This is a genomic window from Clostridium boliviensis (genome assembly GCF_033342255.1).
GTDB lineage: Bacteria > Bacillota > Clostridia > Lachnospirales > Lachnospiraceae > Lacrimispora > Lacrimispora boliviensis.
The window spans coordinates 230,685-288,355 of record NZ_JAWONS010000324.1 but is presented as its reverse complement, the minus strand read 5'-3'; the positions used below and the strand labels follow the sequence as shown (position 1 = coordinate 288,355).

The 57,671-nt window shown below is 41.1% G+C and carries 42 protein-coding genes, 1 tRNA gene and 2 pseudogenes (2 of these 45 cut by a window edge); 24 read left to right on the top strand and 21 right to left on the bottom strand.

Annotated features, from left to right (window positions below; translation table 11 throughout):
• Both RZO55_RS23335 and RZO55_RS23330 read left to right on the top strand, forming a co-directional pair.
• Positions 1-814 carry the 3' portion of a ParB/RepB/Spo0J family partition protein gene (locus RZO55_RS23335; RefSeq protein ID WP_318066639.1) on the top strand. It extends 131 nt beyond the left edge of the window, so 814 of the gene's 945 nt are visible here — the last part of the coding sequence; the start codon falls outside the window, past its left edge; the stop codon is at positions 812-814.
• A 24-nt stretch (positions 815-838) separates the two neighbouring features.
• Complete coding sequence (locus RZO55_RS23330; protein WP_318066638.1) at positions 839-1,345, top strand: DUF4446 family protein; 507 nt, start codon at positions 839-841, stop codon at positions 1,343-1,345.
• 198 nt (positions 1,346-1,543) lie between these two features.
• On the opposite strand, the gene coaW is transcribed toward RZO55_RS23330, so the two are convergent.
• Complete coding sequence (gene coaW, locus RZO55_RS23325; protein WP_318066637.1) at positions 1,544-2,386, bottom strand: type II pantothenate kinase; 843 nt, start codon at positions 2,384-2,386, stop codon at positions 1,544-1,546.
• Positions 2,387-2,819: 433 nt separating this feature from the next.
• Here coaW and adhE point away from each other — a divergent pair, with 433 nt between their 5' ends.
• Entirely contained in the window at positions 2,820-5,450 is a 2,631-nt protein-coding gene (gene adhE, locus RZO55_RS23320; protein WP_318066636.1) for a bifunctional acetaldehyde-CoA/alcohol dehydrogenase, read from the top strand.
• A 109-nt stretch (positions 5,451-5,559) separates the two neighbouring features.
• Here adhE and RZO55_RS23315 read toward each other — a convergent pair.
• The 5 genes and pseudogenes from RZO55_RS23315 to RZO55_RS23300 form a co-directional block, all read right to left on the bottom strand.
• Positions 5,560-5,772: pseudogene (locus tag RZO55_RS23315) on the bottom strand (arsenate reductase/protein-tyrosine-phosphatase family protein); the annotation flags it as partial.
• 19 nt (positions 5,773-5,791) lie between these two features.
• Positions 5,792-5,902, bottom strand: a pseudogene (locus RZO55_RS26060) (arsenical-resistance protein); the annotation flags it as partial.
• A 14-nt stretch (positions 5,903-5,916) separates the two neighbouring features.
• The gene (locus RZO55_RS23310) at positions 5,917-6,207 is read right to left on the bottom strand and encodes a thioredoxin family protein (RefSeq protein ID WP_318066634.1); all 291 of its coding nucleotides are present in this window, start codon (positions 6,205-6,207) and stop codon (positions 5,917-5,919) included.
• 17 nt (positions 6,208-6,224) lie between these two features.
• Entirely contained in the window at positions 6,225-7,187 is a 963-nt protein-coding gene (locus tag RZO55_RS23305; protein ID WP_318066663.1) for a permease, read from the bottom strand.
• Between the two features lie 139 nt (positions 7,188-7,326).
• Positions 7,327-7,632 (bottom strand): ArsR/SmtB family transcription factor, encoded by a 306-nt coding sequence (locus tag RZO55_RS23300; RefSeq protein ID WP_318066633.1) that lies wholly within the window; start codon positions 7,630-7,632, stop codon positions 7,327-7,329.
• Positions 7,633-7,804: 172 nt separating this feature from the next.
• Between RZO55_RS23300 and RZO55_RS23295 the strand changes: the two genes are divergently transcribed.
• Both RZO55_RS23295 and RZO55_RS23290 read left to right on the top strand, forming a co-directional pair.
• Positions 7,805-8,368 carry a PadR family transcriptional regulator gene (locus tag RZO55_RS23295; protein ID WP_318066632.1) on the top strand — a complete coding sequence of 188 codons (564 nt, stop codon included), beginning with the start codon at positions 7,805-7,807 and terminating at the stop codon, positions 8,366-8,368.
• A complete protein-coding gene (locus RZO55_RS23290) occupies positions 8,365-8,838 on the top strand; it encodes a flavodoxin family protein (RefSeq protein WP_318066631.1) in 474 nt (157 codons plus the stop codon). Before RZO55_RS23295 ends, RZO55_RS23290 begins: the two co-directional genes overlap by 4 nt.
• An 8-nt stretch (positions 8,839-8,846) precedes the next feature.
• On the opposite strand, the gene RZO55_RS23285 is transcribed toward RZO55_RS23290, so the two are convergent.
• Positions 8,847-9,656 carry an MBL fold metallo-hydrolase gene (locus RZO55_RS23285; protein WP_318066630.1) on the bottom strand — a complete coding sequence of 270 codons (810 nt, stop codon included), beginning with the start codon at positions 9,654-9,656 and terminating at the stop codon, positions 8,847-8,849.
• An 89-nt stretch (positions 9,657-9,745) separates the two neighbouring features.
• Between RZO55_RS23285 and RZO55_RS23280 the strand changes: the two genes are divergently transcribed.
• Positions 9,746-10,378 (top strand): DUF3267 domain-containing protein, encoded by a 633-nt coding sequence (locus tag RZO55_RS23280; protein WP_318066629.1) that lies wholly within the window; start codon positions 9,746-9,748, stop codon positions 10,376-10,378.
• Here the strand turns inward: RZO55_RS23280 and nudC are convergent, their stop codons facing one another.
• Positions 10,379-11,245, bottom strand: coding sequence for an NAD(+) diphosphatase (gene nudC, locus RZO55_RS23275; RefSeq protein WP_318066628.1), 867 nt, complete (start codon positions 11,243-11,245; stop codon positions 10,379-10,381).
• A gap of 508 nt (positions 11,246-11,753) precedes the next feature.
• On the opposite strand from nudC, the gene RZO55_RS23270 reads away from it, so the two are divergent.
• The 4 genes from RZO55_RS23270 to RZO55_RS23255 all read left to right on the top strand — a co-directional run bounded on the left by RZO55_RS23270 (position 11,754) and on the right by RZO55_RS23255 (position 29,905).
• Entirely contained in the window at positions 11,754-27,116 is a 15,363-nt protein-coding gene (locus RZO55_RS23270) for a doubled motif LPXTG anchor domain-containing protein (RefSeq protein ID WP_318066627.1), read from the top strand.
• A gap of 153 nt (positions 27,117-27,269) precedes the next feature.
• On the top strand, positions 27,270-28,604 hold the full coding sequence (gene gdhA / locus RZO55_RS23265; protein WP_318066626.1) for an NADP-specific glutamate dehydrogenase: 1,335 nt from the start codon (positions 27,270-27,272) through the stop codon (positions 28,602-28,604).
• A gap of 155 nt (positions 28,605-28,759) precedes the next feature.
• Positions 28,760-29,647 carry a DUF3881 family protein gene (locus tag RZO55_RS23260; RefSeq protein WP_318066624.1) on the top strand — a complete coding sequence of 296 codons (888 nt, stop codon included), beginning with the start codon at positions 28,760-28,762 and terminating at the stop codon, positions 29,645-29,647.
• Between the two features lie 181 nt (positions 29,648-29,828).
• A tRNA-Arg gene (locus tag RZO55_RS23255) sits at positions 29,829-29,905 on the top strand.
• A 324-nt stretch (positions 29,906-30,229) separates the two neighbouring features.
• Here RZO55_RS23255 and RZO55_RS23250 read toward each other — a convergent pair.
• From RZO55_RS23250 to RZO55_RS23225, 6 genes are all read right to left on the bottom strand, one after another.
• Positions 30,230-30,727: a hypothetical protein gene (locus RZO55_RS23250; RefSeq protein WP_318066623.1), complete on the bottom strand. Its 498-nt coding sequence runs from the start codon at positions 30,725-30,727 to the stop codon at positions 30,230-30,232.
• A gap of 295 nt (positions 30,728-31,022) precedes the next feature.
• Complete coding sequence (locus tag RZO55_RS23245; RefSeq protein WP_318066622.1) at positions 31,023-31,718, bottom strand: 4'-phosphopantetheinyl transferase family protein; 696 nt, start codon at positions 31,716-31,718, stop codon at positions 31,023-31,025.
• 133 nt (positions 31,719-31,851) lie between these two features.
• Positions 31,852-33,144 (bottom strand): TRAP transporter large permease, encoded by a 1,293-nt coding sequence (locus RZO55_RS23240; RefSeq protein ID WP_318066621.1) that lies wholly within the window; start codon positions 33,142-33,144, stop codon positions 31,852-31,854.
• A 9-nt stretch (positions 33,145-33,153) separates the two neighbouring features.
• Positions 33,154-33,672, bottom strand: coding sequence for a TRAP transporter small permease (locus tag RZO55_RS23235; RefSeq protein ID WP_318066620.1), 519 nt, complete (start codon positions 33,670-33,672; stop codon positions 33,154-33,156).
• Positions 33,673-33,699: 27 nt separating this feature from the next.
• Positions 33,700-34,716 (bottom strand): TRAP transporter substrate-binding protein, encoded by a 1,017-nt coding sequence (locus tag RZO55_RS23230; protein ID WP_318066619.1) that lies wholly within the window; start codon positions 34,714-34,716, stop codon positions 33,700-33,702.
• Between the two features lie 35 nt (positions 34,717-34,751).
• Positions 34,752-35,774 (bottom strand): alcohol dehydrogenase catalytic domain-containing protein, encoded by a 1,023-nt coding sequence (locus RZO55_RS23225; protein WP_318066618.1) that lies wholly within the window; start codon positions 35,772-35,774, stop codon positions 34,752-34,754.
• A 252-nt stretch (positions 35,775-36,026) separates the two neighbouring features.
• Between RZO55_RS23225 and RZO55_RS23220 the strand changes: the two genes are divergently transcribed.
• The 6 genes from RZO55_RS23220 to RZO55_RS23195 all read left to right on the top strand — a co-directional run bounded on the left by RZO55_RS23220 (position 36,027) and on the right by RZO55_RS23195 (position 41,243).
• Entirely contained in the window at positions 36,027-36,794 is a 768-nt protein-coding gene (locus tag RZO55_RS23220; RefSeq protein ID WP_318066617.1) for a GntR family transcriptional regulator, read from the top strand.
• A gap of 93 nt (positions 36,795-36,887) precedes the next feature.
• Positions 36,888-37,697, top strand: a complete 810-nt coding sequence (locus RZO55_RS23215) for an alpha/beta fold hydrolase (RefSeq protein ID WP_318066616.1) — start codon at positions 36,888-36,890, stop codon at positions 37,695-37,697.
• Between the two features lie 130 nt (positions 37,698-37,827).
• Positions 37,828-38,775: a cell wall-binding protein gene (locus RZO55_RS23210; RefSeq protein ID WP_318066615.1), complete on the top strand. Its 948-nt coding sequence runs from the start codon at positions 37,828-37,830 to the stop codon at positions 38,773-38,775.
• A gap of 108 nt (positions 38,776-38,883) precedes the next feature.
• On the top strand, positions 38,884-39,996 hold the full coding sequence (locus RZO55_RS23205; RefSeq protein WP_318066614.1) for a ComEC/Rec2 family competence protein: 1,113 nt from the start codon (positions 38,884-38,886) through the stop codon (positions 39,994-39,996).
• Between the two features lie 28 nt (positions 39,997-40,024).
• Positions 40,025-40,237, top strand: a complete 213-nt coding sequence (locus RZO55_RS23200) for a DUF3006 domain-containing protein (RefSeq protein WP_318066613.1) — start codon at positions 40,025-40,027, stop codon at positions 40,235-40,237.
• A gap of 13 nt (positions 40,238-40,250) precedes the next feature.
• The gene (locus RZO55_RS23195; protein WP_318066612.1) at positions 40,251-41,243 is read left to right on the top strand and encodes a 3'-5' exonuclease; all 993 of its coding nucleotides are present in this window, start codon (positions 40,251-40,253) and stop codon (positions 41,241-41,243) included.
• Here the strand turns inward: RZO55_RS23195 and RZO55_RS23190 are convergent.
• The 5 genes from RZO55_RS23190 to RZO55_RS23170 form a co-directional block, all read right to left on the bottom strand.
• Positions 41,240-41,950 (bottom strand): response regulator, encoded by a 711-nt coding sequence (locus tag RZO55_RS23190; protein WP_318066610.1) that lies wholly within the window; start codon positions 41,948-41,950, stop codon positions 41,240-41,242. The two genes, RZO55_RS23195 and RZO55_RS23190, sit on opposite strands and share 4 nt — an antisense overlap.
• The gene (locus RZO55_RS23185; RefSeq protein ID WP_318066609.1) at positions 41,943-43,028 is read right to left on the bottom strand and encodes a sensor histidine kinase; all 1,086 of its coding nucleotides are present in this window, start codon (positions 43,026-43,028) and stop codon (positions 41,943-41,945) included. Before RZO55_RS23185 ends, RZO55_RS23190 begins: the two co-directional genes overlap by 8 nt.
• Before the next feature lie 12 nt (positions 43,029-43,040).
• Positions 43,041-44,558 carry a serine hydrolase gene (locus RZO55_RS23180; protein ID WP_318066608.1) on the bottom strand — a complete coding sequence of 506 codons (1,518 nt, stop codon included), beginning with the start codon at positions 44,556-44,558 and terminating at the stop codon, positions 43,041-43,043.
• A gap of 85 nt (positions 44,559-44,643) precedes the next feature.
• Positions 44,644-45,339 carry a TIGR01906 family membrane protein gene (locus RZO55_RS23175; protein ID WP_336624355.1) on the bottom strand — a complete coding sequence of 232 codons (696 nt, stop codon included), beginning with the start codon at positions 45,337-45,339 and terminating at the stop codon, positions 44,644-44,646.
• Positions 45,340-45,358: 19 nt separating this feature from the next.
• Complete coding sequence (locus tag RZO55_RS23170; RefSeq protein WP_318066607.1) at positions 45,359-46,009, bottom strand: trimeric intracellular cation channel family protein; 651 nt, start codon at positions 46,007-46,009, stop codon at positions 45,359-45,361.
• Between the two features lie 251 nt (positions 46,010-46,260).
• Here RZO55_RS23170 and RZO55_RS23165 point away from each other — a divergent pair, with 251 nt between their 5' ends.
• From RZO55_RS23165 to RZO55_RS23155, 3 genes are all read left to right on the top strand, one after another.
• A complete protein-coding gene (locus tag RZO55_RS23165; RefSeq protein WP_318066606.1) occupies positions 46,261-47,619 on the top strand; it encodes a citrate/2-methylcitrate synthase in 1,359 nt (452 codons plus the stop codon).
• Positions 47,620-47,830: 211 nt separating this feature from the next.
• Positions 47,831-49,339: a purple acid phosphatase family protein gene (locus RZO55_RS23160; protein WP_318066605.1), complete on the top strand. Its 1,509-nt coding sequence runs from the start codon at positions 47,831-47,833 to the stop codon at positions 49,337-49,339.
• Positions 49,340-49,378: 39 nt separating this feature from the next.
• Positions 49,379-50,593, top strand: a complete 1,215-nt coding sequence (locus RZO55_RS23155) for a YibE/F family protein (protein WP_318066604.1) — start codon at positions 49,379-49,381, stop codon at positions 50,591-50,593.
• A gap of 1 nt (position 50,594) precedes the next feature.
• Here RZO55_RS23155 and RZO55_RS23150 read toward each other — a convergent pair whose 3' ends face one another.
• Together RZO55_RS23150 and RZO55_RS23145 are read right to left on the bottom strand one after the other, a co-directional pair.
• A complete protein-coding gene (locus tag RZO55_RS23150) occupies positions 50,595-51,578 on the bottom strand; it encodes a phosphotransferase family protein (RefSeq protein ID WP_318066603.1) in 984 nt (327 codons plus the stop codon).
• Between the two features lie 14 nt (positions 51,579-51,592).
• On the bottom strand, positions 51,593-52,237 hold the full coding sequence (locus RZO55_RS23145) for a GntR family transcriptional regulator (RefSeq protein WP_318066602.1): 645 nt from the start codon (positions 52,235-52,237) through the stop codon (positions 51,593-51,595).
• A gap of 298 nt (positions 52,238-52,535) precedes the next feature.
• Between RZO55_RS23145 and RZO55_RS23140 the strand changes: the two genes are divergently transcribed.
• The 5 genes from RZO55_RS23140 to RZO55_RS23120 all read left to right on the top strand — a co-directional run.
• Complete coding sequence (locus tag RZO55_RS23140) at positions 52,536-53,837, top strand: hypothetical protein (protein WP_318066601.1); 1,302 nt, start codon at positions 52,536-52,538, stop codon at positions 53,835-53,837.
• Positions 53,838-53,860: 23 nt separating this feature from the next.
• Positions 53,861-54,367, top strand: a complete 507-nt coding sequence (locus RZO55_RS23135) for an L-2-amino-thiazoline-4-carboxylic acid hydrolase (RefSeq protein ID WP_318066600.1) — start codon at positions 53,861-53,863, stop codon at positions 54,365-54,367.
• Between the two features lie 28 nt (positions 54,368-54,395).
• The gene (locus RZO55_RS23130; RefSeq protein ID WP_318066599.1) at positions 54,396-55,661 is read left to right on the top strand and encodes an L-cysteine desulfidase family protein; all 1,266 of its coding nucleotides are present in this window, start codon (positions 54,396-54,398) and stop codon (positions 55,659-55,661) included.
• Between the two features lie 147 nt (positions 55,662-55,808).
• The gene (locus tag RZO55_RS23125; protein WP_318066598.1) at positions 55,809-56,396 is read left to right on the top strand and encodes a TetR/AcrR family transcriptional regulator; all 588 of its coding nucleotides are present in this window, start codon (positions 55,809-55,811) and stop codon (positions 56,394-56,396) included.
• A gap of 219 nt (positions 56,397-56,615) precedes the next feature.
• On the top strand, positions 56,616-57,671 hold the 5' portion of the coding sequence (locus RZO55_RS23120) for a sodium/proline symporter (protein ID WP_318066597.1). The gene runs 483 nt beyond the window's last position; 1,056 of the gene's 1,539 nt are visible here — the first part of the coding sequence; the start codon lies at positions 56,616-56,618; its stop codon lies beyond the right edge, outside the window.

Below are 57,671 nucleotides of genomic sequence, written 5' to 3'. Positions count from 1 at the left end.
AGGAAAATCGGATTTAGATACAGGGAAAGAGATATTTATAAAAATATCAATGATTGAGCCTAATCATAATCAGCCGCGAAAGGAATTTCGTGAAGACGCATTACTGGAACTGGCTGAATCCATGAAGGAATATGGTGTCTTACAGCCTCTTCTGGTTCAAAAAAATGGTGAGTTTTATGAGATTATTGCTGGAGAACGGAGATGGCGCGCTGCAAAAATGGCTGGTTTAAAAGAAGTTCCGGTAGTGATCAGGGAATATACGAAGCAGCAGTCTATGGAAATTGCTCTAATAGAAAATGTGCAGCGAGAAGATTTGAATCCTATAGAAGAAGCCAGGGCATATTCTATCTTAATGCAGGAGTTTGGATTAAAGCAGGAAGAAATAGCAGCACGTGTTGCTAAAAATCGGGTTACCATAACGAATAGTATGCGGTTATTAAAGCTGGATGAGCGGATTCAGGAAATGCTGATTCAGGATCAGATTAGCAGCGGACACGCCAGAGCTTTGTTAGCAGTAGATGATCGGGATTTACAATATCAGCTTGCCGGTAAAATTGTGGCTGAAAATCTCAGTGTCCGAGAAGTGGAAAAACTTGTAAAATCTTTGTCAAAAAAGAAAGAACCAAAGGAAGCCAGGGAAGAGGATGAAAGCATTTCCTTAATTTTCCGGGAACTGGAAGATCGAATGAAAACTGCCATGGGCACAAAAGTCAGCATTAACCGCAAGGATAAAAATAAAGGAAGAGTCGAAATCGAGTACTATTCTGAGGCAGAATTGGAAAGAATAGTAGAGTTATTAGAATCCATAAGATAACATCATGGAAGTGAGGACGAAAGAATGGATAACAGTATATTAAATCAGCTGCCGGTTGATCCTGCCTTTTTGATCATTGGATTATCTGTGCTTACATTAATACTGCTGATCGTCGTGATTATATGTATTATTCAAATTAGAAAGCTGTACCGAAGATATGATTTTTTCATGAGAGGCAAAGACGCAGAAACGCTTGAAGGCATTATCATAGAACAAATGGAAGATATTACTCAGTTAAAAGCGGAAGATCGAGCCAATAAAGATTCTCTGAGAAATACAAATAAAAATTACAGAAGTGCATTTCAAAAATTTGGTCTTGTAAAGTATAACGCTTTTAAAGGTATGGGAGGTAATTTAAGCTTTGCTATGGCGCTACTGGATTATACAAACAGCGGATTTGTACTGAACTCGGTTCATAGCAGAGAAGGCTGTTATATCTACATTAAAGAAGTAGAAAGAGGAGAGACAGAAGTACTGTTAGGCAGTGAGGAGAAAGATGCTCTGGAGCGGGCATTAGGATATCATTCTTAAAAACACGGTTATTACCGTGTTTTTTATTATAATTTATTCACCGGCACTTTTTATCTGGCTACCTATAATTGGAATATGGAACAGCTTTAAGCAGATTGTATTCAGTTGACAATAATTTAATGGAAGTCTTCTATTTACAAAATGCCAAAGCTGTAATCCAGTCACATACCAGTGAAAAAAGAGAAATTATATTCTTAATTAACGGATCTCAGTCTTCTCCATATGGTGTTCTTCGGTGAGAGCCGCACCGATAGCAGTACCATACTCTGCCTGTTCCGGTATAATAAAGTGAACATCAAACATGGTTTCCAGGGATTGAAAAATCTCCCGGCATTGAGGAAATCTGGAAAGATTTCCCGTCATGACAAAATCGTTAATGTTGCTGTTTAATGATGATAAGATGGCGGACTTTCCAATTACCTGAAGTACCATATGAATAATACCAATAGCAATATCTTCATCTGATACAAAACCTCTTACTTTTCCGAAGTTTGATGCAGTAGCGTTTAATGGCAGTCCTGGAAGAGGGGATCTTGATATATCCTGAATCTGTAAATCAATATTACTTAGATTTCCTCTGCTGGCCAGATCCATAATATGCGAGATATCCTGAGTTTTTAACAGCAGACTGGAAAGACCGACAATGGTTCCTCCTCCGATTCCGATCCCACCGGTGTGAACGATGGACTCTCCATTCACCTGAACAAGGGAAGTACCTGTTCCCATACTAACTACGATTAAATCTTTTAATCCGGTAAAATACTGTCCGCCCAGGCCATTGCAGGTAAATTCATTCACTTTATAGGTTGGGATTCCGTAAAGAGGCTGCTCCACATAAGCACTTCCTACGCCTGTAATCATGATTTTTTCTATTTCATTTAACTGAATATTGTTATCATAGATAAACTTCCCCAGAGCTCCAAATAAGGAAGCAATTGGGTTATCTGCTTTTACAAAAGTTGGTATTTTTAATTTATGATCCTGAAATCCAACAATCTTTGTTGTACTGCCTCCAAGATCAATTCCAATGGTTATTTTCATAAATATCCCCTTAAATCGTGTTATCTGATTTAGCCTGCATAAACCTTTTTTTAGCAGGTAGTAAGGCTAACTATACCATAATTATAGTTACATCACAAGTTTTTAAATAGGTTCAAAGATGCGTGATAAAAACGAAGTATTTCCTTATATATACTGGGTGAAATTTGATGGTAATTTAATGTATAAGGGTTTGTTAATTATTTTATATTAATAATAACCCTTAAAACCCTTTGTTTTATCGGAGTTATTTGATTTTACCTGATTTTTATATAAGTAAAAAAGTATTTATTAAAAATACATAAAAATTTTATCGAACGATGTATATTTTTGTGAGTTATAACATTGACAAAAAAATAACGATAGAATATAATAAAATCATAAAGATCGTTAAAAAAATATCGATTAAGAAACTAATGGGATTGCTGCTTTAAAAATGGAGGAAATTCAAATGGCAAAAAAAGAAGAACTGGTTAAGGTTCCCCAGATAATTGATAGTGTAGATACCTTGGTTGCTAAAATGGAAGCAATGAGAGAGGCTCAGAGAGTCTTTGCAACATTTACACAGGAGCAGGTTGATAAAATTTTCTATGAGGCAGCAAGCGCTGCGAATAAATTGAGAATCCCTCTTGCTAAGATGGCTGTTGAGGAAACAGGCATGGGTGTTGCAGAGGATAAAGTAATTAAAAACAATTATGCCGCTGAATATATCTATAATTCTTACAAAGATACAAAAACCTGCGGTGTGATTGAAGAAGATAAAGCTTTTGGTATTAAGAAAATTGCAGAGCCAATCGGTCTGATTGCAGCTGTTATTCCTACTACAAACCCTACATCAACTGCAATATTCAAAACACTGATCAGTTTAAAAACAAGAAATGCAATTATCATTTCCCCGCATCCCAGAGCAAAGAACTGTACGATTGCTGCTGCTAAGGTAGTTCTTGAAGCGGCTGTCAAGGCAGGTGCACCAGAAGGAATTATTGGCTGGATTGATGTACCTTCTCTGGAATTAACAAACGAGGTTATGAGAAGTGCAGATATCATTCTGGCAACGGGTGGTCCTGGAATGGTTAAGGCAGCTTATTCTTCAGGAAAACCGGCTCTGGGCGTAGGTGCAGGTAATACACCGGTTATCATTGATGATACGGCTGATGTTAAGATGGCAGTAAATTCCATCATTCATTCCAAGACTTTTGATAATGGTATGATTTGTGCTTCTGAACAGTCTGTTACAGTTCTTGATAAAGTTTATGACGCAGTTAAGAAAGAGTTTGCAGCAAGAGGCTGCTACTTCTTAAAGGGCGATGAAATTGAAAAAGTACGTAAAACCATTATTATTAATGGAGCACTTAATGCCAAGATTGTTGGACAGAAGGCACATACCATTGCGAAGCTTGCAGGTGTTGAAGTTCCGGAATCAACCAAGATCTTAATTGGTGAGGTGGAAAACGTTCATATTGAGGAAGAATTTGCACATGAAAAGCTGTCACCGGTTCTGGCAATGTATAGAGCAAAAACCTTTGACGAGGCAATTGAAAAGGCAGAACAACTGGTTGCAGACGGTGGCTATGGTCATACAGCTTCCCTCTATGTGAATGTAAATGAAACTGAAAAAATGGCAAAACATGCAGCTGCAATGAAGACCTGCCGTATTCTTGTTAATACTCCATCTTCTCATGGCGGTATCGGCGATATCTATAACTTTAAGTTACAGCCATCTCTGACTCTGGGATGCGGTTCCTGGGGCGGAAACTCTGTTTCTGAAAATGTTGGCGTAAAACATTTGCTGAATATTAAAACCGTTGCTGAGAGGAGAGAGAACATGCTGTGGTTCAGAAATCCGGAAAAAGTTTATTTCAAAAAGGGATGTATGCCGGTTGCCCTTAGTGAGTTAAAGGATGTATATAACAAAAAGAGAGCATTTGTAGTAACAGACTCTTTCCTTTATATGAATGGCTATACCAAGGCAATTACTGATAAACTGAATGAAATGGGAATTGTTTACACAGTATTCTCAGATGTTCAGCCTGATCCGACCCTTGCGAATGCTGAGGCCGGTGCAGCAGCTATGAAGGCATTCCAGCCGGATACAATCATCGCACTGGGCGGCGGTTCTGCAATGGACGCTGCAAAAATCATGTGGGTAATGTATGAGCATCCGGAAGTGGACTTCCAGGATATGGCGATGCGTTTCATGGATATCCGTAAGAGAGTATACACATTCCCGAAGATGGGTGAGAAAGCTTATTTTGTAGCAATTCCAACCTCTTCCGGTACTGGTTCTGAGGTGACTTCTTTCGCAGTTATTACAGACCAGAATACAGGAGTTAAATATCCGCTTGCAGATTATCAGTTAATGCCGAATATGTCCATTGTTGATGCAGATAATATGATGAGCCAGCCAAAGGGTCTGACCAGCGCTTCTGGTATTGATGTACTGACTCATGCGCTGGAAGCATACGCATCTGTTATGGCTTCTGATTACACAGATGGTCTTGCGCTGAAGGCTATGAAGAATGTATTTGAATACCTGCCAACTGCTTATAACGATGGAACCAATGTTGAGGCCAGATGTAAGATGGCAGATGCTTCCTGTATGGCTGGTATGGCATTTAACAACGCATTCTTAGGAGTATGCCATTCTATGGCACATAAATTAGGCGCTTACCATCACATTCCTCATGGTGTGGCAAATGCACTCTTAATTACTATGGTTATGGAATTCAACGCTTCAGAAGTACCTGCTAAGATGGGAACCTTCCCACAGTATCAGTATCCCCATACACTTGCCAGATATGCAGAATGCGCACGTTTCTGCGGAATTGATGGTAAAGACGATGCGGATGTATTAAAGAAATTCATTGCTAAGATTGAAGAATTAAAGAAGGCCGTTGGAATTAAGGCAACAATTAAAGATTACGGTGTAGATGAGAAGTATTTCTTAGACACGCTGGATGAGATGGTTGAGAATGCATTTGATGATCAGTGTACCGGTGCAAACCCAAGATATCCGCTGTTCAGTGAGCTTAAGGAAATGTATTTAAAGGGTTACTACGGTAAATAAATAGAAACATGGAAAAAGAACGGATTTGAATTGATTTTCAAATCCGTTCTTTTTTTGTGAATAACTAGATTTTTTTCTGTTTAATGCGCTCTTTTAAGTCGGTTATTTTATCCGTGATCACTGAAAGGGTTTTTGAAAATTCCATATCAATTCCATAGAGCTGCTTCATTAACCGCACTGCGTCCTGATTGATCTGCGGCTTTGTATCTGTACCCGCAGAATAGCTTTCAAACACATCTCCTGCAAGATGTTTGCCTAATGCTTCTGCAATCTGGCTTCTGCAGGAATTATGAACGCATATAAATGCTACTTTTGGTAACATGGTAAGTCCCTCCCATTAATTATGACGAAAACCATCCTCGTGTTTTATTTGCAGCCTGCACCAATAGGAGCATCACAGGGACCTCAACAAGAACTCCAACAATGGTGACCAGTGCTACAGAGCTACCCAGACAGTTAAATACCGTTAACCCCTGATTTTTTTAATTAAATCAATAACTTCCTCTTTTTTTAATACTTTACCATAGGAAGCGACCTTGCCATCAATAATAAGTGCTGGAGTTGACATAACACCATAGGTCGCAATTTCAGCAAAATCGGTAACATGATCAATGGAAGGGTCTAAGCCCAGCTCAGACAGAGCTTCTTTTGCTGCATTCTCCAGCTGATTGCATTTAGCACAGCCAGAACCCAGTACCTTAATGGGGGAATCGTTTCTTTTTCCTGTTTCTTCTTTTTTCTTTCCAAATAAACTCATAAATATACCTCCTGAAATTAGATAAATAAGAATTGAAATAAATTAAATAAATAACCGACTATAGTGATACCTGCAACACAGATTGCAATGAATACACCCAGCAGTTTTGGTTTAACTGCCTTACGCAGCATGATCATTGACGGAAAGCTGAGGGTGGTTACCGCCATCATAAAGCTGAGGATCGTACCAAGCTGTGCTCCTTTATAAAGCAATGCTTCAGCAATGGGAATGGTGCCGAAAATATCCGCGTACATGGGGACACCGATTAGTGTTGCCAGAATTACACCAAATGGATTGTTTGATCCCAGAACTGCATTAATCCAGGATTCCGGTATCCAGTTGTGTATGACCGCACCGATACCAACGCCCACCAGAATGTAGGGAAATACTTTTTTAAAGGTAGATAAAGCCTGGTCTTTCGCATAGATGACTCTGTCTTTTTTGGAGAGTGTGGGAGATTCAATATCCACTTTACTGGCATTGCGGATAAATTCTTCGACGTAGTTCTCCATGTGAAGTGCCTCGATGATTGTTCCTCCTATAACAGCAATCACTAAACCAATCAGTACATATGCAGCTGCCACTTTTACGCCAAAAATGCTCATTAGAAGAACTAAACTTCCAAGGTCCACCATTGGAGATGAAATGAGGAATGAGAATGTCACACCCAGGGGAAGACCTGCACTGGTAAAGCCGATAAAGAGTGGTATGGAAGAACAGGAGCAAAAAGGGGTGACGGTTCCAAGGAGTGCTGCAATTACATTCGCCCAGATTCCATGAAAACGACCCATGATCTTTTTACTGCGCTCAGGAGGAAAATAACTCTGGATATAGGAAATAAGGAAAATAAGGAAACAAAGAAGCACGGTTATTTTTATCACATCGTAAAGAAAAAACTGTATGCTTCCGCCTAGACGGCTGTTGATATCAGTACCAAGAGAAGACAGCATATTTCCAATCAGTTGATTCAGCCACTTCATACCCAGTATCTGTTCCTGAAAAATATTCCAGGCTACTTGTAAGGTGTTCAAAATAATTCCTCCAATCAATTATTCATATCAAAAAAACTTGATGTATTTAGTGAAAGAAAAACCATCCAATCGATGGCCTCTCTGACATTTAATATTCATCAGGTACCTGCCGGGTATTCGGTGTCGTCAGCTGTACCAGTAATTCTGCGGCATATTTACTGCCGGATTCGCTCAGACGGTAGTGAGTCCATTTGCCCTCCTGCCGGCTGTCCACCACGCCTGATTCACATAAAATCTTCATGTGATAGGACAAAGAGGACTGACCGATTTCCATTTGGTCAATGAGTACGCAGGCGCACTTTTCACCACTGCGAAGAAGCTCAAGAATTGCAAGACGCTTCTCATCGCAGAACGCCTTGAAAATCCTGGCATTTTTTTCATGAGTATTATCCAAGCATATCACCTCAAATCAAAATATTTTGATATGAAAAGTATATGCGCAATATTGAAAAATGTCAATATAAAAGTATTACTTTTTTGGAATACTGATAAATACTATATTTTACTTGCATAATGTATCAATATGATATATTATAATACTATATTAAAGATAAGGGGAAGTACAAATGAAAGAAAACACAGGAAAGTCAAAATATGTAATGCTTGGGATGCTTGCCCGTATGCCGCTGACGGGTTATACAATAAAAAAGTGGTTGGAAAACGAATACAGCCATTTCTGGCAGGAAAGCTATGGTCAAATATATCCTACATTAAAAGCACTGGTTGCACAGGGGCTTGCAGTCAGCTCCAGCGATGGGGAACATGGAAACGGACGGGGGCAAATTGTATACAGCATTACGGAAGAGGGAAGAAAAGAACTTTCAGACTGGCTGTATGAGAAGCCCGAGATAGAGAAGCTCCGTTATGAGATACTTCTTAAGATTTCTTTTGGTGAGAATACCCAGCCTGACGTTTTAATCGGTCATCTGGATGATTTTATCATAAGAAATGAGGAATTAATAAGAAATATGAGTGAGTATATGGAACAGATGGACCAGTTTAAAGATCAGGGGATCAATTGTACTTATAGTCATTTGACGGCACTTTGCGGTGTTTATGTTTATTCTGCTATGAAGGATTGGGCTGAGAAAGCTAAAAAAATTATTTCTGAGAAAGGGGAACCATCATGAGTGTTTTAGTAGTATATTTTTCATTTGAGGGTAATACGAAATCAGTTGCAGAGACGATCGGACAAACATTACATGCGGACATAGTTGAATTAAAAACTAGCAAGAACTATCCGACAGTGGGGATTGGTAAGTACTTCTGGGGTGGAAAGAGTGTTGTTTTTGGAGATAAACCTGCGTTAACAAATGAAAGAATTAATTTAAGCCATTATGATACGATAATAATCGGAACTCCGGTATGGGCGGGGTCATTTGCACCACCCATAAGAAGTTTCGTTAATGATTATCAGATCAGGAATAAGCAGATTGCAATTTTTGCAAGCCATGGAGGCGGCGGAGCAGTAAAGTGTTTTGCCAAACTAAAGGAAGCTCTGCCTGAAAATAAATTTATTGGTGAAGTTGCTTATGTTGGGCCGAAGAAGAATCCGGAGAGTCTTGAGAGTGCTGCAAAGTGGGCAGAGGGGCTTTTATAGAATGGTTTTTATATCTTGATTGTGAGACCGACACCGACTTCATTCAGAGGTATGAAGCTGTTTATTTTAGCCTTAACCTTAAATGAAACGCAATGGCATGGGTATAACTCACATATGTTGTTGTCAAGAAAGTACTGTATTGTATGATCAAGTCTGGTGTCAGTTTCGAAAAGATGAAAGCCACCTATCACACCTAGAACAGTATTGTTTTTACAAATCATTTTAGCATATTCAATGATGTTGCAAATACCACTGTGAGAGCAGCCTGTAATAATGAACAGTCCTTTGTCGGATTGATAGACAAGGGCGGAATCATCCATGACGTAATCAACCTGGTATTGGTTATGAGACGTTTTCTGCTTACCGATAGGATTTCTTAGTTCAAAATTATGAAGGCTGGGGATTTCTCCTAAGAAAATTATATTTTTGCTTATAGGGACTGGATGTTTTGAAACAGATAAAGTACAGGAGTTATCTGCTGATGCTTTAGTAAGACCAGAACTTATACTTTCACCGGAATCTATTTTTTCTTTAAAAGCATCTGGATGAGCAAAAAGTTTTACATGGGATAAGTCATATTGATTATTTAAGAAATGGAAACCACCGGTGTGATCATTGTGGCCATGGGAAAATACAATCTTTGTGATATCGGCTAAATTAATATGTAATTTATCTGCGTTGCTGATTAATACATCAGAATATCCTGTGTCGAACAATATTTTTTCATCTTCATCTTCAATATAATAACTGACAGCAGGCTCTCCTAAGAAGTATCTGTCAATGAATGTATTATTATCAACTAATACGGTTAGCTTCATAATGTTCTCCTATGGGTTCATTTATGAATGTTATAATATCATATAGAACAGTAAATTACCATTATATATAAATGTAACGAGGTGACGGAATGAAATTAATAAAAAAAATACCGCCAGAAAACAAGCAAACGACAATGTTTCTTAACGATCAGGCCTGGATTCGTTTAAAGGAACCAAAATCTGTATCGGCAGCTATTTTATGGTCAATGCCTATCAGTATTCTACTGATGCTGTCAGGCGCTGCGTGGTGTTACTATCTATACCCTCCGTTTCAGGAGCTGCTTTCCGGAGAGCAGGGATTTTCGATGGAAATTACAATCGGTATAGAGATTGTGTATTATCTGCTGGGGATGTTTTTATGCCTTGTGATACATGAGCTGATTCATGCGGCATTTATACCAAAGGTATGGAAATCAGACAAGACTTACTGGGGATTTAACGGATTGTTTGGTTTTGTATTTACGGAAGAGGTTCTTTCAAAGAAAAGAATGGTTGTAATATCACTAATGCCGCTGTTGATTCTATCCTTTGCAATACCGTTACTACTGGCTGGTGCTGGTCTTCTAAATGGCTATTTAGTTTTTTTGAGTGTGTTAAATGCAGGAGGTGCCTGCGTTGATGTCCTGAATGTGATTCTGATTCTTTCACAGGTTCCAAAGGGAGGAGATCTTGTTGCAAATGGATATGCAACTTTTTACAAAAATACAGGAAGGAAAGCCTGACTAGGCATTTCCTTCCTGTATTTCGTTTATTTTTCCATTTTTAAATAACAGAATCATCTCGTGGGTCAGGCTGATATTGGTAAAATCATCGGGGATATCCTCAGGAGCCATCCAGACTGCTGTGGATAACTCGGTTTCATCCAGCGTAACTTGTGGAGAACCATCAAGCTCCGCCCAATACCCAACTAGAATAGAATCAGATATTCCCCAGGGCTGGTTTTTATAATACCGTATATTTTTTACCCGAAGACCGACTTCCTCCATGACTTCCCGGTTTACCGTATCCTCTAAAGTTTCACCAAATTCTGTGTATCCAGCTATAAGTGCGTAACGGGTGTATTCTCTTCCTGCATATTTTGTCAGAAGCAGTTTACCATCATGGATAATACCTACAATGACGGCGGGTGATATCTTGGGGTAGACGGTATTGCCACAGGAAGAACAGACCATGGAACGTTCTTTTTTACTTTTAATCATTTCAGCACCGCAGCATCCGCAGTAACGGCTGGCTGAATAGAACCGGTGAAGCTGGGAAGCACAAACAGCAGAAAAGGATAACCACATTGGGGTTAATTCCCGTAATATGCTGACTTTATTCAGGCAAAGACCATGAGTATCCGTAAGAGTTACACTGGCTTCATCTACAAGAAAAAAATCCATGTGATCAATGGAAAACAGAAAATCACAATGAGACTTAAACCGGCTGCGATCCTCTTCGCTTAAAGAAGAAAATCTGGGAACGGCTTTGGTGTCACCTTCAGTTAAACAGATTGCTCCATCTGAAAAGTAGTAAAAAAAGCTGTCATCAGTGGGCGATTTTACTTCAAATTCATTGTGAAATACATGGGGGAAAATATCCTGAATCATAAGTTTAAGACCTTCTTTTTCGTAATTATCATTTAGACAGTTCAATCTATTTTAGAATTAATCAGTCTTTCTGTCAAGATGGCGGGAGGATTAGCATTTTACAAAAGTCCACTAAAGGTCCTTCTTTCATAGCAACTTTCATTTTTTCTTCTATTGTCATCATATATATCCCTTTCACTTTTTTAGTTTATTTTTTATCCTTACCTTTATTTTTACATATTTAAAAATTATTGTAAACACCTAATATATATCAGGTTAACAACTAGGGCAAAAGTGGGTTTAATTGGTAAAAACAAACAATATATAGCCTTGCTGTTATATAAAAACATGTAAAAAACGAATAAAAATATGAACAAAATACGATCAAAATAATTATAGGTTAAAAATCAATATGTAAACAAAAATAACTGGTTTGTAACCAGCCTCAGGTATACTAACAAAGAGGGAAATTTTGCCATTACGTGGCTTCCATATAGAAAAAGAAATGAAAATAAGAGGAGGGTGTGAAATGAAGGGAGCAATGAAGAAAAGACATCAGATTAAAAGAGTGATTGCTTGGTTGCTAACGATAGCCATTGTTGCAGGCAATGTATCTCAACTTAATGCAACTACGGTTTATGCTGCAGAAAGCACTGCACAAAGAACGGCAACACCATCAAGTGCGTCAAAGGCCTCTCCGTCAGAAGCAACACCATCACAGGCAAAACAGGTGATAGATGTTAAGGTTACCCAATCTGCCATAGAAAAAGTTCTTAAGAAAGATATTGACAGTAGACCAGAATTAAAAGAAGATCTGATTCCGTTTAAAGGAGAGCAGAAAGACCTGGTCATTGAAAAATTATATGAAGAATTAGATGGTAAGACGTTAATTTTTCAGAAAAAATCAGGTAAAGCCATGTACCTTGTGGTAGTCTCTGATGTTCTGGACGGTGAACCCTTTAGCCAGTACGATGAATCAGACCGTATTAAACAGGAAGCCCTCCTTCAGAACGTTCATATTATAGGTGTGAACGGATATAAGGATCGGGAATGTGAATTCCGCCTCAGGATAGTAAGTGACAATTTTGTTGTTACAGATGCTCAGTTAGATGAATATGCGGTAGTTGGTGAAAACACAGAGGACACCATTACGAATAAATCTGGAGGTAGTGCATCTGTAGGGGGAACGGCAGCAGGGACACAAGCAGAAACGGCAGCAGAAACGAATGCAGAAACGAATGCAGAAACACAAATAGAAACAACAGCAGAAACAGCTGTAGAGTCACAGGAAGCGGTAACAGAATCAGATATTAAGAATGATAGTGATGTGGAAACTTTAGAAACCGATGACTTTACATCAACAGAAAAAGATACGGAAGCGGCTGAAACGAAAGAAAAGGAAAATAAAATTTCAGAAACAGAATCAGATGATGTGAAAACAGAACAGTCAGAACAGGAGAAAGCAGAAGTACAGGAACAGGACGGTAATAATACTGTTGATTCCGAATCTGAAAAAACAGAGAATCTGCAGGTCTCCATTTCCCGGCACCAGGTTCCGGTACTTTCCGAAGCACTGGAAACAGCCACCCCTTCGGAGGTAGTTTCACAACCAGAGAGCTTTGACAGTGCAGATATTGTCTCTGTTGGAAATGGCCATGTTTTATCCGGAGAAGAAAAGTCCGCTTTAATGGGAATTGACGGGGAAGAGGTGGAAAAGTCCTTCAGTCTGACCTCGTTATTTACCCAGCCTTCTTACTCCATGGTAGTTCCCAGCTTTGGAATCACATTATTAAATATGGAAGTAAGTGATGAGGCGAAGCTTTCTCCCTATGAAACAGCTTTAAGCTATTATGGTGAGGATTCAACTGATAGAAAAGATACGGTGGAAATCAATCTGGATCAGAGCATGACTGGAGAGATAAAGGCAGGAAAGCTTTTTACCTATACCATTACTTATACAATGCAGGCGGCTCCGCTTTATGAATATGCGGCAGGCGGAAAACTGTCTCTGTTTGATACATATGAAAATGCAGTCATTTATTTTACAGTTCCTTCAGGTATTAAATTGGAAGAACAGAGCGGAAAAGTTGAGCTTTCTACCTCAGACAGCGAAAAAAGTGTTTACGCAATCCAGGTAGGAGATGGAAATCATTCCATCCAGCCTGGGAAGTCTGATAATATTGTGATTAACGCGTATATAGACGAAAACGGAAAACGGGCAGTAGGTGAGAAATTTGCCCTCTCAGAAAACAGCGTTGAATTTCATGCAGATGTAAAGGTTGCAGATAAGACGGATATAGGAAACGTTACATATCCCGGTAATATTCCGACAGTTACATATGCCAAACAGCCGTCACAGACCCAGCTTCAGCTGATCTCCGATGATGAGTGGCACATTAAAAAGAGCGTTTACCCTACAGATCATTCTTACACAATTGTGAAGGATGATGCGGGGAATCCTCAGTATGTTGATATCACTTATATGATAGAGGTGGGGATGTATGGGAATCAGGGCGTGATTTCAACCCAGCCGAGTGGCACCATTTATCAAACTTATGGACGTACGGGATTTGAAGACAATTCCTTCCATATCACAGATACCCTTTCAATAACGACACCCAATGCTCCGGCTGGAATGAAGCCTATATCTGTCAGTGCGGCATGGGGAGATGAAAAAAGTTTACCATTCAGACAAAACGGAGATGGATCCATCATAATAGATGATTTTAAAACACAGGGTCAAAATGAAGCAGATGATATTTATGTTTCAGATTCGGCACCAACTTACAGTTCCTATCTGGTGACAGCCCGATATCCTTATGAACCATTTATTTTAAAATATAATGATCCCCGTGTGAAAGATTCTTCGGTATTTACTGTTTTAAACCAGGCTCATTTAGAATATATAAAACTGGGAACCAGTCAGGTTATGAAAGATGATTCTGAAGCTGCGGTAGCGGTTCATGAGGTGAATAAACCAGCAGTTATCCAGATAACTAAATTATTGGATGAAGGAATAGGAGTTTTAAAGCCATATGATCTGAACATGGAAAAGGAATATCCAGGCTCTTCTGAATTTGAGATTTATTCTGTTGATTCACAGGGCAACGAGACGCCTTATGACAATTATACGGTTTTGGATCCAAACGGTAAATCGCTTGTAAAAGGAACGATAGCTGTTAATCCCTCCAATGAAACTGATGAAGATATCCCTTATACAACTGGCAGCAGGGGCTATATTCAGATTCAGGCTGATCCGGGAACTTATGTTATTAAGGAAGGAAGGAAACCTACAGGAACAGAATACAGCTATGCAGTTGTGGATTCCAACACCTTTAGAGACAGTCAGGAGATTAAATTCAGCATTAAGGCTGGAGAGAATAAAGAAGTTAAGATAATTAATAATGTTGTTGGTAAGGGTGCAATCGAATTCTATAAAAAGGCGCGCACCTGGAACAGTGTGGATACAAATGAGACCGATTTAAGTCCCTTAAGAGGTGCAGAGTTTACACTTTATCAAAAGATAGACGGTACATTAAGTGAAGTGACAACGGTTAAATCAGACGGGAATGGTCTGGTACGGTTTAAACCAGTCACCCCTGGTGATTATATCGTGAGGGAAAAGAGTGCGGGCGGATATATTATTGACACGCAGGATTATCCTGTAACTGTAAAGAAAGGGGAAACTTCTGTCTTAAAGGAAGGCAACAATTACCTTGTTAATACTTTAAATAAAGCAAAGGTACAGGTAACAAAACTGCTTCAAAGAGATGACGGAACTTACGGAGCGGTGCCTTCGCAGTACAGAGGGGATTTTAATAAACATTTTTGGTTTGAGTCCTCAGTTGACGGTAGCATCTGGATCAAAGTTTCTGTGAATTCCCCAAAGACTTATTCTCTGGATAGAAACAGCGGATTTAAAGCAGAACTTCCTGTTTATGACAGTGGAAATCATTTAATTCGGTACAGAGTAGTGGAGCAGATTCCAGATAGATATTCTGATGGAAACTCTGAGGGAGATGGGGTCACTACAGAAATTAAAGATAATAAGATTTATCTTTATAAAGAGTTCACACTTGTACCATTAAAAACAACATCTGTTCAGCTAAAAAATAACAGACAGGGATTATTAAAGCTTCAGAAGGAAACCTGGACATTTAACGGCGGTCAGATTAATATGAAGAGCTCCAATGCCGAATTTCAGTTTAAGCTATATGAAGCGGATAAACATAGGAATAATTATACAGAAGTAACACCTGGAAAAAATTATGTGACAGATAAAAATGGTATTATTATTGCTGATAATCTGGATATCAACAAGGATTATTACTGGAGTGAAGAAAACAGTTCTGACCGTCTTGAGGCGGAGGAAGATGGCAAAACCATTGATAACGTATTAATTAATGGAGTGAATACATCTCTTATCGGACCCTATACAGTCAGCAGACAGTCAGACACCAGGGTCAAGGCATATAACATACCACAGAAAGTGCCTTACTGGCTTCACAAGTATGATATAACGGATGACAATAAAGTAATTACTGCAACATTCCGCATTACAAAGAAAACAGACGGAGCTGAAGTGTTTAATGGAACCGTCTCTAAGGATGGAACATTCGTCACTCTGGACCCGGGAACTACGTATTTAGCAGAAGAGATTCAGACGCCGGCAAAATATGTTGGAACAGAGATCAGAGAGTTTTCAACACCAAACGGACCAATTAACAGAGAACAACTCAAGGATTGGTTTGCAAATGAGTCCACAATAACTCATTTGAAGTTTTATAATAAGCCATATAAAACAGTTGATCTTAAGAAAATTAAGTATAATCCAGATGGAAGCGAGGATAGTGATATTAAAATTTCATTTGAAGTATATCAGAAAAATGAGGAAAATTTCACACCAGTCACGCTACCTAATAATAGTAATAAGATTGTTTCAAATACAGATACTGAAATTGCACCTGGAACCTATTACTTTAAAGAAATTATAGGTTCGGATATTATTAATCCTCTGTTTCTGATGAGCAAAAAGGCGGATGGGACATATGATGATTATATTATTCAGAATGGTATGGTCTATTACGGACCGGCAACTGTTACGCCGGCAGAAAAAGCATCAGATAAAAAAATGGATCTCTTTTTAAATGGTAGTAATGCTTTGGTGAATTATCAGAATTATGGCAGAGTAACGGTTACCAAACTTGATGCGTTAAGAAACACACCAGTAAAGGGAGCTGAGTTTGGAATTTATTTAAAATCACAGTTCCGTGAGGCTGACTGGGCTAACAGTATTAAAAATCCCATTCTGAAAGCAACCTCCGGAACCAACGGTAAAGCAACTTTTAGCAGCAGTAAGCTGCGCATTTTCGATGATAGCGGAAATCGAATCCCCTATGTAATTGCGGAGATCACAGCGCCATCGGGATATCTTCCATCCAATGAAGTGCTGACAACCACACTGACAGAAGGAAAAACTATCTCCACTGTAAATGGAGAGACATCAGGTGCACCTTTGATTATCAAAGATGAGCCGAAGCTGACCATACGGACCCAGAAGTACTGGCGTGATAGCTGGAATGACCAGTTCCATGAGGTGAACCAGGCATTAGGAAATGTAAATCTGGCTCTTTATAAGGTAAAACGGGATCAGCCGGAAACCGCTGATTTAGTAACGGTACAGGTGACAAACGAATTTGACGGAATTGCAACGTTTAATGATATTGACCGTAATGATACGTATTATGTAGCAGAAGTGAGGGTGCCCACCAGAAGCGAATCCAAGCTGCCCTTTGAACTTAATATGGGAAATAAAGAACCGCTTCCACTTGAGAGCGGGCAGCCGGCAAGGAGCCTTTCTGTGGCTGATTTAAAGGAACGGTATAATGCAGTTTCATTTAGCGGAAAGGATCTTCCTGGTAATGTAGAATCACTGGTGAGATATACAGATCCATTATTTAATTATAAATCCTGGGTTCAGTTTAACATATGGAAAACCTGCGACGGGATTACATTCGGCGGCGGAACACATGATATTCATATGGTAAATGGTGCAAGATTTACTCTTTATAAAATGCTTTCTGATACGAAGAACTTATCTTCTGTTAAATTAGAAGATTTTACCGATGAGGGTAAATTTGAGACAGAAGGGCAGTATGAAAGCGGCACCCGTATCGATCCGGAGACAGGCAAGCGGCTGGATGGTCAGCTTGATACTACAATTTTGGATGATGGATATGTATACTGGCTTGTTGAGGATAAAGCGGCACCCGGGTATACACTTGATGAAGGCGGAAAGATTGCTGCTGTTTTTGTTCCTGATAATTCAGGATACAGAGGATATAATGAGATCCGGCATCCGTATCAAAGCGGAAGAAATGAAAAAATAGCGGTCATCGTCAATCAGCATTCCAACGGTGGAACAGGACTTGAAAATTATCATTTTCAGGTTGCTTTAAACAAATGGCTGGAAATCACAAAAGATAACTATACACTTCTTGGTGGTGCAAAATTCAAGTTATGGCTGTTAAATCCGGTTAATAATGAAAAACTTCTGCCAATTGATGTGGTGGAAACCGGACTGGAATCTGACAGCATCCATAAGACTGGTTATGCACTTACAAAAATCATCAGGCTGGATGAATTGAGCGATCAAATCACGACAATGGGAAAGAACCCAAAGGATTTCCTTCAATATAATACTGAGGGCGAACCGGTAAAGCTGTCACTGGGACTGGAAGAGATTTATGCGCCATCTAAGGTGAATTTAGATTCAACGCTTCATGTTTTAGAAGTAACAGTTCCTATTAACAAGGACTATATTGACGATCAGTATTTCTGGGATGACAGTAAATCAGACCAGAATTACAGGCTGATTAATCAGGTTTCCAAAGAATATCCGGTAACTATTAAGAAATACGGTTATATTCCGGACTCCAGCACATTCTATAAAACTGACGATGAACTGGATAGCATGAATATTCAAAAGTCACCTCTGCCGGGAGTGAAATTCGAAGTCTGGCGGTATCAGTGGAAAACAGTTAATGACAAGTACATGTATGAATATGAGAAGTACGGAACCTATACGACAGAAGGTTCTGGCAATATCGAGATACCAGGTGGACTTCCTTCCGGTCTCTACCGAATGAAGGAAATATTAACAACACAGCAGCAGAATCAATATATTACCATGTATAACGGAGCCGGAGCGCTTTGGAGGGACTTTACCGTAGCCAGTTCGTCTCTGACAGTTCCAGTTTATAATCCGCAAAAGCCCATGCTTGAGATAGAAAAAACAGCATGGAACGGAGAAAAACCGGAAGGACTGTCCGGCATTACATTTACATTAAAAACGCCGTCAGGAGGTACGGATACTGCTGTCACGCAAAAGCAGGAGGACGGAAGATATCTTGCTGTTTTAGACGGCCTTGAGAGCGGAACGTATACGATTACCGGTGAAACATTGGGGAGTAATGCGAAGAAGACGACAGCAGATAATTATTTTGAACCGACTTCCATTTCCGTTGGTTACAAACCGGTGGCAGACGGGAATAAGGTGACTCTGGTTCCTGTTGCAGATGGTATAAACGGCCAGCTTGCTGCCCTGACAATCAGAAATCCAAGACTGGCACAGCTTACCTTGCATAAAACAGACGGTGAAAGCAAGCAAAGTGACGCGGCAATGAAAGGGGCTGAGTTCCGTCTGGAGTATATGAAATTCCGTACAGATACTGATTTAGACGGAGGCACACTAAAAAATGTGGAAGATCCGGCTTATGAAAAACCATCAGAGGGATTTTCGCCTATCAGCAGCACACTGGAAGATCTAAAGGATGGATCTTACGTCTTAAAGAATTGTCAGCCAGGCTGGTACCGTATTACGGAAATAAAAGCTCCTGAGGGATATACGGTTGATACCGCACCTATGGTAGTTGCAGTAACCGGCGATATGACGGGAATATATAAGAATACAGAAGTTACCTTTGAAAACCGGGAGAAGGTAACCCTGACAATTACAAAAAATCTATATTTTGGCGATGGATTTATAAATGACCAGGATATCAAAGAAAAGCTTCCGTCTCAGGTGGTATTTGATGTATTCACCTATTCGGATGCGGAAAAAGCCTATAAGCCGGTATACGATGACAATCATCAGCCAGTGACAGTTACAATACATAACTTTGAGGCGGCGGACGGCTATTATACGGCAGAGGGAAAAGTACTGCTGGCACAGTATCCGGAAGGCGGGGCTTACTATGTAAAAGAACGGGAAAATCCTGACTGGGTGCTGACTGGAGAAACAGGAGTTACTAACGCAAAGCTGTGGTCTGACGGTTATATTCAGGTCGGAACAGTATCTGATTTCACAACCAAGACTCCGGTTGCCATAGGAATTGATAACCAATATGCGAAAGCAAGAATACGCATTATAAAAGTGGATGCAGCGGATCATTCAAAGAAGCTGACTGGTGCAGAATTTCGTTTATATTCCGACCAGACACTGGCTTCCTATGTGGGAGATTTTAAGGAAATTGGAACCAGCGGTGTTTATGAGTTTGATTTGTCAACAAGGAAATACAGTCCGGGAACCTATTATGTAAAAGAGACCAATGCTCCAGTGGGATATCTCACCATTGGAACAGCAATTCCGGAACAGGGGCTTACAGCGGAAACCGGAAAAACGACTGAGATTACTGTAGAAAATCAGGGCGGTATTGATTTCCAGATTACAAAATACAGCGGAGATGGTAAAACAGAAGCGGTAAAAGCCGGAATGACCTTCGAGCTTTATAAAAGAGTGGAAGGAAATACCTGGAATTATGTAACGGAGGGTAAAACAGACACCCATGGAGAACTTTCGTTTAGAGGACTGAAACAGGAGACGGGATATTCTTACGGCTTGTATGAGGTGCCTGATAAGGATCATGGATTTGATACCTACCGTATTGAAAAATTTGAGGGAGAGAATGGAAACATACTCCCGGTAACCGCAGATTTAGTTAAAAACGGAGATACCAGACCAGGGCTTGATTTATACGTGCTCTCGGGAGATGATACCAAAGCGCCTGGAGTATACCAGTTTACGGTACATAATCAGGAAGCACTGCCATTAAAACTGTTTAAGAATGATGTTAATAAACAGGATAATCCCTCCGGTTCCATTCATGCATCTATAAAGGTAACAAATAAAGAAACAGGGAAACAGGTTGGGGAAATTATTACAGTGCCTTACGGTGAGACTGGAACTACAGTCATGCTGCTTCCTGGAGTTTATGAATTGGAAGAGACGGCCATTACCCCTAATGCAGATGGATATGTGATTAATCCGGATGACAGCAGAACTGTTTATAAGAAAGAAGTGAACATTGAAAAAGGAACGGTTCCTCCGCCCTGCGAGTTTACCAATGTAAAACAGAAGACTGGTGTATCTCTTGAGAAAACCACGCAGACTGCTTCATTAAAAGATCTGTGGTGGAATGACGGTCAGATGGTTACTTATACCTTAACTCCAGGAGCGATTAATACAATTCCTCTTGACCAGTATGAAGTTACCGATCAGGGTCTGACTATGCTTGATTCCGGTAAGAATGCTTTAGATGAAACGGAATACAGTGATGAAAAGTATACCATAGTTTCTGTTAAACCAGGAAAAGCCGCGCAGCTAAACCGATTGAAAGAAGGGAATACAGGAACCATTCTGGCAGATGTGACCTTCTATGGTTTTGACGGAAATCAGGCAGGAGAAGTACAGACAGTAAGCGTTTCCGGAGATGGCGAAATAGGAGAGATAAAGCCTGTTGGCGAGAAACTGGTGAAATCATTTAAGATCAGTTACCGGGATGATACATTAAAGAAATCTACCAATCATGCCTATACGCTGGGACAGGATTTTGTTCCGGGAACCATTACTGTTACGGCAAAGTTAAACCGTCAGGATGCCACTTTGAAGGATGGAAGCTATAAAAAGGATATTAAGTATATTCGTAACAAAGCAGATGTAACAATGAAATACCGTAAGTGGGATGTTAACGGCAATCTAAATTCCGGCCAGGAGTCCAGTCTGGCAGAAGCGTTATGTGATATAACTGTCATTCAAAGTCAGGCTCCCATAATGGCAGTTAGCAAAAATGTAAATCCGGTCAAGGGAGTACAGCCGGGTGATACGCTTACCTACACGCTTACGGTAAACAATACAACCACAAGCAGCGATTCACAGATTGCGCCGATACAGAAGCCAGTTCTTATTGATCTGGTACCTTTGGGAGTTACTGTCTCAGGTGAAACTTCCGGAGAGGATCGTTTGCTGACAGCAGTTGCAGTGGAGAGTGGCCCGGCTGGGGTTTCTATTGATAAGACAGTAAGAAAAGTAGATCCGGAAACCGGAAGGGAGACGCTGTTTATAAGGCTGAACGGAAATCTTAAAAAAGGCGAATCCGTTACAGTATCGGTAAAGGCGAAGATTGCAGGAAATATTATCAATTATGGTAAAAATATATTAAATACTCTTTTCGTTACCAGCGATGTTTTACAGCCTGCATTTTCCTTAAACCACACAGGGGCCTCCTTTATGATTCAGACCAGCTCAGGAATTAAGTGGCCCAGCAATGATTTACCGGCTGCAGCGTTACTTCCGGATGAGAACTACCGAAGCTATGGTTATGTCTCTGATTCAGCAGAAAACACCATGAGCACAGGAACTGGTATTCAGCTTTATAAAGAAGTAAAAGGAAACTTAGATACCAGATTCGTATCAGGGACCACGGCTGGAAAAGTGGCAAAATCAGCAGAGGATACGGACCTTACAAAGTATGATGGATCTGTATTATACCGGCTTATGGTAAACAACGCATCGGCACAGGATTACGTCAGCCAGCTGCAGCTTATGGATATTATGCCGGTTAAAGGAGATTACAGTACCAGTAAGTTTGAAAGACTCAGTGACTTCCGATTGAAATATGACAGCATTCAGTCCATAGAAATAGAAAACAGAAAGGATAATGGAGAATCAGGAAGAAAAGTTCGGGACTTTGACTATGAAATTACGTATTCTGATCAGACATTTGACAGCAAGGAAATGGCCAGTGCAGCGAAAAATGCGATGCTGGCTGATAATACTTCTGATTTCTGGTCCGATGGTTCCAGTGATCCCACGGCGATCCGCATTAAGATCACAGATCCAGAATTTCATCTGGCGCCGGGTGAGAATCTGGTTGTCACCTATAAAACAGTCGTGCCTTATAATAAGGCACAAGAACTGGAGGATGTTGCTTACGGCTATGCAGTTAATGATTTTGCTACCGCTTTCAGCTATAAAGAATCAGGTCTTGAAAGCGAAGAAAAGAAGTTTTCCCAGGCGCAGACCAGTAATTCCGTTCAGGTACTTCTTGTTCCTGGTAATGTAAAAGTTTCAGGAAGAGTCTGGATCGATGATGACAACAATGGAATTCAGAATGAAAGTGTTGAAAACGACCATCTTCTTACGGATCTGTTCCCTCTGCTTCAGAGCGGCTACTTTAGGGTCAGCCTGCAAAAGTATAGCAAAAACGGAGATGATCAGACCTCCATGGAACCAGGAGCCGCAGATGCCAGATTCTTATTTGACGATCTGACGCCAGCAAAGCCATATGGACTGACAGGTACTGATTTTACAGAGAGTGATGAAGATAACTGGTACAGCGGCGGGTCTTTGCGGTTAACCAGCCTGAAGGGAGACGATCCGGCTCATTATCAGATTGAGTTGAGCAAGGGGGCGATGCCAAAAGGTTTTGAGGATCTGGTATTAAAGCTTGCAAAACCAAACATGCTGCCGGATGGAGAAAACAAAAAAGCAGGACGTTCCAGACTACCAAAGACATTATTGGAAGGCAGAGCAAACTACGATGAAAGCCGAGACAGTAACTTTAATGAAACGAAAAACGGATATTCCTCCGAAGACTTTTTCTTATGGTCCACAGCAGGGGATTATGATACAACGAAAGACATTGGCTTTGTGCCTTATCGAAAGGTAACAGTTAAAAAAATAAACAAAGCCCAGAATCCGGTTGAGGGAGCTCACTTTACGGTATATGGACCTTTTACCAATGAGGAAATGGAAGCCTTCAATCGTACACCAATTACCGACCCAGCTGTGCTTGGAAGCCCGGAAGCAGAAGGTATGACAACGCTTACTGACGGTGAAGCAGTCTGGAATGCAGGAGAACTCCTTTATTATAGAAATTATATTATCACAGAAGATGGTGCTCCCGCAGGTTACCAGCTTGATCAAGCAGTATCCGGTGATATGGTAACCATGGACTCTTATAAGGTCCAGGGACATAAGGCATGGATTCTTAAGAGCAAGGAGTTTAAGACAGAAGCTCAACCGATTCCCAGCACGGTTACAGTAGAAGATTCTTATATAACCGGATCACTGGAATTTATAAAGCTTGACGGACTGACCAGAAATAAGCTTGCCGGTGCCACATTTGAGATTAAAAAGCAGGTGGATGTAGTCAAAGATGCATGGAGTGCACTTATCGCATCAATGAAAAAAGATTCCATTTCCATGGGTATAACCGATGTGAACGAGACAGAGAAAGGAGTTCGTTTTAAAATTACGGATGGCCTGGTAAAAATCACAGGAATACCACTTGGCAGTTACACTCTGTCTGAACTTCAGGTTCCGGATGGTTATGATATTTCTGGAAAACCGGAAGAATCCGGGTTTGTAATCAGTTCACAGGGGCAGCAGGCCCAATTAAGCAAGATAGAAGGAAATGTAATTGAAAATACCAGAACAGAATACAGTTTGAGCATAAAAAAGGCGGATAATGCCGGAAATGCTGCTGTAAAAGGGATTTCATTTTCCATCTCAGGACCAGGTACATATGAAAGCAGTACATGGAATCCGTTTAGCAGAAATAAATTTAAAATAAACGATCCGGACCATACCGGTTATGAAATAAAGCAGACCGGCGATGAGGGTGTAGTTACCTGGAATCTTCCTTACGGGGATTATGAGATTACAGAGCTTTCGGCTCCTGGTTATCACACCATAGAACCATTTTATGTCAGAATTGGCCAGGATGGTACGGTCTCGCTGCTGAACGGAGAAGACAGACCGGAGCTGGTACTTAAAAGCCAGGCACAAAAGGAAATCAATGTGGTAGTAACCAACCAGATACAGACAGCACCGATTACCATTGAAAAAATGGATGAGGAAAGTAAGAATCTGATTACGGGAGCATGGTTTGAACTCAGCGGTACATCTCTGGTAAAAGGAGCATTTGAAACGTATTTAGAAAATGTGACCGGTATTGGTGTATCTTCTGTAACAACGAAAAATGACGGAGGCAATCTGTCTGTGAGCTTCCGAATTGACGGTCTGGGAGATTCAAGGCAGGCAATCTTAACCAGGGTGCCTTATGGAACGTACACACTGAAGGAAATTCAGGCTCCGGCGGGGTATCTCTTTGGCGGCAGTTATGGATTTACAAAAGAGTTACTGCTGGATAAACCGGAAGGCATCAGTTTCACAGGAGATAAAGCAGTTATCAATACGCCTCACAAACTGACAATTGAAAAACGGGATAAATCAACAAATGCCCTGCTTTCCAATGCGGTATTCGTCTTAATGACAGCAGATGGGAAGTATGTCAGTCTTGATGATAACAACTCTTATACCGGCCTGACTGACAAGAATGAGGAGGCAACTTCATTTACAACCGGCAGTGATGGAACTGTAACAGTGAAACGCCTGCCATCAGGAAATTATGTTTTAAAAGAAATCAAAGCTCCGGAAAACTACCGTGTATCTGCAGATACGGATGTTACCGTATTGGAGACCGGAAATACAGACAAAATAAAAGTTTATGATGTGAGAGACCGGGCTAAAATCCGTATCAACAAGGCTGCAGCGCACAACCACGAGACCCACTTGTCTGGAGCAGTGTTTGAGATCTATTCGGATAATAGTTTAACTGCGCTGGCTGATACCGTAACAACTGGAAATGATGGTACGGGTGAGTCAAAAATGCTACCGCTTGGAACCTATTATGTAAAAGAGAAAACGGCTCCGGACGGATATGAAGCCAGCAGCAGAGTCTACGAAGTCACCTTAAAGGAAGATAGTGAAACTAGCACTGTGACATCAGACGGAAGCCAGTTTATTTTCAATGATTATGGAACCGGAAATCTGACCTTTGATAAGGTGGATGGAGTAACAGAAAAACTTCTTCCTGCAGCAGAATTCTCCTTAACAGAGAAAACGGTCCAGGTAGAAGGGGCATTTGAAGATTTTACCGAAAAGCTTCTTAAGGCAGGCGTGGAAGAACTTGATGCTATGGGAATCACTGATGTGAAGAAATCAGGAGACAGCATTCGGTTTACTGCATTTAACGGTCACGTGGATATGGGAAATATACCTTATGGTACCTACACACTGAAAGAGGAGAAAGCTCCGGAGGGCTATTTAAGCTTAAGCAGTGAGGCAGAATTTGATTTTACGATTACTGCAGATCATAAGAGTGCTGTACTCTCCACGGATAATAAGGTGGTCAATGACCGGGCTCAATTTACAATTAAGTTAAAGAAAACTGATAATCTGAAAAGAAGTATAAGCGGAATTAAATTCCACATCCTTGGGCCAGGCAAATATGAAGAAAACGGAATTTTAACCGTGTTTGGGTCCAGCAGGTTCCATACACAGCCGGATGCCGGAAGCGGTACTTTCGTTACCGGAGACGACGGCGGTTTAAGTCTGGGCTTAAAATATGGAGATTATCAGATCAGAGAGGATGCATCAGACCGTTATGATTCCATTGAACCGTTCTACATCAGAGTGGATGAAAAAGGGGTAGTCAGCATCTTGAAAGACAACAGTAAGGCGGTCTCTGTAGACAATGAATCTGAGAAGACCATAACAGTAACAAATCAGATCAGCACAGGAAGCATGAGTCTGGAAAAGGTAGACAGTGAGGACACAAATAAAAGACTGGAAGGTGCAGAATTTACACTGACCAATTTATCTACCATGGTTCCGGGAGCATGGGACAGCTACCGCAGCCTTGCAGCTTCAAAAGGAGCTGCCTGGACTCAGGAGAATGTGAAAGGAAATACAATTACCTTCACCCTGGCGGGTAAGGCAGAAATTACAAATCTGCCTTATGGCACATACAGGATTACGGAGACAAAAGCACCTGACGGATACTTGCTTGGTACTCAGCCATGGAGCAGGGACTTTACCTTAAGCCAGTCTGAGACGAGTGAGCTTTTCGTGAAACCATCTTTCTTTGAGAAGACAAAAGGTGCGGTAGAAAATCAGCCATCTAAGGTGACTGTGGTTAAGACCAATGCTGTATATGCGGATATCCGGCTGGAAGGTGCGGAGTTTATCATGAAAAACTCGGGAGGCAGCTATGTGAAGCTGAATGGCGGTTCGTTTGCAGGCTATACAGTAAACGAAAAAGAGGCTTCCAGGTTTAAAACAGACAGCAGCGGGCAATTTATCATAAAACGTCTGCCTGCAGACACGTATGTTATTAAAGAAACCAGAGCACCGTCCGGATACCGGATTAACTACAGTATTCCGCCTCTGACACTTGATGGAATCAACAGCTTTACCATCACCATACAGGACGAGAGAATACGGGGCGGCGGAGGAAATGACGATGGTCCAACACCTCGTCCAACTCAAAGTACAGTAACCATAATACCGGATCCGGTGCCTCTGGCAAACATGCCCGGTGATAACCAGATTGATTTCGTTACGATTGATGACGGAAATGTCCCTCTGGCAAAATTACCTAAAACAGGTGAGCGCAAATCCAATGCCGGAAAAGTTATGGTGGCACTGTCAGGCTTCATGCTGGCACTGTATGCGGCACTTAATAAAAAGAAGAAGTCAGAGAAATAAATAAATCAAAATGCTTGGTTGACTTTATTAAATTAACTTGCTATAATTTTAAAAAGTTATGGTAAGGAGATAGGGCCGGAACTTTCAAGAGTTCCGGCCTTATTTTAACATTTGAAATAACTTTCATTTATTAACTTAGGGGGAAAGAATATTATGTCCTACGTGGATGAAGTTTATGACAGAGTCGTAAAACAGAACCCAGGTGAAGGGGAATTTCACCAGGCAGTGAAGGAAGTTCTTGATTCTCTGCGCATAGTTATTGATGCCAATGAAGCAAAATACAGAAAAGCTGCACTTTTGGAGCGCCTGGTAGAGCCTGAACGTATTATTTCTTTTCGTGTACCGTGGGTAGATGACAGCGGGCAGGTAAGAGTAAATAAGGGATTTCGAGTACAGTTTAACAGTGCAATCGGGCCTTACAAGGGAGGCTTAAGGCTTCATCCTTCTGTGAACCAGGGTATTTTAAAATTTTTGGGCTTTGAACAGACGTTTAAAAATTCTTTAACCGGACTTCCCATTGGAGGAGGAAAAGGAGGATCTGATTTTGATCCGAAGGGTAAATCAGACAGAGAAGTTATGGCATTCTGCCAGAGTTTTATGACCGAATTATCCAAATACATTGGTGCTGATCAGGATGTGCCTGCAGGAGATATCGGCGTAGGAGCAAGAGAGATCGGCTATCTCTACGGTCAATATAAACGAATGACCGGGCTTTATGAGGGGGTTCTTACTGGAAAAGGTCTTACCTACGGTGGATCACTGGTGCGTACCCAGGCCACAGGTTATGGATTGATCTACATTCTTGATGAGATGCTCAAACATAACGGCAGAGACTTAGAAGGAAAGAATCTGGTGATATCCGGATCAGGGAATGTGGCGATCTATGCATCAGAAAAGGCAATCCAGCTGGGAGCTAAGGTAGTGGCTTTAAGCGATTCCAATGGATATATTTATGATAAGAATGGCATACGCCTTGATGTCGTAAAGGAAATCAAGGAAGTTAGAAGAGGACGGATTAAAGAATATGCAAATGAAGTGGCTTCTTCTGTCTACACAGAAGGAAAGGGGATCTGGAACGTTCCATGTGATATTGCTCTTCCCTGTGCAACTCAGAATGAATTGAATATAGAGGATGCAAAGAAGCTGAAAGCGAATGGTTGTTTTGCAGTAGCAGAAGGTGCAAACATGCCGTCCACCAGAGAGGCAACCGATTTCTTCCTGGAGAATGCAGTAATGTTTATGCCTGGCAAGGCAGCCAATGCAGGCGGAGTGGCAACTTCCGCACTGGAGATGAGCCAGAACAGTTTAAGGCTTTCCTGGAGTTTTGATGAAGTGGATAAGAAGCTTCATGATATCATGGTAGGAATCTACGAGAAGACTGCGAAAGCTGCGAAACGTTACGGTGTAAAGGGAAATTATGTGGCAGGGGCCAATATTGCTGGATTTGAGAAGGTGGTAGAGGCCATGATGGCACAGGGAGTCGTATAAGAACGGTGGACTTAAATTTATCATCATCAAAAATTTTACTGGAATTCTCAAATGTTTTAGTATATAATAAACGGTAAGGCTTGAGGCGGAGTGTTCTTCGCCTTATTGTTTTCCTGAAAATTATCTTAGAAAAACAGAAAGCAGGTGATGATTCTATGCACAAATTCTTAAGAACCATTGGTTTCAGTCTTTATGAAAAAGACAGGGATATTGATAAGCTGCTGGATAGGCTCTGTGAAGATCTGTCCGACATGAGAAGGATTCAGATTGACGAAGAGTCCAATCTTTGTGAAATCCGCAGAGAAGTAGCTCCTGGTATGGGGATTGCCATCTATGGAGAGATGGACCGGGATGGAAGGTTTCAAAGAATGTACTATTACCCCTATTTAAATAGCAGCGATATAACTTCGGAGGTGTCATGCTCCATACAGCGTCATACGGAACGGGAAACCTATGCCGGACTTTTAGACGAATATAAAGTTGGAATTTCTCTTATCTTTTATATAGACAATTCCTTTGAATGCAGAGAACGGCTCATAGACCATCATTCCATGGATACCAGCTATTCATGCCTTACCGGTCTTGCAGTCAGCGGAAAGGTTCTTCTCCCGATTCATAAGTCAGATAAGCAGAGGGAAAAAGCGAAAGTCGCTGCAAAGGACCGCAACAATCTGCTGGAAGCCGCAAAGAACGGGGATGAAGATGCCATGGAGACACTCACCATTGAAGACATTGATCTCTACTCCCAGGCATCCAGGCGTGTGATGAAGGAAGACTTATATTCGATTATTGATTCCTGTTTTATGCCGTGCGGTGTAGAATGCGACCAATATTCTGTGATTGGTGAAATTATTAAAATCGAAGAGAAAAAGAACCAGATTACGGAAGAAGAAGTTTATGATTTCACTCTTGAGTGCAGTGATTTAATATTCCATGTCTGCATAGCAAAAAAAGATTTAACAGGAACACCCGAAATAGGGCGCAGATTTAAAGGGCAGGTCTGGATGCAGGGAACTGTAAAATTCAAGGAATCAGTGGAATAATTCCAAGATTGACTTGACGAATTCATTAAATTTGAATATAATAAGTTTTGGACTGTGCTGCAGGGGTTCTGCAGCACAGAGATATTTCCGTAGCTCAGCTGGATAGCGACCGCTTCCTAAGAGAATTTGAGAGGATAGAAATTTAACCTTTAGGGATTCGCCCAAAAACAATTTAATACACGTTTCCGTAGCTCAGCTGGATAGAGCGACCGCCTCCTAAGCGGTAGGTCGGGTGTTCAAATCACCTCGGGAACGCCAGAAACAATGCCGAATGCCTTGGTTTTACTGGGTTTTCGGCTTTTTTGATTCATCTTTGTTTTTTCTAAGTCCATAAGTCCAGCAGCTGCAACTTGGGAGGATCTCAGTCAGTCTATAGTTCTGAAGCAGTACCAAATGCAGGAAGAGTATGACACTTTCCAAAGCATCTTTAACTGGTGGAGGAAATACTAGTGTTGGAGCTGGTTTTTCTCTCTCAGGTACTGATAAACATGGAGTCTTGTTACCACAGTAGTATTTTATTATAAGTTAAAGCAGAAGAGGACATACCTGCATATTAGGTGATTCATATAAAGACTTTAATGTTTAATAAATAATCTTATAGTTAGGTAACGAAGACTTTACTTCTCTTGTTCCTAAAAGATAACAAATTCTAAAATCATAGTTAGTGTCAACAAGTTTTGCTTCAGCTTCATCAATTAAAACTTTTTTAACATTTTTATCTTGTATAGAGCCCCAATATATCCAGTTTTGCCCTTTGTTATAAGAACTAAAATGAAAGTTATATGGGTCAGATCCATTTAGTAATATTTCAGAGCTAATATTTAATATATTATAATTAAAAATTCCTTTTTTAATTATTGCACTTGCCAAATTTCCATTCTCATTAATATAAAAAATTAAATGTTGTTTATTTCCTATATCAGCTTGGTAAATAAATTCCGTTGCATTTTGTGATTTACCATAATTTTTACGATATTTAAGAAAATCATATGGTGATTGCCGCTCATTTTTTAAAACAAGAATCACAGTGCATAATAAAATAGCTAAAATAATAATTGCAAAAATCTCTTTTTTTTTCACATAAAGACCTCGTTTCATAGAAATTTATTATTATAGTTACTTATATTTTAAATTTGCATGTCGTTCTAATATCATAAGCGTACTCTATCCTTTTAAATATCCCATAAAGCTTGACACATTATGGTATTTACATCCTATTTCGAATGTGATAAACTATTTATTTTTATTAAAAGACTGCCATACAATAACAATAATAAAATAATAAGTCAATATTATTTATTCCACAGAACTGTTCTGTACAAAATTTTGGGCTAAAACATATGATGAGGGAGAGTTGTCTAAAATGGCATATAGTCTATGAAAAGTTTTGTAAAATATCCTCTATAGATACATATGAAGGTGAAGCAGGTGCTATAAAAGATGAAGTGCAGCATACCGATAGTACATAATTAACTGACGTTTTGTAGAAATTAATGTGGTAAGGTGTTATCTTATTCTCTAAAATAATGGTCTTTTCTGATACATAGAAATTATTCAGAGGTTCTCCCAATCCTTTCCCAATACATTTTAAATAGCTTTCTTTTGCCGTCCAAAACTGGAAAAAGTAATGATATGATTCAGGTACTGTAACTGAGTTTATTAATTGTATCTCTTTTTCATGAAAATAGTGGTTGGCAATGTCTAAATCCATACCTAAGCTTATCTGTTCAATATCAATTCCAATTTCAGAATCCGAAACAGCGCATGCAACCCAATCTCCGGAATGTGAAATATTAAAGAAAATATCAGGATAGTCCGGCAGAATTGGTTTGCCGTATGAATTATAGGTAAATTGAAGTGGAGTTTCCGGTAAGGCAGATCCCGATCTTTTAGAAAGACCGTAACGCAACAGCATTTCACCACAGACTGTTCGGGTTGTATCAATTTCATGCCGATATTTTATGGCCTTTTTTTGGCGCTCCTGGCTGAGAAGCTGTATAAAGTTATTTAAAATGCTGCTATTAATATTATTGCAGGAAAACAAATATAAATCATATGCCTGTTTCATCATAAGTACTCAATTCTCTGGTCATATATGGTAGTTACATAAGTATTGTACCATATATATTTTTATTAACCAATAGATCTTTTAGGGTTAATTAATTAAATGCCTGGAAGACTCCAGGCATTTATAAGTGATCCCATTAACCTCCAAGCCATTTTAATGGTACGGTAATTAAGGGGGGAAAGAGAATAAGTGCAAACACCAGAATCACCTGGAGTACATAGTAAGGCATAACGGGTTTAACGATTTTTTCCATACTTACCTTTCCTGTAGCACAGGCAACATTCAGTACAGGACCTACAGGTGGAGATGTGAGTCCAAGTACATTGGCAAGGGTAAATACCACACCGAAATAGATGGGATCAATTCCGGCTGCATGAATCAGAGGCAGCATGATAGGAGTCATGATTAAGATGGTTGGAACAACATCGATGCAGGTACCCATAATAATAATGATAATCTGAAGTACCAGGTTTAACAGTGCAGGATTTTCAGTAAGACCATGTAAAGATTCCGTCAGCATCTGGGGTATACGGGATATGGTCATCATATAGGCAGCAACCTGTGCGGTGGCAGCCAGGAACATCACAACACTGGACATTTTAGCAGCAGCCACGAAAGCCTTGATTAAATCCTTGAATTTTAGTTCTCTGTAAACAAAAACACCTACAGCAATGGCGTAGACAACTGCAATTACACCTGCCTCTGTAGCGGTAAAAACACCGCCTCTGAGACCAAATAAAATAATAAGCGGTAATAACAATGCCCATAATCCGTTAATAAAAATGTTCAGTACTTCCCGAAAGGAATATTTTGTTGTATCCGCTTTTAAGTTGTCCTTGCGGGTGACGAAAAACCAGACACCACACATAATAATTGTTAAGTAAGCTGCAGGAGCAATTCCGCCCAGAAAGAGGGATTTGATCGAGCAGCCGGCGGCGACACCGTATACAATCATTGGAATAGACGGCGGCATAACAGGAGCTACAAGATTAGAACTGGCTACGAGACCGGAGGCTTTTGCACGGTCGTATCCGGAATCTACCATCATTGGGATTAGTATTGCTCCAAGGGCGGCAGTGCTTGCGACCGCAGACCCTACCAGGCTTGCAAACATCAGACAAGCCAATATGGTTACATATCCAAGACCGCCGCGAAATCGTCCTACGAAAATGTTGCAGAATTTAATGATCCGGTTAGTAAGGCCTCCACGGTTCATTAACTCACCGGCAAGAACAAAAAAGGGGAGTGCCATCATGGTAACGCTGTCAGTTCCCCGCATAAGCTGCGCAGCTATGATCTGCGGGTTAACGTTGTTGCCTCCCAGTACCATGGCAGTGGCTGCACCGCAAAGAATAAGTGCGTAAGCAATGGGAAGACCAATTGCGATTCCACCAATTAAAAACACCAAGAAATAAATTAAGATTGACATGGTTCCTCCTTATTCAAGCGTAGAAGCGCCTTCATCCTGTGGGGTTATCAGGTCTTTTACCGTATGTTTCATTATCCATAGTTTGAAAATATTGCCTGCAGCCAGAAGTAAGATGGATATTCCCATAATAAACCCGGCAAGGTATACAAGCCATACAGGAAGACCGGTCGCAACCCATTTGTTATGGTAATTTTGCAGCATAAGGCCGTAACTGCCTGCAGTAAGAGCGGTCATTAGCCATATAATAAGTACCTGTATCAGTGTATACAGCAGTTTCTGGGCTGTGGAAGGTAATCGGATAATTACCGAATCAATCAGAAGATGCCGGTTGTCACGCATGGCCTCAATTGAGCCTAAATAAACCAGATAGATGAAACAGATTCGAGCCACCTCTTCCGACCAGGCAAATCCGGTATCAAAAATAAAACGTAGTATTACGTTAGTAAAAACAAGTAGAATCATTACCGCAAGGGCAATGGATATGAGAACCTCAATTCCTTTAAAAAGGGCATTTAACAGCCGGTTCATAGGCACCTCCTGTGAATGGAAAGATCATTATTGGACTGCTTTAATTTTTTCTGTCAGTTCCTTTGCCCATGGATTTTCTGCGTAAAGTTTATCGGTCAGGGGCTTAATCTGCTCCACGATTTTTTCTTTGTCCTGTGCCGTACATTCCGTAACTGTTACACCATGATCCTTTAAGAATTGACGATCTGTGTCTACACTTTTTATGTATTCGTCCCACGCTTTTTCACAGGATGCTTTTGCAGCCTCACGGATAATTTGCTGCTGGTTTTCACTTAAGCCATCTAAAAAGCTGGAAGATGCAACAATCTCCAGGGTAGAAATAATATGATTTGTTTCGTAAATATATTTCTGAACCTCATAAAAAGCTTCGCTGATTACCGTTACCATACCATTATCCTGACCGTCAACCACTCCGGTTTCCAGTGCGGAGAAAAGTTCGCCAAGAGGGATCACCTGGGCAGAAGCGCCAAGATTTTCCGCTATGCCTATGTGAATGGGATTGCTGGGCATACGAAACTTCTGACCTTTAAAATCATCAACACTGGTAAGCGGTTTATTGCTGGTAAAGGTTCTTGCGCTGTTTGGTCCCCAGCCCAGCATATAGGCGGTGGGGAACTTTTCATGAAACTCACTGCTGATCTCTTTTGCAATGCTGCCTGTCCATACTTTTTTGGCATGATTTAAATCGCGGTATAAAAAAGGCCAGTCGGAAATTAACATAGTGGGATATTCCTGATTCATGGGCGTACCAACAATTGCAATCTCAATTGTGCCGTTGCGGACTCCATCCCATAAATCCCCTTCATTGCCCAGTGTACCGGAATGATAAAGCTCCACTTTAATGGTACCGTTGCTTTTTTCTTCAATCATTGGTTTAAATATATTATCCAGCGCAGCAGCCATGGGATGAGAGGCGCTCCAGTTGTCTCCAACTTTTATTGTGATTGATTTTTCAGCAGTTGTGGTTCCTCCTGTTGTTTGACAGGCTGCGAGAGACAATGCCGTCACTACAGATAAAATAATAGCAGTAATTCTTTTTTTCATGATAACTCCTCCTATATGTACTTTGAATGATTTGATTATTCAAATAATATGACCATTTTTGCCATACCCTCCGGTGGGGACTGCATATTTTTAAACACCTGGTCAATTTCTGAAAATAAAATAGTATCACTGACTATTCCATCCAGCCGGTAAGCTTTCTGTCGGAATTTTTCTATTGTAGGTACAAATTGCCCGGAAGACATACGTGTACCGATAATAGAAAGCTCTCTGCCGTTTATCATGCTTTGAGTAATGCTCTCGGCAGAGGTGCAAAAACCCAGAGGTACGATACGGGCGCCATTGGCGGGAATTCCTTTTTCCAAAAGCATAGTCAGTGACCCTGGATAACCGGCTGCATCAAATATCACATCTGCACCTTCTCCATTGGTATATTTCTGTATCCGGGAATTTAAATTCTCTGTTTTGGTATTAACAATAAAGTCAGCGCCGAAATTCTCAGCCCGCTTCAGAAAGTTTTCTTTGATATCCGCACAGATTACTTTACACCCCTTTTCCTTACAGACCTGTAAAATAATGGTACCGATTGTCCCCATACCCAGGATCAGCACGACATCACTTTCCTGCACATCAGCTCTTTTGGTACAGTGACCGCCAATTGCAAAGGGCTCGATTAATGCGGCTTCCTCAAAGGGCAGATCTTCCGGAAGCAGGTAAACTTCATGCTCGGCAGCAGTGAAATATTCTCTCCATCCGCCATCTACTGCAGCTCCGCGTGCCTTTACTGTTCTGCAGATGTTTCTTCTTCCGTTTTTACACTGCTTACAGCTGCCGCAGGCAACCACCAGATCAACAACTACGTGGTCCCCTTTCTTAAATTTTGTAACACCTTCTCCAACTTCTTCAATAATTCCTGCATTTTCATGTCCTGGTATACGGGGAAATTTTGCCATCGGATTCTCTCCCAGAAATAAATGAAAATCTGAACCGCATACCCCAGCCGCCTTCATTTTAACAAGAACTTCTCCTCTCGACGGTTTTGGTCTTTGGGCTTCCTCCACGCTATACTGGAACGGCGCCTTTACTGAAATTTGCTTCATATAACCCTCCTTTGTAATTTAGATGTATCATTTCTGATATATTTGAATAATATATAAGTGATATATATCAGATAACAATGATTTTATATCATTTTTGGCTAAAGTGTCAATTTATCAAATATACTAAAAATTATAACTGAATTTTGTGAATATTATCCAAAAACGGATAAGAAATAGAATTTGAAATTGGAAAAAAGCTGTTATATAATTAACATGTATTTTAATTAGTATATATTACAAAGGGGAATAAAGATGGGAAAACAGGAGAGTCAGACAAATTTATCTACGGATGAAACGGTGTATGATTTTATAGGCAGAAAAATCCTCGACCTGCATATTAAACCAGGTGAAACAATTAATATTAATGAGCTGGAAAAGTTTCTGAATGTAAGTCGTTCTCCAATCCGTGACGCGTTGATACAGCTTGAAAAGGAAGGATTGGTTGTTACAATTCCTAAAAAAGGTACCATAGTTTCTAAGATTAATGCTGCGCGTGTAAAAGATGAGAGATTTCTGCGTTCCTGCATTGAAGAACGTGTTATGGAAGAATTTCTTGAGATTTACCAGGAGTCTGATATTGATGAAATGAGAGCTGCTATTGAAGCTCAGGAGAGTGCCATAAAAAGCTTAGATGCCAGAAAATTTTTGGTGTATGACGATACGATGCACAGCGTTCCCTTTCGGGTAACAGGGCATGAGTTCTGCCTGAATACTGTATTGAATATGTCCGGGCATTATTTAAGAATCAGGCTGTTATCTCTATCTGATATGACCACACTGCAACAGACATTGAATCAGCATAAGACTATGGTTGATTTGATACTGAAAAAAGACGCTGCCGGTCTGAAACTTCTGATTCATGAGCATATTACAGATAAAGAATCTGAATTTCAGTCTCTGCTGAACCGGTACCCGGATTTATTTGAAACAGATATTCCGGCAGCAGCTAATGCGGTTAATATTTGGGAGTCCGACTTTTTAAAACAAAAGGATATAACTGATATCGAAAAGGGAAATTGAAGAGATTTACAAAAATTCTGAAAAGATAGTATAATCGCGTACCGTACTGGAATTTTATGAATAGTATAAACCAAAAAGGTTAGAAATGAGATTATGGGCTATTATATCACGGTTGACGGAAATGTCAATATCTACGTAGAAGATTTAAATCCGGATTGTGAAAAAACAATTTTGTTCCTTCACGGATGGCCGGGAAGCCGCAAGCTGTTTGAATATCAGTTTGATGTTCTTCCGGATATGGGATTTCGGTGCATTGGAATTGATACAAGAGGATTCGGTAACTCAGATAAGCCTTATTGCGGATACGACTATGACAGACTTGCAGATGATGTGAAAGAAGTTATTGATGCACTGGGACTGAAAAATATTACGTTAGCTGGTCATTCCACCGGAGGAGCCATTGCAATCCGGTACATGGCACGGCATAAATGTCACGGAGTATCAAAGCTTGCCCTGTTTGCTGCTGCGGCCCCCAGTCTGATCAAACGGCAGAACTTCCCCTGTGGTATTGATTTACAGACAGTGACGGATATTATAAACGAGACATATGAAGACCGGCCTAATATGCTCAGGAATTTTGGAGACATTTTCTTTTTTCAGCATATAACCGAACCTTTTTCTCAATGGTTTCTGCAGGTGGGTCTGCAGGCGGCTGGATGGGCTACTGCCAAGGTTGCAAATACCTGGATTCAGGAGGTACTGTTTCAGGATCTGACAGAAATTTGCGTCCCCACACTGATTATTCATGGAATTCATGACAAGGTAGTTCCGTTCCCATTAGGGGAGATCCAGCATCAGTACATTAAAAATTCGATACTTCTGCCATTTGAATTCAGCGGGCATGGTGCATTTTATGATCAAAAGGATGAATTCAATCAGGCACTGGCGGATTTTGCAGAGTAAGAATCAGAGAATATGAAACAGGGCAGGACTTATGATCTTAACCATTCACAAATCGATCCATCTGAGTTATAATGGAAGATGATACAATTTTATAATTGTATGAATCATATGGAAAGGTGAGGGATGCTGCATGAATATGAGAAAGATTATGGCACTGGTGCTGACGGCAGCACTGGCAGCAGGGATGAACTGCACCACTGCATCAGCTGCTTCCAGAAAGAAGATTACAACAGTAAATCTGACGGTATCTGCCGATATTGCTCCTGGTGGAACGATCTCCGAACAGCAGGCGGAAGTAACGGCTAAAAGCAATAAAATTGAGGTCGATAAGTGTGAATTTATCAATGATGGATTTGAGTGGACTGAAAGCGATATTCCCAGATTAGAAGTAACATTGCATTGCGGCGACGATTATTATTTTAGTACAAGTGAAAACAGCTTTACGATTAATGGCGGAACTTATGTAAAGCAGAAAAAGGAAGATTTCAGCCAGACGTTAATTCTGACTATGGATCTGCCCTCAGTAAGTGAATTTACACAGGCTATCAGCTCTGCATCATGGAATGGTACTCATATCGCAAACTGGTCTGCGTCAGTTGGTGCAGGATGCTATGAAGTTAAGCTATACCGTGATGGAAAAGGAACAGGAGCTGTTAAGACAACGGATAAGACAAGTATGGAGCTTGGCAGCTTCATGACAAGAGAAGGTAACTATAAGTTTCAGGTTCGTCCGGTGAATGCAAAGAAACCGGAAAATAAAGGAGAATGGGTAGAATCTCCATCTCAGTATGTAAATTCGGATGATGCAAAATCCAACTATATGAATTTTTCAGGCAGCTGGAAACAGGATCAGACAGGCTGGTGGTATGTGTATGGGGATGGAAGCTATCCGAAAAACAGCTGGCAGAACATTAACGGCGAATGGTATTTCTTTAATGAAGAGGGATATATGGCAACGGGCTGGATCGACTGGAATGGGAAGCAGTATTACTGTGACACGCAGACGGGACATATGCTTACGGATGGCTTAGCACCTGACGGAGCAAGAGTCGGATCAGACGGGGCAAGGCTTCCCTAATGGTGATCTTATATGGACGGACTGCTTCTGGCAGTCCGTTTTTGATGTAAGGAAACGCTTGTAGAATGAGGAATTCTATCATATAATAACACGAAGGAGCAGATGGATATGACAACAAATATGGCTGGAAACACGATAAAGCGGATTCTGGCACTGGCAGCTGTTCTGTGTATGATTTGCCTGACAGGCTGTGCAGGCAGTGTAACGGTATCAGACCCTTCCAGTGCGGCAGCACCGGGAGAGTCTGGAGAACAAAGGGCAGACTCCAGGGCAGTGTTTCATTTTATTGATGTAGGTCAGGGAGACAGCACCCTTATTGAAGCAAATGGGCATTATATGCTCATTGATGCAGGAGAAAGAGACCAAACGGAAGCAGTTACCAGTTATTTGAAGGAACAGGGAGTCAGGAACCTGGATTATGTAATCGGGACCCATCCGCATTCAGACCACATTGGAGGATTGGAAGGTGTGATACGGGAATTTGAGGTCGCGAATGTTATACTTCCACAAAAGGAGCATACCACCAGGACTTACGAACGGCTGCTTGATGCAATTGAAGACCGGAACTGTAAAATCACTATACCAAAGGCAGGAGAAAGCTACTCTCTGGGCGCTGCCTCTTTTCAGATCATCTCGCCTAACCGTGATTACGACGATAATTTAAATAACTGGTCCATTGGCATCCGGTTTGTATTCGGAGAGACCAGCTTTGTTTTATGCGGAGATGCGGAAAAGGAAGCAGAGGAAGATATGTTGTCAGGCGGGCTTGCATTAAATGCGGATGTATTGAAAGTATCCCATCATGGAAGCAGCACCTCATCATCGCCGGAATTTATTAATGCTGTGAGCCCCCGGTATGCGGTGATCTCATGCGGTAGGAATAATGATTACGGGCATCCTCACAAAGAGACGCTGGATTTATTAAAAAAGCAGGGAATTAAAGTTTTGAGGACGGACCAGCTTGGAACCATAGTTATTGAAAGTAACGGAACAGACCTTCAGGTTATGGGACAGAACGACACCAGTCAGGGAACATCAAAGCAAACGGAAGAGTCGCTATCAGGCAGTGAATATATCATTAATACAAATACAGGAAAATTCCACCTGACGGACTGTAAACTGGCTGAATCCATTAAAGAAGAAAACCGCAGGCAATTTAATGGTACCAGACAAGAATTGATTGATCAGGGATTAAAACCTTGTAAAAGCTGTAATCCATAGATAACAAACGGTATGAGGGGGGGAGACCATGCAATATATTATAGACCGGATCGTACAGGAAATGGTGATCTGTGAAAATGAAAATGGAAGTATGGAGAAATTTACTTTAAAAGAGATTCCCAGGGAAGCAAAAGAAGGGGATGTTCTTTTAAAAACTAACGGAACTTTTCAACTTGACAGGGAAGCCACAGACCTGCGCAGACAGAAGATGCGTGAGAAACTGAACAGACTCATAAAATAAAGGATCTGAATATATGAAAAACTACATTGTACTGGATCTGGAATGGAACCAGAATGCCGGAGGGAAGGAGGACGCAGTCGATCATTTTCCCTTTGAAATCATTGAAATCGGAGCAGTAAGGCTGAATGAAGCCATGGAAGAAACTGGAGAATACAGGAGGCTTATTAAGCCCAGGGTTTACACAGAGCTTCATGAAAAGATACTGGAAGTGACCCATATGGATCAGCAGACTCTGATGGAAGAGGGAATCTGCTTTGAAGAGGCTGTGAAAGAGTTTTTTCTCTGGTGCGGGAATGATCCGGTATTTTGTACCTGGGGGTCCATGGATTTAACAGAGCTTCAGCGGAACATTACCTATTTTAAACTGCCAAACCCTTTTAAAAAGCCGCTTCTTTACTATGATATTCAAAAGCTTTACAGCCTTTTAGAAGGGGACGGGAAAGACCGGGTCTCTCTGGATGTGGCTGTTTTAGAATCAGAAGTCATGGAGGATCGGCCATTTCACAGAGCACTTGATGATGCCCATTATACAGGGCGGATTATGAGCAAAATGGATTTTAAGAAGGTTGAGGCATACTGGTCAACGGACTATTACTGCCTTCCTGCAAATAAAGAGGAAGAGGTTTATCTGGTTTTTCCCGGATATTCCAAATATATCTCTAGGCCCTTTGAATCAAAACAGGCAGCAATTGAGGACAAGACCGTAACAGACTTAATCTGCTGTAAGTGTAATCGTATGCTGAGAAAGAAAATTCGGTGGTTTTCGGTAAACCAGAAATTTTATACGGCACTGGGGTGTTGTCCGGTTCATGGAAATGTGAAGGGAAAGATCCGGTTAAGGCGCAATGATGAGGGAATGGTCTATGTGGTAAAGACCATGAAGCTGATTGGCGAGGACGAGATTGACGAGGTTTTTGAGAAAAAAGAAGAGGCGAAAAAGAAACGGGTTGAAAAAACTAAAATACGTAAGCAGAACAAGAAGAAGGGGAAATTCCCTCCTTCTTAATATTCACTTTCCTGCATTCGATAGCCAACTCCGATTTCTGTAAAAATATAATTTGGTTCTCCGGGGTTTAGTTCAATTTTTCTCCGGATATGTGCCATATTGACTCTTAGAATCTGGTTGTTATTGTCTGCATATGGACCCCAGATATGGTTGATCATGAAATCATAGGTAAGAACTCTTCCTGAGTTTTCTGCAAGAAGGGATACCAGCTTATATTCAATCTGTGTTAAATGGACTACATGTCCATTTAAGGTAACGAGACGTTTTACAAAGTCTATCACCAGACCTTTATATTGATAGGGAGCCTGAACTACTGAACCGTCAACGGTGCTGACGGTGGATTTTCCGTGACGCAGGGCAGTACGGATTCTGGCCAGAAGTTCACTGGTTCCAAAGGGTTTGGTGATATAATCGTCAGCACCGTAATCAAGGGCTGCTACTTTTTCCTGTTCCTGGGTTCTGGCAGAAATAACAATGATGGGAATTGAAGACCAGCTTCTTACATTTCGGATTATATCCATTCCGTCGATATCGGGCAGTCCTAAATCCAACAGAATTACATCCGGACAATTGGAACTGATGATAGCCAGACCGTCTTTTCCGTTCAATGCATGGATCACCTTATAATCATGTCTTTGTAAAGTACTCTCAATAAAACTCAAGATGTTCTTTTCGTCTTCAATAATTGCTATTGTAAATTTATTCACAAGTATTCTCTCCCAACGGTAATGTAAATGTAAAAACTGCACCTAATGATTCATTGCCTGCTGTTATGGTTCCATTATGTGCAGTGATTATTGTTTTGCAGATGGAAAGACCGATTCCCATACCCTTGTGAGAATCAACGCTGCGGTTAGGGAAAGAGGTATATCCGTCAAAAATAGTAGACAGTCTGTCTGGTTCAATCCCTATCCCACGGTCCCGAATGTCAAACCTTGCATGACCCTCTTCCCTGGAAAGAGTTATACTGACAGGGTCTTTGGAATTGGAGTGATAAACCGCGTTTTCCAATAAATTAATAATAACCTGTTCAATTAGTGTGGCATCCATGGGAACCATAACCAGCTCATCTGGTACAGTGACCCGTACCATAGTATCAGGGAAGCGCTTATGAAACCGCATGACTGCTTCCGATACTACTTCCTCTACGGATTCCAGTGACTTTGTTACCTGCGCTTTCGTACCCCTGATTCTGGTAACGCTCAATAAATTTTCCACCATAGTAAGGAGCCAGTTGGCATCTTCCCGGATATCGCCGACCAGCCCTCCTTTTTCTTCTTCTGTCATTGTATCGTGGTTTTCTAAGTAGGAACTGCTCGCTCCGATGATTCCGGTCAATGGAGTTCTAAGATCATGAGATATGGCCCGCAGAAGATTTGCCCGCATTGCTTCTTTTTCTGCATCCATCAGAAGTTTTTCTCTTTCGTGTATAATTTTATTCTGATGCTTTAAATGCGTTGTTGTGGCGCTTGTAATACTGGATATCACCATAAGAGCTATAAAGGTGATGGGATATCCATCCATCGCAAAATTCAGATGCATATAAGGATAAGTAAAAACCAGATTTACGCAGACAACACTGATAAAGGACGCCACAACACCAGGCACATATCCGTTTGAATACCGCGAGATTAATACAACTGCCATCATATAGACGATACTGACGTTGGTTGGGTGTCCCCCAACAAAAACCAGCAGATAGGAAATAATGGTTGCTAAGGTCAGCGCAAACAGGGTAACCAGAATATTCCACGCCAGTTCTTTTTTTGTCATGGTCTTTTTCATGACTCCTCCCGTTTAGCGAAATTTAAATTTATTTTTTTTCCAGCCTTTTTTTCTAGAGGTGTAGATACCTCGCCGCTGCTGCAGAAGGGAGTCGAATTCATCTGCGGAGACGCCGGATTCCTTCAGTCGTTTCAGCCGTTGTTCTCTCCTGATCAGAGTCTCCTGTTCATCCCTGTGTTTTCTATAGATAAAAAAGAAGGCAAGTCCACCGGCCACGATGATGAATCCCACACTGCCTAGTATGATCCAGGCAGTCAGCGGAATTTCAAAAGGTCTTAAGGCTTTTTCCCTGTAAGCCTGTGCTGCCCGGTCTGTAGAGGCGTCCACTGCCTCTGGGGAAGCTTCCTCCGTATTACCGGGTGCATCGGCCAGCTTTGATTTAACGGCAGACTCAACCAGAGAATGATTGATTTCCAGAAACGTAGAACCCACAACCCGGTCCTTATAACGGTAATTAATTCTGGCAATTGCATTCTCCGGGTCACCATTTGATATGTCATAGCTCAGTTCCGGTTTTGCATCATAAAAGTCAGCTGTTTTCGGTAATACGATCCGGCTGTCAGGATCAAGCACCAGAGCTTCCGGTCTGGTGATGGAGAGTCCGCTGAAATTTAAGTCGTTGGTTATGGAACTATAGGTTTTTTCATATTCAGCTGCTTTTAATGAGGTAAAATTATTAAATCCAAACTCCATAAGATTTCTGGTGTCAGCCCAGTACTGGGGAGTGGATCCTTTCAGAATAACTGCAATAAGCTTCAATCCGTTTCTTTGTGCACACGTAACCAGCGTATTGCCGGCAAGTGTGGTATAACCGGTTTTCCCTCCCACGATGTCAGGATAATAATAAGGTGTGCTTTTCTTCATCATCTTATGTCCCGGAGAGATGGCGAGCCCCTCTTTGTCAATGGAATTAGGAGGGAGTTTATAATAGGTGGTGGAATCGATCTCTTCAAAGACGGGATTTTGAAAGGCGGCTTTGGCAATAAGTGCCATATCGTAGGGTGAGGTATAATGGTCCGGATTATTTAAACCGCTGGGATTGGCAAAATGGGTATTTGTGCATCCAAGCTCCTTTGCTTTTGCGTTCATCATATCTGCAAATGCTTCTCTGCTTCCTGCAACATGTTCGGCAAGAGCATTGGCCGACTCGTTGGCAGATCTAAGTAAAAGCGCATAAAGGCAGTCTTTCACAGAGAGCTGGTCTCCCTCGTTGATTCCGGCATTGCTGCTCCCGGATTCTACGTTAAAGACTGCGTCATGGGAAAACGTAACAGTGTCATCTAACTGGCAGTTTTCAATCACCAGCAGTGCAGTCATTACCTTGGTAATGCTCGCTGGAAAATACTGGTTGTGTATATTCTTCCCCCAGAGAATTGTTCCGGTGTCTGCATCGATTAAGATCGCACCATCTGCCTGTGCGGATACATTGTCCGGCCAGGCAGCAGCTGCCAAAGCGGTCCCTGGAAAGGATGAGACAAATAAAAACAGGCAAAGGAAGAAGATAAAAAAATTTTTCGTAAATTGGGTCATATTCAATACTCTCTCCATTGTTATGTTTCGGTTTTATAGAATACTTCAATTTACAGTATATGTGATTTGGGATAACAAGTAAAGATTATTTGCCATTTTTCCTCCATTTGCGCATAAGAATGACGCATAAAATAAGGAGTACCGCAACGGAAGAAAAGTAGAGAAAGCCTATATAAAATACAGTGTCCCGGAAAAATCCTTCCGGTACAATATTGATCAGCATGTCCGTTGCCGGATCCAGCATCCAGAAGTCATTGGTAAAAAACAGATGATGAAACAGTATGAAATACCTGGTAAAATCAGTAGATATAATTCCTGCTATAACAGCAGAACCCACAAAGAATAAACCGCTCCCTGCTAACACAGATTTGGGAAAGGTGCTGCCCCAGTTTGTTTTTAAGAGCATAAGAATAATCAGACACAGAGCCATTACCATGAGGCATCCTCTGCGAATGGACATTGCACCTAAAAACAGTCCCTGGACGTCTTTCATGTGTGCAATTTCCCTGGCACTGAAAAATTCCCGGTGAATTCCGCCCATCGTAGTTTCCACGTGAAGATCCCCGCGGTTTCCTTTTAAATAGGCCATCATCTGGTCTGTAACATTAAGCAGATCATCCATAGTCATGGAGACTGCCTCTGTAACATTGTATTTTGCATACTCCTTTTCAAAGTATCCCGGTGTCCAGTAAACGGCTGCCTCCACAGATGTAAATAATAGTACGATCATAAGGCAGAAAGAAAAAACAATACCAATGGTATATTGCATTATACGGTTCATGAGCAACCTCCTGATTTTGTTATTTATTAACGGCAGTAGGCAGATTCCAGCAAAACCGGGTAGCCAGCAGACGAATTATGATAACGGCTGCAGCACCTGCCAGCATGGCAATATTGTCGTTGATATGGTTCATAAGACTGGCGTACAGCATGGCGCCTGCGATAGAAGCGCATGCATAGATGTGTTTTTTTAAAACATTAGGGGTCTGGCCAGCCATAATATCGCGCAGGATTCCGCCGCCCACACCGGTAATGACTCCAAGAAATATAATGAGAAAATGATAATCACCGTAGCCTGCTAAAACTGCGGTATCAATTCCCACCACAGTAAACGCACCGAGTCCTATGGCATCAAAGATATTCATAATCTTTTCGAAGGCTGCCATATGGCGGCCTAAGAGAAAGTTCTGGTTCCGCCTTACTGTGATAAATAGAAGCATAACCGTTATAAAGGCAAGTAATACGTAAATCGGATCAGTAAACAGCGAGGGAGGAATATTGCCAATAATAATATCGCGCAGCATACCTCCCCCTACCGCTGTGGTGACTCCGAGAACAATAATTCCAAGTAAATCCATCTGCTTTTTTACAGCGACCATAGCTCCTGAGGATGCAAAGGCAATTGTACCGATTGCTTCTACAAAGAAAAGCAGAGACAAGTCTATTTTCATGGATAACCTCCAATGAGTTCTAATAGGAAATTAAGGCAAGTATAAGAGTTGTGAGAGCGTTTGTCAATATGCAAAAGATGTGATAAAACAGGCAGTTAAAAAAATATCTTGATTTTTTCTTTGAAATTATATATTATATGAAAAAGTTCAAAAGTGAACAATTGGGAAATGGTTACTGCAGGGAAAGGAGTGGGTACTGCATTCAGTAAACGGCGGAACATGATGATCTGTTTTCAGAAAGAGGTGTTTGCATGATTGATCAGAAAAACTTTGAAAAAAATGTACAGGAGTGGTCTGACATTTGTTTAAATGATGAGCGGATAGACTTGGAATCCTACGACAAATACGATGTAAAGAGGGGGCTTAGAGATAAGAATGGCAACGGAGTGGTTGCCGGGCTGACCAAAGTTTCAAAGATCTTGTCCAGTAAAATCATAGATGGAGAGAAAGTGCCCTGTGAGGGAGAGCTTTACTACAGAGGATATAATATTAATGATCTTGTAAACGGAGTAGTGAAAGATGAAAGGTATGGGTTTGAAGAGATTGCCTATCTTCTGCTGTTTGGAGAATTGCCGGATAAAAAGCAGATGGAGCGTTTCACCCAGACGTTAGCATACAGCAGAACACTTCCTACTAATTTTGTCAGGGATGTGGTGATGAAGGCGCCCAGCCACGACATGATGTCCACCCTTGCCAGAAGCATACTGACTCTGTCTGCATATGATGAAAAAGCCGGGGACATATCAGTGCCGAATGTGCTCCGTCAGAGTCTGATGCTAATCAGCGTCATGCCAATGCTGGCTGTATATGGGTATCATGCGTATAATCATTATGAACGGGACGGAAGTATGTATATTCACAGACCGGATGAGAAGCTGTCCACAGCAGAGAATATATTAAGACTTTTAAGACCGGACATGAAATATTCCAAAGTGGAAGCCCATGTTCTTGATCTGGCTCTCATACTTCATATGGAACACGGTGGCGGCAATAACTCCACATTTACAACTCATGTGGTAACCTCCTCAGGAACCGATACGTACAGTGTAGTGGCGGCGGCTCTGGCATCATTAAAAGGACCAAAGCACGGCGGTGCCAATATTAAAGTAGTGGAAATGATGGCGGATCTAAGGAAAGAGGTCCACGACTGGAAGGATGAGGAAGCAGTGGAACAGTACTTAAGGAAGCTGCTTCATAAGGAAGCATTTGACCGGAAAGGACTGATTTACGGTATGGGACATGCTGTTTATTCCAAATCCGATCCCCGTGCAGAGATATTTAAAAGGTTTGTAAAACAGCTTTCAGAAGAAAAAGGCCGTCTGGATGATTTTAATCTGTACTCAGCAATTGAACGGCTGGCTCCCAAGGTGATCGGCGAAGAGCGCCGCATTTATAAAGGGGTCAGTGCCAATGTTGACTTTTTCAGCGGATTTGTTTACAGCATGCTTGACATTCCTAAGGAATTGTTTACCCCGATTTTTGCAATAGCAAGAATTGTTGGCTGGAGTGCCCACCGGATTGAGGAACTGATTAATATGGATAAGATTATACGTCCCGCTTATGTCAGTGTCATGCAGGAGGAAGACTATAATCCTTTGGATTGCAGATAAAAAAGAACCTTAAAAACAGGCTGAAGAGCCTGTTTTTTTAATGGGAACTGGCTGGTTCGACATGTAAAGATCAGATATAGTTTGTAAAGCTTTTGCAAAGTATCTTGAATATTGGAAACGGGAGTTTTATTCTTTAGAAAATGAGAGGCGCTTCCATTGTGTAAAAATTGAGAAGGAATATTAAACCGTGGAGTATAAGGAGGATTTAAGTATGAAGAGCAGGAAGAATTATGCAGCTGCTTTTATTTTGGCTGCCATAACGGCAGTATTGGCGGGAGGATATGTATATGCGGCAACAGAGCACTTTTCTGATTCAACGACGGATCAGGCCTGGGATGCATGGACGCAGAAATGGGAGACACAGGTAAGCCGGGATTATGAAAAAATAGCCCTCACTCCCGGTGCAGATGAAACAAAATTAAACTTTGCATGGTACTCCAAAGCCGATGGAACAGCAACTCCAAAGATTGAAATCTCCAAACGCAGCGATATGGGACAGCCTGTTACCTTTGAAGGAAGTACAGTTCCTGCAATAGACGGATATCTAAGCAACCGGGTGACGGCGGATTCCCTGGCTGAAAATACTACATACTATTATCGTTATTATAAAAATGGTGTACCTTCTGATACCGCATCCTTTAAGACTCATACTTTTAACAGCTATTCCATGCTCTATGTGGGGGATCCCCAGATCGGGGCTTCCAAGGGTCAGAGCACATCCAGAGGAGAGAAGCTGGAAAATAAATCAGAATTGAATACAGCAGCCCGCAATGATGCGTTCAGCTGGAATAAGACGCTTAATACAGCGATGAACGCAAATCCGGATATCAGCTTTATTCTTTCTGCAGGGGACCAGATTAATAAAAATGTGAATGGAAAAGATCCGGGAAATGAAATCGAATATGCAGGCTTTTTAAATGCAGACTGGATAAAATCCCTTCCTGTTTCAACCACAATTGGAAATCATGATTCCACCAATGAAAGCTACAGTTTCCATTTTAATAATCCCAACGATACTCAGCTGGGGAAAACAACTGCAGGAGGCGACTATTTTTACAAATACGGTCCTGCGTTGTATGTGGTACTTAATACAAACAACTACAATTGCGCAGAACATGAACAGGCCATGCGTCAGGCAGTTGAGACTTATCCGTATACAAACTGGAGGATTGTTATGATCCATCAGGATATTTACGGGAGCGGTCTTGACCACTCTGACTCTGACGGAATCGTGCTCCGCACCCAGCTGACGCCTCTGATGGATAAATATGATGTAGATGTGGTACTGCAGGGGCATGACCATACATATTCCAGAAGTTATTTATTGAAATCCGATTCAAAAACCCATTCCAATTATAATTTCCATGACTGGGACAATGTATCGGATGAGGAAGGGAATGTATTTCCTTATTCAGATGCATCTTATCAGGCTCAGAATAACTGTTACACCATTGCAAATACCATGTCCGGCGGTGTGACCAATGGGGATGGAACTCTTTATATGGAAGCCAATTCAGCCACAGGAAGTAAATATTACGAGCTGATCCCAGGGAAACAGGATTACATTGCAGTAAGAAACCAGAACTGGAATCCCACCTATTCCGTGATCTGTATTAACAGTAATACTTTTGCTATTGATACTTATGAGATTGCGGCTGGGAAGACCCGAAAAATTGATGATACATACGAACTGAAAAAAACCAACGCATCCAGAAGATAATTTCATAAGGAGAAAACCGGGGCATAAGACGGAGCCAGAATGTCCCGGTTTTATGATCAAAACAAGGAACTGTTAAGAAGGGAGCCGCCATTAATGGAGAGTGAGCAGAATAGATCAGTGTGGAAAATTCAGAAAAAGAGGTGGATTCGGTGGCTCGTATCTGCGGCAGCAGTGACAGGTTTTGTGCTTTTCTTAATACATTTTAACCATTTTGACAGGATTAGTCTGATATCCACAGAAGGAAGAACCTTTGAACGGGGGCGGGTGGTAGAGATACGTTCTGATAACTTACAGGAAGATGGAAGCAGGACCGGTCAGCAGAAGGTTCTGGTAGAAATCCGTTCCGGTTCCATGAAGGGGAAGCTGGTTGAGGCAACCAGCAACAATGGTTATCTGTTTGGAGCTGCCTGTGAACCCGGGATGGATGTAATTGTGATCCAAAGTGTATCTGGTGATATCTCCATTCATACGGTTTACAGTGTAGACCGGGAGTGGGCTGTTCTTGGCTTTGTGGTGCTGTTTCTGGCAGTAGTCTGCATAATCGGAGGGCGGAAAGGCTTTTACGCCTGCGTAAGCCTTATCTTCACTTTTATCTGCATCATCTGGCTTTATATACCAATGATTTACAAGGGCTATTCACCGTTTTTTGCAGCAGTTCTGGTTGCAGCAGTTACTACTTTTCTAACCATGTATTTACTGGGGGGCTGGTCTGGAAAAACTTTGTGTGCAGCAGCAGGAACTGTCAGCGGAGTAATAATTGCCGGAGTATCGGCCTGTATGTTCGGAGCTGCGGTCCATATCTCAGGATATAATGTATCAGATATCGAATCTCTGACTGTACTGGAAAACATTCATGGAATCCGTGTAGGGGAACTGTTATTTTCCGGATTACTGATCTCTGCTCTTGGGGCAGTAATGGATGTGGGAATGTCCATATCGTCTACTGTTTTTGAGATACATGCCAATAATCCTGAACTGGGAGCAAAAGAGCTGTTTCATTCTGGCATGAATGTGGGAAGAGATGCTATGGGAACCATGGTGAATACTTTAATACTTGCATTTGTGGGAAGCGGGGTCAGCACGCTGCTGTTAAACTATGCCTATGAATTACCTTATCTCCAGATTATTAATTCAAATAACATGGTAATAGAGATCATGCAGGGGATTTCCGGAAGTCTGGGAGTTGTGTTGACGATTCCGATTGTATCACTGATGGCATCTTTTACAGCGGCAAGATGGGGGAGCAGCAGCTGATTCATTCTGGTTTGTCTATGGAATGTATGGCGCGGTGAAGTTCGTTAAATTTTTCAACCAGATGACCGGAAGCCCAGTGATACATATCTCTTGTTTCATATTGTCTGTAATCACATTCCTGGGATACCAGGAGCATGGTGTAAACATCATACCAAAGAGCGCGTAAGTATTCTTTTTCCGAAAGACGGTCAATGCCATAACCCTTATAAAAATCCCTGTCTGTTCCATAGGTACGGAAACCTGCCTCCATCAGCGGATCTGCCCAAAGACTTCTCTCCCAGTCTATGATGCCGGTAATATGGTCATTTTTTACAAAGATATTCCCATCCCATAAATCCCAGTGCACCAGTACCGGAACCTTCACCTCAGCAAAAAGTTCTTTACTTCTGTCTAAATCCTCAAATAATTGTTCCCTGGATATCTTTAAGTCAATGGACAAGCGTTCTGCATCTGAAAAAGCCAGTTCAATCATTAAGGCAAAGACCTGATGCCAGTCACTTCCTTGTAACGCCGGCTGTCCGGGATAGCCGAATTTACTGCCTTTAATTCCGTTGATTTTCCTGTTCCATCTGCCGGTTTCTGTCCGGATTTCCGACTTTACTGAAGCAGAAAGACTGGGAAGAATGGAATGCAGGCTGGCTCCGTCCAGTATTTCCATGAAAAAATATGGAGAATTAAGCTGTGTAAGGCTGTCGTCATAAAAAAGGACCTCTGCAACTGGTACATCGGACTGTTCCTTTACCATACGCATGGAAAGGACTTCGCTCATCATAATATTCTTCTCATATGACATAACAGGAGCGTCTTTTGGAGGCGCTATCTTTAATATGCAGGAGGGAACGTGATCCAGGGATATTTTGTAGGCTACATTAAAATATCCTTCTGTCAGTTCCTCTATGTTGGTACAGAATGCATGGGGGAAAGCGTGTCGGATAAGACGGAGAAGCGTTTCTTCCGATTGATTGTTTTTGGTAAGACTGTTCATCAGTCATCCCCCTTTCAGTGATTGCTATTATCAATTGGTGCGACGGTTGGTATTAACAGATTTTCAATATCTGCTTTCAAAATTGTTTCAGCAATAGAAAGTTCGTTTTTTTCAATATAATCAATAAGAGCCATATGTAAATCCATGCTGGCATACTGCTTTTTCTGAATAAAGTAAATAGTTTGAATATTTAACGCATCCTGAAGCTGTTTATAGGCATAACGGTTACCATAAACAGAGAAAAGTTTTAAATGAAAATCGCAGTTTAAATGCCATTTTCCTATAAAATCTCCAGGTTCACAATTGGTATACTTCACACAGATAGTTCTTAGTTCCTGAATCCATTCACGATCAATTCCTGCCGAAAGGTTGCGTAAAAATGAACACTCAAGAGATGAGCGGAATTTGACTATCTCATATATCTCCTCAGCAGTTGGCTGACAAATCTTATAACCCTGCCTTGGAATGCTTGTAAGAATAAGTGTAGCAGTTAATTGTGTAAGAGCTTCTCGGATTGGCGCGCGGCTGACATTATACTTTTCCATTAAAAATTTTTCCGTAAGAATTGTACTTCCGGAATATACTCCATTGATAATATCAGCAATCAATGCATCATGCACCTGTTGTTTTAGTGATGTATCGGAGTTTTTTTCACACATAAAATTCCCCCTTTTCGTTACGACATAAGCCATTACATTATACATTTCTTGGAAAATTAAGTCAATATTAACTAAGTATAATGTGATTTGACAGTATAAAAATCTTGGACCTAATCATATCACGATATTGTGAATGGTTGATTTGGAGAATAAAAATTGTGCTATATTCACATATTTAATGATAATATATAGTTAATAATGTAGAAAATGATAATTATAGTTGATTAAGCTAAACTGCAGTGATATGATTAGAACATGTACACGGTGTATTAAAATAAAAACAAGAAAGGATTAAGATATGGATAAGCAGACGAATTTAAAAAAACATCTAATTGGGTATCTGTTCTTAGGTGTCATGATTGTTTCATTCCTCTATTTTGGCGTTTACCAGGTGGCCACTGGGCAGGTCAAGATGGACACGCAGACAGCATTTCTTACCATGTTATTTCTTTTAATCGTCGGTGAATTCTTCTCACTGGCTACCAAAGCTTTCGTTCCGTCCATGTTTATTACAGCTATTCTGTTTGTGGTTGGATTTTGGACATACTTCCCGCAGGATATTCTGCAGCTGGGCGGAATAGCTTCCAATCTGCCGACGTTTCTCGTTATGATTATGGTGGTCCATCTGGGTACCATGCTCAATATCAGGGAATTGATTGACCAGTGGAAAACGGTTGTAGTGACTCTGGTGGGTATGCTGGGAGTTCTCCTGGTCATATTAACAGCTGGCAGTTTTTTGATTGGCAGCGAGACCGCTGCGATCGCAGCACCGCCGCTTACGGGAGGTTTTGTAGCTGCCATGATGATGCAGAGCGTCGCGCCAACGGAGGAATTAGCAATTCTGGCTATGGCAGTATATGTTTTACAGGGGTTTGCAGGATATCCATTGACCAGCTTGTGCCTTAAAAGGGAAGGTAAAACTGTTTTAAAGGCGTATCGTGAAGGGAAGATGACTGTCGGCAGTTTAGCTTCTTCTAGTGGAGAAAAAGCAGTAGAAACAAAGAAACCTTATATATTTCCCCAAATGCCTGAAAGTTTTAAAAGTGATTTCACCCATTTATTCTTTATTGTGACTCTGACAGTTATGGCTGGGTATCTGGATAAACTTACAATGGGATATGTTTCAAAATTTGTATGGGCATTACTTCTTGGGGTATTTGGCACTGCGTTAGGATTTATTGATAAGAATGTTTTGGTGCGTTCCCGTAGTATGGGGTTTGTTTACACAGTAATTATGATGTTTGTATTTGCACAGTTAAAGTCTGTAACTCCGGAAACCCTGGTGCAGTTATTAAAAAGTTTTGCGGTACTGATTGTTTTGGCGGTAATGGGTGTGGCAGCATTTTCGATCCCGGTAGGTAAAAAGCTGGGACTCAGTGCAGCCATGTCATTTGCAATCGGGCTGGGGACTTTGGCAGGTGGATTTCCGGCCAGCTATACTTTAAGCGTGGAGGCAGCTAAGGTGCTTTCTGATAATGATGAGGAGTACAAAATATTAGAAGAACATATGCTCCCAAAAACTCTGGTATCTGGTTTTGTGAGTGCAACTTCGGGGTCGGTTCTAATTGCAGGCCTGGTAATGGCGATTTTCTTTAAATAAATAAAAATATGGAGGATAAAAACATGATTGAGAACAAAATTACAATAAAAGGGGATAAAGTAGTAGACATTCAGAGAGGTGCCATCGGCCACCGCGCCACATGGACAGGCCTGACCTATACAAAGGGCTGTGAAGCCGGTTTGGCTGAAGAAATGGAAAAAGTCATTCGCCAGGCAATTTCTGAAACAGGAAATACCCAGGGAAATGAGATCAGAGAAAAGTGCCCCGATCAGGAGGATGTATCTGTCTTTGCGGACACATTTCTTTCTCCAACTCTTCAGAAAACATTTGAATTAACTTTTAAGACAAAAGATAAAGACAGAGTGGAGTTGGAATTTCACCATTGTCCGCTTTTAAAAGCATGGCAGGATCTGGGATTTGATGATGCAACCTGTGAGAAATTATGTGATATGGCTATGGACGGCGACAGGGGAATTGCAAAAGCTATGGGATATGAATTTCATTTAGGCGATACCATTGCAAAGGGCTGTAAAACCTGCGAAGTTTCTTTCTATAAGAAAGAAAAATAAGCACTACATAGTTAAGGAGAACACTTCTATGAAAAAAACTCAGTATGATAATTATTTGAAGATTTTAAAGGGTGAACTGATTCCTGCCATGGGATGTACCGAACCAATTGCCATAGCGCTTGCTGCTGCTAAAGCAAGGGAAGTACTTGGCCAGATGCCTGACCACATGCTTCTTCGCTGCAGCGGAAATATTATTAAAAATGTAAAGGGTGTTGTTGTTCCTAATTCCGGCGGACAAAAAGGCGTAGAAGTGGCGGCTATTTTAGGCGTTGTGGCAGGCAACCCGGATTCTGAGCTTGAAGTAATATGCGGGGCAGGCAAAGAAGATATTGAACTGACCAGGAAATTAAATCAACAGGGACTTTGCACCTGTGAATTAGAAGAAGGGGAGGAAAATCTTTTTATACGTGCCTATCTGACAGCTGGGTCTGAGTCTGCAGCAGTGGAGATTCAGACGAAACACAACCATATCTCTAAGATTGAGAAAAATAATCAGATTATATTTCAGCAGCAGGATATACAAATTGAAGATTCGGGAGACAAATCGCAGCTTAATATCAGAGAGATCCTTGAATTTACGAATGAAGCAGAGCTTAAAGACGTTGAGGATATTATAAACAGACAGATTGAGTACAATTCCGCCATATCAGAGGCTGGATTGGCTCAGGACTGGAGTTCACAAGTTGGCCGGACACTTATGCTTCTATCTGATAAGGATATCAGGATCAGAGCCAGAGCAGCTGCGGCAGCCGGATCCGATGCCAGGATGGACGGCTGTGCCCTGCCGGTTATTATTAATTCTGGCAGTGGCAACCAGGGAATCACCTGCACAATGCCGGTTGTCGTTTATGCAAAGGAACTAAATGCAGAAAAAGAGATCCTTATCAGAGCGCTTGTTCTTACCAATCTTTTAACACTGCACCAAAAACGATATATCGGAAATTTATCTGCATATTGCGGAGCAGTTTCTGCCGGAGCTGCCGCAGCCTGCGGAATCGCTTACCTTCAGGGTGCTGATTATGATATCATAGGTAAAACTCTGATCAATGCTCTTGGAAATGTTGGCGGTATTATATGTGATGGAGCAAAAGATTCTTGTGCAGCAAAAATATCCAGTGCTGTTGATGCTGGTATTATTGGCTATGAAATGGCAATTCGCAATCATTCTTTCCCGTTCGGGGAGGGACTGGTTGAGGATGACTATGAACAAACTTTAAAAAATATCGGACGAATGGGGCGGCTGGGGATGAAGTCTACTGATGTAGAGATACTTAATATTATGATAGGAAGATAAAAATAAAATAAGTAATCTTTTAATAATGTTATCGTGACGGCTTTAAGGTCACGATAACATTTTTATATCATAGACGTTTTTTCCTTTCCTATGATATACTGAATCGTGTAATTTCATCTCAGGATGAAAGTAAGGAGGAATTGTCTGGTGGCAAAGAAAAGTGTGCGCAATACCAGGGGAAAAATCGTAAGCGCTGCCTGGAAACTATTTTATGAACAGGGATATGAAGATACAACGGTAGAGGAAATTATAGAGCTTTCCAAGACCTCTAAAGGATCTTTTTATCATTATTTTGACGGAAAAGATGCACTTCTTAGCACTCTCAGCGTTTTGTTTGATGATAAATATGAAGAATTAAAAACACAGCTGGATCCCCAGCTGCCGGCTATGGAGAAGCTGCTGCAATTAAACAGTGAGCTGTTTGCAATGATAGAGAACAGTATATCCATGGATCTTCTTGCAAGGCTTTTGTCCACTCAGCTGGTTACCAATGGTGAAAAGCATCTGCTGGATCATAACCGGACTTATTATAGGCTGTTGAGAAAGATCATAGCCCAGGGGCAGGAAGATGGGCAGATCGGAACAAAAATGAGTGTAAGCGAAATGGTAAAACTATATGCTGTCTGTGAACGTGCCCTTCTGTATGACTGGTGTTTATGCGGAGGAGAATACTCATTGCGGCAATATAGTGCATCTGTGCTTCCTTCATTTTTGAGTGGTTTTCTGCCGGGATAATAAAATGTATATACTTGTATGGTATTTATTTTTAAATTTCGTATAGTGTTAAAGCTTTGTAATATAAAGGAATTATATAAATATTAATTAAAAAGTACGGTACTTAGTCTATACTGCGTTCTGTGTTGCGTTCTATTTTTGATGATGCTATAATACACCCATTGTTTCAGGGATTTATAAGAAGAATAACAAAAATAGTATGTAATGAGGAGGAACGTTATGAGTATAGGGCAAGTGGGAATATTGTCTGCCATTCTGGTTTATCTGATGGTCATGGTCTATATTGGATTTTACTACAGCAAAAAAGGCGGGGGGGATACTTCCGATGACTTTTATCTGGGAGGAAGAAAACTGGGACCATTGGTGACTGCTATGAGCGCGGAGGCGTCGGATATGAGCAGCTGGCTGCTGATGGGACTTCCGGGTGTTGCTTATATGACTGGTATCGCAGATGCCGGCTGGACTGCAGTGGGCCTGGCAGCAGGTACATATTTAAACTGGATTTTGGTTGCAAAACGTCTCCGGCGTTATTCGGTGGTGTGTGATACCATAACCCTTCCTGCTTTTTTCTCCCGAAGATATCGGGATGATAAAAATGTATTAATGTGTATCTCTGCCGTAATCATTCTGGTTTTCTTCATTCCATATACTGCTTCGGGTTTTAAGGCTATTGGCACACTATTTAACAGTCTGTTTCATGCAGATTATCACACGGTTATGATTCTTGGGGCAATTGTAGTGGTTGGATATACCGTAATGGGTGGGTTTATGGCGGTTTCCACAACCGATCTTATTCAGAGTATTGTTATGAGCATTTCTCTTATCATTATCGTATTTTATGGAATCTCGATCTCTGGTGGCTGGGAGAGAGTCATGGAGAATGCAGGGGCTTTGGAAGGTTACCTGAGCATGAGCAGAACACATAATCTGGCTGATCAGACGTCTTCTCCTTATGGCATAATAAATATAGTGTCAACTATGGCCTGGGGCCTGGGTTATTTTGGTATGCCTCACATTCTCCTTCGTTTTATGGCGATCAGCGATGAGAAGAAGCTTACAACTTCCCGCCGTATTGCATCAACCTGGGTTGTTATCTCCATGCTTGTAGCTATCCTTATTGGAATTATCGGTTACAGCGTTTCAATAGCAGGTCATATTCCGTTTTTTGCTTCAGGGTCGGAAGCGGAGACTGTTATTATCAGGCTCGCCGGCCTTTTGGGAAGTCATAGCTTAATTTTTTCATTACTGGCGGGTGTGGTGCTTGCAGGTATTCTT

Excerpts from the sequence above, each read along its gene's own strand:
- RZO55_RS23305 (WP_318066663.1), bottom strand. The coding sequence starts at position 7,187 with ATGAAGTGGCTGAATCAACTGATTGGAAATATGCTGTCTTCTCTTGGT.
- RZO55_RS23285 (WP_318066630.1), bottom strand. The coding sequence starts at position 9,656 with ATGAAGCTAACCGTATTAGTTGATAATAATACATTCATTGACAGATAC.
- RZO55_RS23170 (WP_318066607.1), bottom strand. The coding sequence starts at position 46,009 with ATGAAAATAGACTTGTCTCTGCTTTTCTTTGTAGAAGCAATCGGTACA.
- RZO55_RS23330 (WP_318066638.1), top strand. The coding sequence starts at position 839 with ATGGATAACAGTATATTAAATCAGCTGCCGGTTGATCCTGCCTTTTTG.
- RZO55_RS23155 (WP_318066604.1), top strand. The coding sequence starts at position 49,379 with ATGTCCCGGTTTTATGATCAAAACAAGGAACTGTTAAGAAGGGAGCCG.
- RZO55_RS23235 (WP_318066620.1), bottom strand. The coding sequence starts at position 33,672 with ATGAACCGGCTGTTAAATGCCCTTTTTAAAGGAATTGAGGTTCTCATA.
- RZO55_RS23145 (WP_318066602.1), bottom strand. The coding sequence starts at position 52,237 with ATGTGTGAAAAAAACTCCGATACATCACTAAAACAACAGGTGCATGAT.
- RZO55_RS23130 (WP_318066599.1), top strand. The coding sequence starts at position 54,396 with ATGAAAAAAACTCAGTATGATAATTATTTGAAGATTTTAAAGGGTGAA.
- RZO55_RS23310 (WP_318066634.1), bottom strand. The coding sequence starts at position 6,207 with ATGAGTTTATTTGGAAAGAAAAAAGAAGAAACAGGAAAAAGAAACGAT.
- RZO55_RS23230 (WP_318066619.1), bottom strand. The coding sequence starts at position 34,716 with ATGAAAAAAAGAATTACTGCTATTATTTTATCTGTAGTGACGGCATTG.
- RZO55_RS23175 (WP_336624355.1), bottom strand. The coding sequence starts at position 45,339 with ATGAACCGTATAATGCAATATACCATTGGTATTGTTTTTTCTTTCTGC.
- RZO55_RS23160 (WP_318066605.1), top strand. The coding sequence starts at position 47,831 with ATGAAGAGCAGGAAGAATTATGCAGCTGCTTTTATTTTGGCTGCCATA.
- RZO55_RS23295 (WP_318066632.1), top strand. The coding sequence starts at position 7,805 with ATGAAAGAAAACACAGGAAAGTCAAAATATGTAATGCTTGGGATGCTT.
- RZO55_RS23150 (WP_318066603.1), bottom strand. The coding sequence starts at position 51,578 with ATGAACAGTCTTACCAAAAACAATCAATCGGAAGAAACGCTTCTCCGT.
- RZO55_RS23245 (WP_318066622.1), bottom strand. The coding sequence starts at position 31,718 with ATGATGAAACAGGCATATGATTTATATTTGTTTTCCTGCAATAATATT.
- RZO55_RS23140 (WP_318066601.1), top strand. The coding sequence starts at position 52,536 with ATGGATAAGCAGACGAATTTAAAAAAACATCTAATTGGGTATCTGTTC.
- RZO55_RS23280 (WP_318066629.1), top strand. The coding sequence starts at position 9,746 with ATGAAATTAATAAAAAAAATACCGCCAGAAAACAAGCAAACGACAATG.
- RZO55_RS23260 (WP_318066624.1), top strand. The coding sequence starts at position 28,760 with ATGCACAAATTCTTAAGAACCATTGGTTTCAGTCTTTATGAAAAAGAC.
- RZO55_RS23185 (WP_318066609.1), bottom strand. The coding sequence starts at position 43,028 with ATGAAAAAGACCATGACAAAAAAAGAACTGGCGTGGAATATTCTGGTT.
- RZO55_RS23290 (WP_318066631.1), top strand. The coding sequence starts at position 8,365 with ATGAGTGTTTTAGTAGTATATTTTTCATTTGAGGGTAATACGAAATCA.
- RZO55_RS23135 (WP_318066600.1), top strand. The coding sequence starts at position 53,861 with ATGATTGAGAACAAAATTACAATAAAAGGGGATAAAGTAGTAGACATT.
- RZO55_RS23200 (WP_318066613.1), top strand. The coding sequence starts at position 40,025 with ATGCAATATATTATAGACCGGATCGTACAGGAAATGGTGATCTGTGAA.
- RZO55_RS23270 (WP_318066627.1), top strand. The coding sequence starts at position 11,754 with ATGAAGGGAGCAATGAAGAAAAGACATCAGATTAAAAGAGTGATTGCT.
- RZO55_RS23220 (WP_318066617.1), top strand. The coding sequence starts at position 36,027 with ATGGGAAAACAGGAGAGTCAGACAAATTTATCTACGGATGAAACGGTG.
- RZO55_RS23215 (WP_318066616.1), top strand. The coding sequence starts at position 36,888 with ATGGGCTATTATATCACGGTTGACGGAAATGTCAATATCTACGTAGAA.
- RZO55_RS23225 (WP_318066618.1), bottom strand. The coding sequence starts at position 35,774 with ATGAAGCAAATTTCAGTAAAGGCGCCGTTCCAGTATAGCGTGGAGGAA.
- RZO55_RS23240 (WP_318066621.1), bottom strand. The coding sequence starts at position 33,144 with ATGTCAATCTTAATTTATTTCTTGGTGTTTTTAATTGGTGGAATCGCA.
- RZO55_RS23210 (WP_318066615.1), top strand. The coding sequence starts at position 37,828 with ATGAATATGAGAAAGATTATGGCACTGGTGCTGACGGCAGCACTGGCA.
- RZO55_RS23165 (WP_318066606.1), top strand. The coding sequence starts at position 46,261 with ATGATTGATCAGAAAAACTTTGAAAAAAATGTACAGGAGTGGTCTGAC.
- RZO55_RS23195 (WP_318066612.1), top strand. The coding sequence starts at position 40,251 with ATGAAAAACTACATTGTACTGGATCTGGAATGGAACCAGAATGCCGGA.
- nudC (WP_318066628.1), bottom strand. The coding sequence starts at position 11,245 with ATGATTCAGGATATTTTCCCCCATGTATTTCACAATGAATTTGAAGTA.
- RZO55_RS23205 (WP_318066614.1), top strand. The coding sequence starts at position 38,884 with ATGACAACAAATATGGCTGGAAACACGATAAAGCGGATTCTGGCACTG.
- coaW (WP_318066637.1), bottom strand. The coding sequence starts at position 2,386 with ATGAAAATAACCATTGGAATTGATCTTGGAGGCAGTACAACAAAGATT.
- adhE (WP_318066636.1), top strand. The coding sequence starts at position 2,820 with ATGGAGGAAATTCAAATGGCAAAAAAAGAAGAACTGGTTAAGGTTCCC.
- RZO55_RS23180 (WP_318066608.1), bottom strand. The coding sequence starts at position 44,558 with ATGACCCAATTTACGAAAAATTTTTTTATCTTCTTCCTTTGCCTGTTT.
- gdhA (WP_318066626.1), top strand. The coding sequence starts at position 27,270 with ATGTCCTACGTGGATGAAGTTTATGACAGAGTCGTAAAACAGAACCCA.